Genomic DNA, 55853 nt, shown 5'->3' on the forward strand with positions numbered 1-55853 from the left:
ACGGGTTGACCCGGGTGCTCGCGATCGAGCTGCTCACCGCCGCCCGCGCACTCGACCTGCGCGCCCCGCTCATCCCCGCCCCGGCCACCGCCGCCGCCCGCGACGCGCTCCGCACAGGAGTCGCCGGGCCCGGCCCGGACCGCCACCTCGCCCCCGAGATCGACGCCGCCGTCGCGTGCGTCGTCGCGGGCACCGCCGTCACCGCAGCAGAGACGATCACCGGACCGCTCCGGTAGGAAAGGATCCATCATGGACGGAGCACGTCCGGTGCGCGCCGCACGCGGCACCACGCTCACCGCCCGCAGCTGGCAGACCGAGGCGCCGATGCGGATGCTCATGAACAACCTCGACCCCGAGGTGGCCGAGCGCCCCGACGACCTGGTCGTCTACGGCGGCACCGGGCGCGCCGCCCGCAGCTGGGGCGCGTTCGACGCCATGGTGCGCACGCTCACCACGCTGCGCGAGGACGAGACGATGCTCGTGCAGTCGGGCAAGCCCGTGGGCGTCATGCGCACCCACGAGTGGGCGCCCCGCGTGCTCATCGCCAACTCCAACCTGGTCGGCGACTGGTCGACGTGGCCGGAGTTCCGCCGCCTCGAGCAGCTCGGTCTCACCATGTACGGCCAGATGACCGCGGGCTCGTGGATCTACATCGGTACCCAGGGCATCCTGCAGGGCACCTACGAGACGTTCGCGGCCATCGCCGACAAGCGCTTCGACGGGACGCTTGCCGGCACCCTGACCGTCACCGGCGGCTGCGGCGGCATGGGTGGCGCGCAGCCGCTCGCCGTCACCCTCAACGGCGGTGTCTGCCTCGTCATCGACGTCGACGAGTCCCGGCTGACCCGCCGCGTCGAGCACCGCTACCTCGACGAGCTCGCCACCGACCTCGACGACGCGATCACCCGCTGCGCCACCGCGCGCCGCGAGCGCCGGGCCGTGTCCGTCGGACTGGTCGGCAACTGCGCCACCGTGCTGCCGGAGCTGCTGCGCCGCGGCGTCGAGGTCGACATCGTCACCGACCAGACCTCCGCGCACGACCCGCTGTCCTACCTGCCCGCCGGTGTCGACATGGACGACTGGGCCGACTACGCCGCCACGAAGCCCGAGGAGTTCACCGACCGGGCGCGCGAGTCGATGGCCCGGCACGTCGAGGCGATGGTCGGGTTCCTCGACGGCGGCGCCGAGGTCTTCGACTACGGCAACTCGCTGCGTGACGAGGCCCGCCAGGGCGGCTACGACCGCGCGTTCGCGTTCCCCGGCTTCGTGCCCGCCTACATCCGGCCGCTGTTCTGCCAGGGCCGCGGCCCGTTCCGGTGGGCCGCGCTCTCCGGCGACCCGGCCGACATCCACGCCACCGACGACGCCGTGCTGGAGCTGTTCCCCGACGACGACCGGCTGCACCGCTGGATCCGCGCCGCCCGCGAGAAGGTCGCGTTCCAGGGCCTCCCGGCCCGTATCTGCTGGCTGGGCCAGGGCGAGCGCGACAAGGCGGGCGCCCGGTTCAACGAGATGGTGGCCGACGGTCGGCTGTCCGCGCCGGTCGTGATCGGCCGCGACCACCTCGACACCGGGTCGGTCGCCTCGCCCTATCGCGAGACCGAGGCCATGGCCGACGGCTCCGACGCCATCGCCGACTGGCCGCTGCTCAATGCGCTGGTCAACACCGCGTCGGGCGCCACGTGGGTGTCGATCCACCACGGCGGCGGCGTCGGCATCGGCCGGTCGCTGCACGCCGGGCAGGTCACCGTCGCCGACGGCACCGAGCTGGCCGCGCAGAAGCTGGAGCGCGTCTTGACCAACGACCCGGCGATGGGCGTCATCCGCCACACCGACGCGGGCTACGACGACGCCGCGGAGGTCGCCGAGACGCACGGCATCCGCATCCCGATGCGCGAGGAGCCGTCGAGAACGAACCTGTGATGATCGAATGGCTTGTTCGATCTTCATAACTTCGTTCTCGACGGGATGGGGGAGTAGGAGTGGAGCAGCGGTCCATCGATGTCATCCCCGATGACGAGCGGCACGGCTCGCCGCGCAGCCAGTTCACGCTGTGGTTCGGCGCCAACATGCAGATCACGGCCGTCGTCGACGGGGCGCTGGCCGTGGTCTTCGGCGCCGACGCGCTGTGGGCGATCATCGGGCTGCTCATCGGCAACCTCGCCGGCGGTGCGGTGATGGCGCTGCACTCGGCGCAGGGCCCGCGGCTGGGCCTGCCACAGATGATCTCCAGCCGGGCGCAGTTCGGCGTCTACGGCGCCGTGGTGCCGCTCGTGCTGGTGGTGATCCTCTACCTGGGCTTCGCCGCGACGGGCACGGTGCTGGCGGGGCAGGCGGTCAACCAGATCCTCGGCATCGCCGCGGCGCCGGTCGGCATCGTCGTCTTCGGCGTGCTGACGGCGGTGGTGGCGGTGCTGGGCTACCGCTGGATCCACGTGCTGGGCCGCGTCTCCACCGTCGTCGGGATCGTCGGGTTCACCTACCTCGCGTTCCGCCTGCTCAGCGCCAACGGCCTGGGCACGCTCATCGGTCTCAAGCCGTTCGACGGGGCGACGTTCCTGCTGGCCGTCTCGCTGGGCGCGGGCTGGCAGCTGACCTTCGGCCCCTACGTCGCCGACTACTCGCGCTACCTGCCGCGCGCCACCGAGGAGCGCACGACGTTCCACGCCACGCTGTGGGGCAGCGTGCTGGGCTCGCAGTGGTCGATGACGTTCGGCGCGCTGATCGCGGCCGTGCCCGCGTCGGGGTTCCTGGACCACCAGGTCGGCTTCCTCGGCGACCTCGCCGGCGGCGGTCTCGTCGCGATCGCGATCTACCTCGTGATCGTGGTGGGCAAGCTGACCGTCAACTGCCTCAACGCCTACGGCGGGTTCATGTGCCTGCTGACCGCGGTCACCTCCACGACCCGGTCGGCCCGGGTGTCGCGTGCCGGGCGGATCGCCTTCATCGGCGGGTTCCTGCTGGTGTCGGTGCTCATCGCGCTGCTCGCCTCGGCCGACTTCCTGGGCAACTTCAAGAACTTCGTGCTCGCGCTGCTCATGGTCTTCACGCCGTGGAGCGCGATCAACCTCGTCGACTACTACCTGATCTCCCGCGAGCGCGTCGACATCCCCGCCCTCTACGACCCGGACGGCCGCTACGGCCGGTGGAACCGCGTCGCGCTGGTGACCTACGCGATCGGGATCGTCGTGCAGGTCCCGTTCATGGCGCAGACGCTCTACACCGGACCGATCGCGGACGCGCTCGGCGGCGCCGACGTCTCGTGGATCGTCGGGCTCGTCGTGACCGCGGGGATCTACTACCCGTTGGCCCGCCGCACCGCCCGGCCACCGGCCGACATGATCTATCCAGCAGGAGCGCTGACCGGATGACCTTCTCCTCGATGTGGGCCGACCTCGCACCCGTCGGGCGCGATCCGCGCTCCGGCGGTTACCGGCGCTTCGCGTGGACCGGCGAGGACGCCACGCTGCGCGAATGGTTCGACGGGGAGGCGCAGCGCCGGGGCCTCGACGTCACGCTCGACCGCGCCGGGAACCAGTGGGCCTGGTGGGGCAACCCGGACGCCGACGGCCCCGGCATCGTGATCGGGTCACACCTGGACTCGGTGCCCGACGGCGGCGCTTTCGACGGCCCGCTGGGGGTGGTCTCCTCGTTCGCGGCGCTGGATGCGTTGCGCGAGCAGGGTTTCACGCCGGGCCGCCCGATCGCCGTCGCCAACTTCGGCGACGAGGAGGGTGCCCGGTTCGGCATCGCGTGTGCCGGGTCGCGGATCCTCACCGGCGTGCTCGACGCCGATCGCGCCCGCGGCCTCACCGACACCGACGGCGTCTCGATGGCGGAGGCGATCACCCGGGCCGGGCGCGACGCCGCCGCGCTGGGTCCCGACCCCGAGGCGCTGCGCCGGATCGAGACGTTCGTCGAGCTGCACGTCGAGCAGGGCCGCGGGCTCGCCGACCGGGACCGGGCCGTCGCGGTCGGCTCGGAGATCTGGCCGCACGGGCGGTGGCGCCTCGACCTGCCCGGCGAGGCCAACCACGCCGGCACCACCCGGCTGGTCGACCGCCGCGACCCGATGCTGGCACTGGCCGAGTTCGTGCTGGCCGCCCGGTCCGCCGCGACCCGGCACGGCACCGTCGCGACCTGCGGCAAGGTGCGCATCGACCCGGGTGGCGTCAACGCGATCCCGTCACACGTCACGGCCTGGCTGGATGCGCGTGGTGCCGCGACCGCAGACGTGCGCGCGGTGGTGGCGGAGCTGACCGAGCTGGCGGCCGGCCACGGTGGCACCGTCGCCGAGGAGTCCTGGACGGGCGCCACCCCCTTCGACACCGCGCTCACCGCCCGCCTGGCCGCGCTGCTCGACGACGCTCCGGTGCTCGCCACCGGCGCCGGCCACGATGCCGGGATACTGGCGACGGCGGGCATCGCGACCGCGATGCTGTTCGTCCGCAACCCGACCGGCGTCTCGCACTCGCCCGCGGAGTTCGCCGAGGAGGCCGACTGCCTCGACGGCGTGCGCGCACTGACCCGTGTGGTCGCGGAGCTCGCGCGATGACCGCGTACTGGGCCGAGCACGCGCTGTTGCCGGGTGGGGTCGCGGCGGGGGTCACGTTCGTCGTCGAGGACGGGCGCTTCACTGCCGTCACCGCCGCGACGCCCGCGGGTGCCGCCCTGCGGCTGCCCGGGGTGGTCCTGCCGGGCTTCGCCAACGCCCACAGCCACGCCTTCCACCGGGCGCTGCGGGGCCGCACCCACGATGGCGGCGGCACCTTCTGGACGTGGCGGGACCGGATGTACGCCGTGGCCGCCCGGCTGAACCCCGACACCTACCTCGCGCTGGCCCGTGCCGCCTATGCCGAGATGGCGCTGGCCGGTGTCACGGCGGTGGGGGAGTTCCACTACCTGCACCACGACCGCGCCGGGCGCCCCTACGCCGACCCGAACGCGATGGGCCACGCGCTGCGGCAGGCAGCGGCCGACGCGGGAGTCCGGCTGACGCTGCTGGACACCTGCTACCTCGCCGGTGGTTTCGGCCGCGACGGCTCCGGCGCGGACCTGGACGACGTCCAGTGCCGCTACTCCGACGGCGACGTCGACGCCTGGGCGGCGCGGGTGGCTCACGGTCCGGCCAACGGCGTCGCCGTGCACTCGGTGCGCGCGGTGCCCCGCACGGCGCTGAGCACGGTGGCCGCGGTGGCGGCGGGCCGCCCGCTGCACGTCCACCTCTCCGAGCAGCCCGCCGAGAACGAGGCCTGCCTGGCCCACCACGGCCTGACCCCGACGGGGCTGCTGGCCGCCGAGGGGGTGCTCGCGGCGACCACCACCGCCGTGCACGCCACGCACCTGACCGGCGACGATGTCGCCCTGCTGGGCACCACCGGCACGGGGGCCTGCTTCTGCCCCACCACCGAGCGCGACCTCGCCGACGGCATCGGCCCGGCCCGGGCCCTGCACGACGCCGGCGTGGCGCTGTCGCTGGGCAGCGACCAGCACGCCGTCGTCGACCTCATCGAGGAGGCCCGCGCGCTCGAGATGCACGAACGCCTCGCCACCGGCGAGCGCGGCCGGTTCACCCCGCCGCAGCTGCTCGCGGCACTCACCGCGCACACCGCGCTGGGCCACCCCGATGCCGGACGGCTGCTGACCGGCGCCCGTGCCGACCTGGTGGCGGTGCGCACCGACACCGTCCGCACGGCAGGCGCCGACCCGGCGCAGATCCTGCTGGCCGCCACCGCCGCGGACGTCGACACCGTGCTCGTGGACGGGGCGCTGGTCGTGTCCGGCGGGCGGCACCGGCTCGGCGACGTCGGGGGGATGCTGCGCTCGGCCATCGCACCGCTGTGGGAGCCGGTGTGAACAATGGGGACATGGCCGACCCGGTGCACATCCGTCCCATCGAGCGCGGCGACCTGGAGGGGTGGCTGCCGCTGTGGGAGGGCTACAACGCCTTCTACGGGCGCGCGGGCGACACGGCGCTGCCGGCGTCGATCACGCAGGTCACGTGGCAGCGCTTCTTCGACGCCTACGAGCCGGTGCACGCGCTGGTGGCCGAGACCGACCGCGGCCTCGTCGGGCTGGTGCACTACCTGTACCACCGCTCGACCACGGCGATCGCCCCGCTCTGCTACCTGCAGGACCTGTTCACCAATACGGCCACCCGCGGCCAGGGTGTGGGCCGGGCACTGATCGCCGCCGTCGACGAGCAGGCCCGACTGGCGGGTTCGCCGCGCGTCTACTGGCACACCCACGAGACCAACTCGATCGCGCGCCGCCTCTACGACCAGGTCGCCGACCGCCCGGGGTTCATCATGTACAGCCAGGCCCTCTCGTGAGCAGGCTGGTCACCGGGATCGGTGAGCTCGTCACGCAGGACGCCGAGCTCGGCACCCTGCACGACGCCGCCATCCTCGTCGAGGACGGGCTCATCGGCTGGGTCGGACCCGCCGGTGCCGCCCCCGCGGCGGACAGCCGCGTCGACGTGGGCGGGCGCACGGTGGTGCCCGGGTTCGTCGACCCGCACTCCCACCTCGTCTACGACGGCGACCGCGCCGACGAGTTCGCCGCGCGCATGGCCGGGGTCCGCTACGACGGCGGCGGGATCGCCCGCACCGTCACGGCCACCCGCGCCGCGTCCGACGACGTCCTGCGCGCGCTGCTGGCGTCGCGGGTCGCGGAGATGCGCTCGCAGGGCACCACCACCGTCGAGATCAAGAGCGGCTACGGCCTGACCGTCGCGGACGAGGTGCGGGCGCTGCGGCTGGCCGGTGAGGTGACGCCCGAGACGACGTTCCTCGGCGCGCACGTGGTGCCCGCCGGGTCGAGGCCCGACGACTACGTGGCGCTCGTGGCGGGGGAGATGCTCGCGGCCTGCGCGCCGCACGCCCGGTGGATCGACGTCTTCTGCGAGCCGGGCAGCCCGCACGCGTTCGACGGCGACCAGGCCCGCACCGTCCTGGAGGCGGGCGCGGCGGCGGGGCTGCAGTTGCGGGTCCACGGCAACCAGCTCGGCCACGGTCCGGGCGTGGCGCTGGCCGTGGAGCTGGGCGCCGCCAGCGTCGATCACTGCACGTTCCTGACCGACGCGGACGTCGCGGCGCTCGCCGGCGGCGACACGGTGGCCACGCTGTTGCCGGGTGTCGAGTTCTCCACGCGCTCGCCCTACCCGGACGCGCGTCGGCTGCTCGCGGCGGGCGCCACGGTGGCGCTGGCCACCGACTGCAACCCCGGCACCTGCAACTCGTCGTCGATGCCGCTGATGATCGCCCTGGCGGTCCGGGAGATGGGGCTGACCCCCACCGAGGCGCTGTGGGCGGCGACGGCGGGCGGCGCGCAGGCGCTGCGCCGCACCGACATCGGGGTGCTGCGCCCCGGGATGCGGGCCGACCTGGCCGTGCTCGACGCCCCCAACCATCTGCACCTGGCCTATCGACCAGGGGTGCCGCTGGCGCGGGCGCTGGACGTCACGGGCTGAGGGCCCGACGCACAACCGACCGCGCCAACCAGTTGGCCACGGCGCCGATGTCGAGACGTCGGCGCGGTGGCTGCTGGGTCGGCGCGGTGGGGTCGGCGCGGTGGGGTCGGCGCGGTGGAGTCAGGCCAGGTCGGGCCACGTCAGGGCCGCGGCACCCCAGGTGGCGCCGCCACCGAACGCGGCGAGCGCGATCTTGTCGCCGGCGCACAGGGTGCCGGCGTCGGCCGCGTCGGCCAGCGCGAGCGGGATGGAGGCGGCGGCGGTGTTGCCGACGCGGTCGAGGTTCATCAGCGCGCGCTCGGGCGCGATGGCGAGCCGGTTGGCCGTGGCCTGGAGGATGCGGCTGTTGGCCTGGTGGCCGACGAACCAGTCGACGTCGCCAGGGGCCCAGCCCACGCGCGCGAGCACGGAGCGGGTGGCGGCCGTCATGAACCCCACGGCGTGGCGGTAGACACTCTGGCCCTGCATGGTGAAGAACGCGTCGGCCGGGTCGTCGCTGGCCGGGCGCCGGGAACCGCCGCCGGGCACGATGATCAGGTTCTCCATCGCACCGTCGCTGCCGAGCTCGATGTCGAGGATCGCGCCGTCCTCGCCCAGCTCCGCCCCGCGCAGCACCACCGCGCCTGCGCCGTCGCCGAAGAGGAACGCGGTGGCGCGGTCGGTGGGGTCGATGATCGTGGAGAAGGTGTCGGCCCCGATGAGCAGCGCGGTCTCGGCCGCACCCGCGCGGATCATGCTGGACGCGACGGTGAGCCCGTAGAGGAACCCGGAGCACACGGCGTTGACGTCGAACGCGGGCACCGTGCCCAGTCCCAGCCGCCCGCTGACCGCGGGTGCGGTGGCGGGGCAGCTGTGGTCGGGGGTGGTGGTGGCCACGATGACGACGTCGACGGCGTCGATGCCCGCCGACTTGAGCGCGCGGGCGCCTGCTTCGACCGCGAGGTCGGACGTGGCCGTGCCGGGGTCGACGTAGTGGCGCTGCCGGATGCCGGTGCGCGCCCGGATCCACTCGTCGGACGAGTCGATGCGCTCGATCAGCTCCTCGTTGGTGACCACGCGCGGGGGTACGGCGCCGCCGATCCCGGCGATCGCTGCGGCCGCGGCCGTCACCCCATCACCCCCTGCTCGATGAGCAGGCGGGAGGCGGGCAGGCCCGAGAGCGGGTCCACGAGGTTGGCCACACGCTTGAACCTACGCGTGACCCGCCGGTAGCGGTTCGATTCGAGATGCAGCCAACGGGCACGCGTCGGCTCGCGGCGAGCGTCACGAGGAACTCGATCTGCCCGGCCGGGTCCACCGTGACGAAGCCGCCGATGGTGGGAGCGGTGACGCCGTAGTCGGCGAAGGTGATCGGGATGCTGCCCGCGATGTCGATGGCGGCGCCGTTGCGGGTGGCGGTGAGCGTGGCGGTGGCCTGGTGGGTGCCGTCCACGGTGCCGGTCGGGGCCGCGCCGACTGCGCTGCCGACCGCGAGCAGCGCGACGGCGAGCACGCCGCCGATGAGCCATCGCTTCGAGTGCGTGCGCAGGGCACGAGACCTTCGAGATTCGATTGAGCTTTCAACTGAAATCGGACGATAGCCGCGTGGCGGCCGCCACAGCGTGCGGGGTTGCGACGCTGGACCAATTTGGTCCAGCATGGACCACATCGGTCCGCAGGACCGGGAGAGGGGCCGGTGCCATGCGTCCGACCAGCGAGCAGATCGACCGCGTGATCCTGGACGCGGCGGCGCACGCGTTCGCCGTGCACGGGTTCGCCCGGACGTCGGTGCAGCAGGTGGCCGACGCCGTCGACTACTCCAAGACCGGCCTGCTGCACCGCTTCCCCAGCAAGCAGGCCCTCTACGACGCCACCGTCGAAGCCACCCGCCTCGTCGTCGAGCAGGTGCTCGCCACCGCGGCCGCGACACCGGCGGGAACGGCCCGCACGGTCGCCATGCTCGACGCGGTCGGGCGGCTCACCCAGGACCGGCCGGGGCTGGTCGAGCTGCTGCTCGAGTCCACCCGGCCGGGCTGCGTCGACCCGGCCCGCGAGGAGCTCAACGGCCTCGTCGTCCGCGTGATCGAGACGCTCGCCGGCGCCGTCGACTCCGCGGAGCACCGCCTCCGCACCGTGCTGGCCCTGCGCCTGATCGTCGACGCCGTGCTCAGCCAGGACCACGAGGAGGTCCGGCTCGACTGCGAGCACCTGCAGCGCCTGATCGTCGAGCTCGCCGCGGGCGTGCTCGGGCTCGATCCGGCGCTCCACACACCCACACGACCTGTCGGGGAGACATCGTGACCACCAGCGCGACCTACGAGCCCATCCCGCAACCCAGGCCCCGTCCGATCATCGGCAACCTGCGCGACATCGACCCCGAGAAGGGGATCTTCTCGCTGGTCGACCTGATCGACGAGCACGGTCCGATCTTCCGGCTGGAGATCCTCGGCACCGAGCTGATCTTCGTCGGCTCCCAGGAGCTCGTCGACGAGCTGTGCGACGAGGAGCGGTTCGACAAGAACATCAGCACCCCGCTGCGGCACGTCCGCGACTTCGCAGGAGACGGGCTGTTCACGGCCGAGACCGAGGAGCCGAACTGGGGCGCCGCCCACCGCATCCTGATGCCCGCCTTCGGCCCGGCGGCGCTGCACGAGATGTTCGACGGCATGGTCGACATCGCCGATCAGCTCCTGCTCAAGTGGGAGCGACTCGGCGCCGAGCACCGCATCGACGTCGCCGACAACACCACCCGGCTCACGCTCGACACGATCGCGCTCTGCTCGTTCAGCCACCGCTTCAACAGCTTCTACTCCGAGCAGATGAACCCGTTCGTCGACGCGATGGTGCGCGCGCTCGTCGAGTCCGGGGAGCGGGGCAACCGGCTTCCCGGCCAGACCGGCCTGATGGTGCGCACCCGCCACCGCTACGAGGACGACAAGCGCCTGCTCAACAGCGTGGCCGACGAGCTCATCGCGGAGCGGCGCCGTCGCCCGCTCCCCGACGGGGAGCACGACATCCTCGACACGATGCTGATGGCCACCGACCCGCAGACCGGTGAGCGGCTCTCCGACGAGAACGTGCGCTACCAGCTCATCACGTTCCTCATCGCCGGCCACGAGACCACCAGCGGCCTGCTGACGTTCACCCTCTACGAGCTGATGCGCCACCCCGAGGTGCTGGCGTCGGCCCGCGCGCAGGTGGACGAGGTGCTGGGCAACCGGGCGCCGCGGTTCTCCGACCTGGTGCGGCTCACCTACCTGGACCAGATCCTCAAGGAGTCGCTGCGGCTGTGGCCGACGGCTCCGGCGTTCTCTCTCCAGGCACGGACCGACACGACGATCGGTGGTGGCCGCTACCCGCTGCGCAGGGGCCAGGCCGTCACGGTGATCACCCCGTCGCTGCACCGCGACCCGGCCGTCTGGGGCCCCGACGCCGCGGAGTTCAACCCCGACCGGTTCTCCTTCGACCGGGCCACGACGCTGGCGGCGAACGCGTGGAAGCCGTTCGGCAACGGGCAGCGCTCGTGCATCGGTCGCGGGTTCGCGCTGCAGGAGGCCACCCTGTTCCTGGCGATGATGCTGCAGCGCTTCGACCTGTCCCCGGCCGACCCGGACTACCGGCTCAAGATCAAGCAGACGCTGACGATCAAGCCGGAGGGCCTGTACGTCCACGCGCGCCGGCGCGCCACGACGATCGTCGCGGGAGCCGAACCGGCCGCCACGCCTCGCACCGCTGCGGCTTCCGGGGAGGCGAACGACATCCCGGTCACGGTGCTCTACGGCTCCAACGCCGGCACGTCCGAGGCGTTCGCCCAGCGCATCGCCAACGACGCCCGGCAGCGCGGCTACAGCCCAACGGTCGCCACGCTCGACAGCAGGGTGGGCACGCTGCCCACCGACGGCCTGCTCGTCGTCGTCACCTCCTCCTACGAGGGCCAGCCGCCCGACAACGCCCGCGCGTTCCTGCCGTGGGTGCGCACCCTGCCGGCCGGGGCGCTCGACGGTGTCCGGTACGTCGTGTTCGGGTGCGGCAACAAGGACTGGGCGCGCACCTACCAGGCCATCCCCACGGCCGTGGACGAGAACCTGGCGCGCGCAGGCGCCCACCGGGTGCTGCCCCGCGGCGAGGCCAACGCCCGCGGTGACTTCTTCGGTGACTTCGAGGACTGGTACGGCGGGTTCTGGGGCCCGGTGAGCGCCGCGTTCGGTCAGGACGGGGCCGCGCCCGCCGCGTCGCCGCTGCTGGAGGTCGAGTTCGTCGGCGCCACGCGCGACCCGATCCTGCGGCAGAACAAGCTGCAGCTGGGCACGATCGTGGCCAACCGCGAGCTGGTGGACATGACGGCGGCGGGGGCCCGGTCCAAGCGGCACCTCGAGATCGCCCTGCCCGCGGGTGCGACCTACCGCGCCGGTGACTACCTGGCCGTGCTCCCGCTGAACCCCGCGGCGTCGGTCGACCGGGCGCTGCGCCGGTTCGGGCTCGCCCGCGACGCCCAGACCGTGATCCGCATCGGGGCGGGCGGGCAGACGTTCCTGCCGCTCGACTCGGCCGTGACGGCGGGGGAGCTGCTGGCCAGCTACGTCGAGCTCGCGCAGCCGGCCACGCGCCGCCAGCTCGAGGTGCTCGCCGAGGCCACGGTGTGCCCGCCCGACCGGGTGGCGCTGCAGGCGCTCGCCGATGACCCGGACCGCCATCGCGACGAGATCCTCGCCCACCGCGTCACGGTGCTCGACCTGCTCGAGCGCTACCCGGCCTGCCAGCTGCCGTTCGCGGCGTTCCTGCAGCTCCTGACGCCGCTGACCCCGCGGCAGTACTCGATCTCGTCGTCGCCGCGGTGGCGCGACGACCACGTGACGCTGACCGTCGCCGTGCTCAACGCGCCCGCGCTGTCGGGCAGCGGCACCTACGAGGGCACGGCGTCGACCTACCTCGCCGGTGCCCGGCCGGGCACGAAGGTCGCCGTCACGGTGCGCCCGTCGAACCTGGCGTTCCACCCGCCCGCCGAGCTGACCACGCCGATCGTGATGATCTGTGCGGGCACCGGGCTGGCCCCGTTCCACGGGTTCCTGCAGGACCGCGCGTTGCAGGCAGCCGAGCTGGGGGAGCGGCCCGCTCCCGCGCTGCTGTTCTTCGGCTGCGACCACCCCGAGGTCGACTACCTCTACCGCGACGAGCTCGCCGCGTGGCAGCGCGACGGCGTCGTGGACGTCCGGCCTGCGTTCAGCGCGGCGCCGTCGGACGGGGTGACGTTCGTGCAGGACCGGCTGTGGGCCGACCGTGCCGAGGTGGCGGAGCTGTTCCGCCGCGGCGCGACCGTCTACGTGTGCGGTGACGGCCTGCGGATGGCGCCTGCGGTCCACGACACCTGCGCCCGGATCTACGCCGAGGCCACCGGGGCGTCCGCGGCGGCGGCGAGCGCCTGGATGACGGAGATGGAGCGCGACCACGCCCGGTACGTGGCGGACGTGTTCGCCTGAGGGTCCAGGACTACCAACCGGCCGGCCTGGCGTCGGCGGGCTGGGCAACCCGCTGATCGTGCCGGGCCGGCTCACCGCGCCGATTCTGGGCATCGACCAGGGGCGCGCCACCGACCTGTTCTCCGCGATGATGGGCAAGATGATCTCGCCGCAGAACCTCTCGATCGGCGCCACGGCGATCGGGGCAGCGCGGCACGGAGGGTCACCTGCTGCACCAGCCGTTCCTGTGGTCGGTGGCGCTGGCCGGCGTCGTCGGCGTCATCTCGCAGCTGCAGGCCACCGTGTTGACGTGGATGATCCCGGTCCCGTAGCGGGCCCGGCGCCACTACGCTGACGCGGCGGCACCGACTCCCCTGCGCCGACTCCCGTGCGGCGGGCCCTGACGGAGGTGTGAATGAGGCGGCGAACGGCTGACCTGTGGTCGCCCGCTCTCGGCAGGAACCTGTCGGTCGTCGCCTACGGCCACTACGGCCGTCCGGTGCTGGCCTTCCCCGCGGAGAACGGCAGCGCCGTCGACCTCGAGTCCCACGGCCTCGTCGACGCCGTCGCCGACGCGATCGACGGCGGGCAGCTCAAGCTGTACTGCGTCGACAGCATCGACGGGCAGACCTGGTCGAACCGGTCGTTGCCGCTGGAGGAGCGGGCGCGGCGCCACGACGCGTACGAGTCGTGGATCGTCGACCAGGTCGTCGGCCTGATCCACGAGGACTGCGGCGGGCCGGAGCCGATCGTCGTCACCGGGCCCAGCCTCGGTGCGTTCCACGCCGCCAACATCGCGCTGCGCCGGGCCGACCTGTTCCCGCGCGCGCTGTGCCTGTCGGGCAACTACGACCCGGCGTCGTGGCACGGCTGGGGCGAGCGCGGCGAGGCCCTCTACTTCCACAACCCGATCGACTACGTCGCCAACCTGCACGGCGAGCACCTCGACTGGCTGCGCGCCGCGGTGGCACTGACGCTGGTGTGCGGGCAGGGCATGTGGGAGGACACCACCGGCGCATTGCCGAGCACGCGGAAGCTTGCCGAGCTGCTCGGCTCGCGCGACATCCCGCACGAGCTGGACCTGTGGGGCAACGACGTGGCGCACGACTGGCCGTGGTGGCAGCGCCAGTTCGCCCACCACCTGCCGCGGATCACCGGAGGCAACCTGTGAACAAGCACCTCGTGGGGCTCCTGCTCGGCACCGAGGAGGACTGGCCTGCCGCGTTCGAGGAGCTTGCGCGCCGCGCCGGCCCGATCCGCGACGCGGCAGGCCAGCAGCACGAGCTCGACGTCGAGCGGATCACGATCGAGCCGTTCGACCTGCGGGCCACGCCGAGCTACGACCTCGTCATCGACCGGCTGGCGTACTGGTACTACGTGCCGCGCGAATGGCTCAAGAAGGTCGCGTTGATGGACGACGTGTACCTGCTCAACAGCCCGTTCACGTTCCAGTCGATGGAGAAGCACGCGGCGTACTGCGCGATGATGCGCCTCGGCCTCAAGGTGCCGGAGACGGTGCTGGTGCCGTTCAAGAACCCGCCGGACAACGCGAAGTGGGCCTACACGGCGGCCCGCTACAACAAGCCGTTCGACCTCGACGAGATCGCCGAGAAGATCGGCTACCCGATGTTCATGAAGCCCTACGACGGCGGGGCCTGGGTGGGTGTCACCCACCTGCAGGGCCCGGCCGACCTGCACGCCGCCTACGATGAGTCCGGCCAGCGGCTGATGCACCTGCAGAAGGCGGTGGAGGGCTACGACGTCTTCGCGCGGTCGCTGTCGATCGGGGCCGAGACGATGGTCATGAAGTTCCGTCCCGAGCTGCCGATGCACGATCGCTACGAGGTGGCCCACGACTTCCTCACCCCGGAGGTCGGCGACGAGGTCGTCACGATCTCGCGGCTGGTCAACGCGTTCTTCCGGTGGGAGTTCAACTCGTGTGAGAACCTCGTGGCGGGCACCGAGGTGCACCCGATCGACTACGCCAACGCCTGCCCGGACGTCTCGCTGACGTCGCTGCACTACTACTTCCCGTGGGCGATGGGCGCGCTGGTGCGCTGGACGGCCTTCTGCGCCGTCACCGATCGCAGGCCCCGGATGGATCTGGACACGGCCACCTACTTCGCCATCGCCGACCGCGATGACCTGTCCTACACCGACAAGCTCGCCGCCTACCGGCGCCTGGCCGATGACTACTTCGAGACCGACCGCTACCGCGACTTCTGCGCCAGCAGGCTCAGCCACCTCGACGCGGTCGTGCTGGAGTGGGTGGAGAGCGCCTCGTTCGACCAGCTGCTCATCGACACCGTGCGCGCCACCTACCCGCCCGCCGAGCACGACCGGTTCATCGCCCACTTCCGCGGGCTGGTCGGGTTGTGGGTCCACGACGCGAAGGCCGCCACCTGAACCGTCGCCCCTGAAGCTGTCGCCCCCTGAAGCTGTCGCCCCCTGAAGCCGTCGCTCCTGAACCCGTCTCAGCGTGAGACTCCGACGCCCGCGCGAGCGGGGGCGCCTGTGCGACAGTCGTACGGGACCGACGCGACGACGCGTCCGACGGAGGTGCGGTATGGCCGAGGAGGCACAGCTCTCGGAGCGGGAGCAGCTCGCCGCGTCGCGGGGGGTCGCGACGGTGGGTTCCCGGCTCACCGCATCCTGGCGGCGCAGCGCGAGCTACGGGGTGTCGCTCGACGCGGTGAGCCCCACGTTCGCGGGCGGCGTCGACGACGGGTCGCTGTTCTACGAGTGCGGCCAGGAGGTGCTGCGCGGGCTGCACGCGACGCTGGCCGACGAGCCCGTCAGCCTGATGCTCACCGACAGCGAGGGTCTGGTGCTCAGCCGGGTCTGCGGCGAGCGCGGCATGCTGCGCGCCCTCGACGACGTCTACCTCGCCCCCGGGTTCGGCTACTCCGAGCGCGAGGCCGGCACCACCGGTCTCGGGCTGGCACTGGCCGATCGGGTGCCGTCGCTGGTGCGCGCCGATCAGCACTACTGCACCAAGCTGTGGGGATACACCTGCGCCGCGGTCCCCGTCATGGATCCGACCACGGGTGAGCTCGTCGGCAGCGTCAACCTCACCACCTGGGCGCAGCAGTCGTTCAACCTGCTGCTGGCGCTGGCGCAGAGCGCCGCGGGCAACACCGCGGCCCTGATGCTGGCGCGCGGGCGGGGTCGCACCTCCCGCCCGGTGGCCCGGGGTGAGGTGTTCCGCGTCCACCTCGCCCACCCCGACGAGGACGAGCCGCTGCCCGCGTTGTCGGGCGGCTGGGGCACCGCGCTGGCCGAGGTCGAGGCGGCGCTGGCCGCCGGGCGGTCGGTCGGGGTCGTCGGCGAGCCCGGCGTCGGCAAGACCGCGCTGCTGGCCGCCGCGCTCGGCGGGGTCCGCCCGCACGACCGGGTGCTCACCGCGCGCCCGCCGCAACCGCAGGACGCGCCGGCGTGGCTCGCGCTGTGGAGCCCGGAGCTGGGCAAGGAGAACACCAGCATCATCGTCGGGCGCGTCGACGCCCTGCCGTCGTGGGCCGCGGCCGAGCTCGCCGGGATCGTCACCGGCGCTGGCCGGTCGTTCACGGTGACGGCGCCCGGCCCCGACGGCGTGCCCGCGCCGTTGCGTGAGCTGCTCGACACGGTCGTCGAGCTCCCGGCGCTGCGCCACCGCCTCGACGACGTGCTGCCGCTCGCGCACTACTTCGGCCACCGCGCCCGCGGTCGCGCCGTGCGGTTCACCCCGGCAGCGGCGCGCGCGCTCACCACGTTCCACTGGCCCGGCAACGTCGCGCAGCTGCGCGACGTCGTCCGGGCGGCGGTGGCCCGCGCCGACGTCGTGGACGCCCGCCACCTCGCCGCCGAGGTCTTCAGCGGGGCGACGCGGCGGCTGACCCGGATCGAGACGGTGCAGCGCGACGAGATCGTCCGGTGCCTGCGCGAACCCGGCACGACCGTCGCGCAGGCGGCCACGATGCTCGGGATGAGCCGCGCCACGATCTACCGCCGGATCGCCCAGTACGGCATCCGCGCGCAGGGCCACGACGCCGGCTGAGCCTGCTCGGCACCGATCCCCGCCGCCAGACCCTTATCCGACCCCTACCCACGACAGGAGTGCGGCAGTGCTGGCGTCCCCACAGCCCGATCCCGAACCCGACCGCGAACCGAGCGGTCTGATCGGCTCGGCCCAGCGCGCGCTGAGGGTGCTGGAGGTGGTGGCCGCCGCGGGTGACGCGATCACGGCCAAGGCGGTGGCGCGCCGCGCCGGGTTCAAGCTCAGCACGACCTACCACCTGCTCAACACCCTGGAGCACGAGGGCTACCTGGTCCGGCTCGGTCACGGGATGGGCTTCCGGCTCGGCGACAAGATCGGTAGCCTGTCGCGCCACCGGACCGCCGACGGTGCGCGGTGCGCGTCGTGCGGTGTCGGTCCCCAGCACGTCGATTCCCAGCACGTCGATTCCCAGCGGCACGAGGCCACGACACCGGCGTGATGCCGGTGTCGTGGCTCGACCGTCAGCGCTCGTAGACCGCGGTGATGGTGGCGCGCGCCAGTGTGTGGGAGAACAGGTTGAACCCGAGGAACGCCGGTGTCGCGCCCTTGGGCACTCCGAGCGTCGCGACGTCCACCGCGTGCACGACCACGTGGTAGTGGTGCACGCCGTGGCCCTCCGGCGGGGCCGCACCGAGGTAGCGCACCAGCCCCGCGTCGTTGGGCAGGGTGATCGCACCCTCCGGGAGCCGTGAGCCGTCGGGGCTGCCGGCGTCGGTGGGTAGCGACGTGACGTCGGCGGGGATGTCGGCCACGGCCCAGTGCCAGAACCCGCTGGCCGTGGGCGCGTCGGGGTCGTAGCAGGTGACGGCGAAGCTGCGGGTGGCCGTCGGGAAGCCCTGCCAGCTCAGCTGCGGTGAGACGTCCGCGCCGCCCGCCCCGAAGATGCCGCTGACCTGCGGTGCCTTCAACGGCACGCCGTCGGCGATGTCGGTGCTGGTCACCGTGAAGGTGGGCACCTCGGGCAGGAAGCCGTAGGGGTCGGGCGGGGCGGTGACGGGTGCGCTCGTCATGACAGCTCCTTGGTGAGCTCGCGGGCGATGAACTCGGCCTGGCGGATGGCCAGCGCCACGATCGTCAGCGTCGGGTTGGCGGCGGCGCCGGTGGTGAACTGGCTGCCGTCGGACACGAACAGGTTGGGCACGTCGTGGGCGCGGCCGAAGCGGTCGATCACGCCGTCGCCGGGGCGCAGGCTCATCCGGGCGGTGCCGAGGTTGTGCGTGGAGGGGTAGGGCGGTGTCTCGATGGTGCGCACGGCCCCGACCGCCTCGTAGATCGACGTGCCCTGCCGGGTCCCGTGCTTGCGCATGGCCACGTCGTTGGGGTGGTCGTCGAAGTGGACGTTGGCCACCGGTAGGCCGTTCGCGTCGGTGGTGTCGCCGCTGAGCGTGATGCGGTTGGTGGCCTGCGGCATGTCCTCGCCGATGATCCACATCCCGGCGGTGTTGCGGTAGCCGTCGACGATCGAGGTGAGCTCGGGACCCCAGCTGCCGGGTGCGACGAACTTCGCGAAGAACGCCGGACCCAGCGCGATCGTCTCCATGTAGTAGCCGCCGGCGAACCCGCGGCCGAAGTCGAGGCGCGACTCGTCGGCGATGACACCGGCCATGGTCTCGCCGCGGTGCATGTTCACCGGCTTGTCGAACTGGCCCCACGCCGTGGCCGTGGTGTGGCGCATGTAGTTGCGCCCGACCTGGCCGGAGGAGTTCGCCAGCCCGTCCGGGAACAGCGCCGATGCCGAGAGCAGCAGCAACCGCGGCGTCTCGATCGAGTTGCCCGCCACGCACACCACGCGGGCCTTCTGGCGCCGCAGCGTGCCGTTGCGGTCGACGCAGACGACACCGGTGGCCAGGCCCCTGCTGTCGTGCAGGATCTGGGCGGCGTGGCTGTCGGGCCGCAGGTCCAGGTTGCCGGTGAGCTCGGCCTTGGGCAGCTCCGCCACCAGCGTCGACCACTTGGAGCCGTTCTTGTCGCCCTGGAAGTTGAAGCCGTCCTGGATCGACGCGGGACGCCCGTCGTAGGGCTCGGCGTTGGTGGCGTAGGGACCGGTGGAGTACTTCGTGTAGCCGAGCTTCTCCGCGCCGTTCGCGAACACCTTGTAGTTGTTGTTCGCCGGCAGCGGGGGCCGACCGTGGCGGTGGGTCACGCCCATCTTGATCTCGGCGCGGTCGTAGTAGGGCTCGAGCTCGGCCAGCGTGATCGGCCAGTCCAGCAACGTGGCGCCCTCGACGTCGCCGTAGGTCGTGCGGGCGTGGAACTCGTAGGGCTTGAACCGCGGGCAGGCCCCGGCCCAGTGCGTGGTGGTGCCGCCGACCGCCTTGACGATCCAGGCCGGCAGGTTCGGGAAGTCCTTGGCCACCCGCCAGCTGCCCGACGTGGTGCGGGGGTCGGTCCAGGCCATCTGGCCGAACGCCTCCCACTCGTCGTTGAGGTAGTCCGCGCCCGTCAGGTGCGGGCCGGCCTCCAGCACGACGACCTTGATGCCCTGCTGGCACAGCTCGTTGGCGAGGGTGCCGCCACCCGCGCCGGAACCGACGATCACCACGACGTCGTCGTCGTCATAGGCGAAACGATTCATGCCGACACCTCCTCGATACGCGGCTCCGGGAGCCAGTCCAGATCGTTGAACCCGCGATTGAGGTAACCGCCCTTGTCGAACGACGGTCCCTCATAGCCGAGCAGTTCCCACACCTCGTGGTCGTCGTAGAGAGCGACCACCGCGATGTCGACGACGGCGCGGAAGAACGGGGTGTCGGCGACCCCGCGCAGCACCACGCCGGCAGCGGCGGCGTCGAGCGCGGTGAAGGGTGCATCACCGAGGCGGTCGAGGTCGTCGAGGCCCTGGAGCAGCTGGGCGAGCAGGCGCGGGTCGGCGCCGGCCTGCTCGACGACCTTGTCGGCCGTGCGCTGGTAGGGGCCGTCGGGAAAGGTGGGATGGGGGAAGGCGTGGCGGATGAGCTGGGTCAGCGTGCGGCGGGCGGCGGCGCCGAGCAGGGCGCTCATCGACGGATTCCGATTCTCATATCCCATGAATAGTCCGGGTCCGGGACATGGGCAATGCGCGGTATTTCAGGGATCGGAAAAGGGTCGAGTTTTGGTGATCGGTGAAATATTCCCGGATTCGGCGGCCGGGGAGCACCGGCCCTATCGGGGTCCTCAGGCCAGGATGACCATGACCGCGGTGTCGTCGGGGTGGTAGCCGCGATGGTGCTGCGCGACGGAATGCAGGACGCTGTCGACGATCGCGACGGCGTCGAGGCGGCCGGGCCGTTGCGCGAGCACCGCGGCGAGCCGCTGGTCGCCGAAGAGCTCCTGTCCGCGGCCGGCGCGGGCCTCGGTGACGCCGTCGGTGTAGAGCACCAGCGCGTCGCCGGGGCCGAGGGTGAAGTCGACGTCGGGGAGGTGGACGTCGCAGGTCATGCCGAGGAGCCTGCCGCGGGCGGGCGGCACGTCGATGCCGCCGTCGGCCCGGCGGATCAGGACCGGTTCGTGCCCCGCGCTGCAGAGGACCCCGGTGACCCCGTCGGGCCCAGGGTGCAGGCGGGCCACCGCCGCCGTCACGAGCTTGGTGCGGCCGTGCTGGGCCAGCAGCGCGTCGTGCAGCCGGCGCAGGACGCCGCCGGGGGTCGCATCGGGATGCGCCGCCTCGGTGCGGATGGTGTAACGGGCCAGCGCGGTCAGCTTGGCGGCCTCCACCCCGTGGCCGCAGACGTCGCCCATCACGGCCCACCAGCGGCCGTCGGTCTCGAAGAGGTCGTAGAAGTCCCCGACGACCTCGACGCCGTGCCCGGCGGGCAGGTACGCCGCGGCGGTGTCGATCCCCGGGATGGCAGGCAGCTGTGGCGGCAGCAGGCTGTCCTGCAGCGATCGGGCCAGTGCCGCCTGCTCGTCGCGCGCGTCCCGCATGGCGTTGACCTGTGCCCGGGAGAGCGCGAGTGCTCGGTGCAGTTGGACCTCGACCCCCACCGCCCTGGCGAGCGTGGCCACGCCGCGCCGTTGGGATGCCGTCCAGGTGCGCGGCTCGCTGTCGGTGACGCACAGCCCGCCGATGACGTGGCCGACCGCGTCGCGGACCGGGTGGACGATGCAGGCCCCGATGCCCAGCAGCGTCACCGCCGCGAGCGATCGGGTGCGGTCGTCGCTGCGGGCGTCCTCGACGAACAGTGCGGTGTCGGTGGCGATGACGATCTGGCTGAGGCTGTCCTCGACGCTCGCCTCCCGCCCCAGGCCGGGTTCCACGCCCACCGTGCTCTTCCAGAACGACCGGTGGGCGTCGACGACCGTGAAGAACGCGCGCCGGCCGCCCGCGACGTCACGGGCGAGCCGGACCAGGTCGTCGAAGTGGGTATCGGGTGCGGTGTCGAGCAGCCCACTCCGGGCCACCGCCAGCAGCCGATCCGGATGGATCACCGCGGTGGAGATCTGCGCGACGTCCGGGACGACGGGTGTCCTGATCAGGTCCGACGGTCCAAGGGCCGGCTCCCGCAGTGCCGTCTCGTCGTGCGGTGCCATGGCGGAGCCCTCTGTGGAAGTCGGCACCCTGTGATGCATGGGCGACAGCCACCGGAGGTCTGGAGCGACTGCACACAGTCTAGGGCCATCCCGTCGCGAGGTGTGCCGTCCGCGCCACGGCAATCACGGCACGTCGAGCACGAACGCCTGCCGCCCGAACCGTCGCCCGTTGACCTGTAGCTCCAGCGCGTGCTCGCCGGGGTGGTAGCGGCGCGTGCTGATCGGGGCGAAGGAGTGGCGGCGGTCCAGCGCGAGCACCTCGCCGGGTGCGAGCGTGCGGGTGGTGAGCTTGAAGACCTTCGCGGTGAGGGTGGCGTTGGCCTTCTGGTGGTGCACCACGTAGTCGACGACGACCTTGGTGGGGCTCGGCCCGGTGTTGGTGACCGTGCCCGAGAACGCCAGCGAGCCTCCCATCGGGACGACGCCGACGTCGAGGGTGGGCCCGTCGATCGCGATCGCCGTCGGCTCGTCGAACCCCAGCAGTCCCAGCGCCAGCGGATCGCCCGCTTTGATCAGGCTGCGCAGCGCGTGCCGCACGACCTGGGGCGTGTTCGCATCGGGCGCGGCCGCCCACCGCGCCGCGGAGGCCGTCGCGACCGCGGGGTCGCCGCGGCTGATGTCGTTGAGGTGGTTGGCCACCGACCGGCGCACGAAGTCGGAGGGGTCGCGGTAGAGCCGGTCGAGGATCGCCACGGTGCAGGCGGGATCGGCGAGGATCGCGGGCACCCGCACGGCCCACGGCAGGCGCGGGCGGGTGCCCTCGCTGGCCAGGCGTCGCACGTGCGCATCGGGTGCTGACGCCCAGCCCGCGGCGACCGCCAGGGTGCGCTCCAGATCGGCGCGCAGGAACTGTCGCAGTGCGAACTCGGCCGTCAGCCGGGGGGTGAGGGTGGCCAGCAGGGCGAGGCCGTCCTCGAACGCGTCCCCGGCCGCCGGTCCCGTTGCGCCCGTGGCCCGGGCCGCGACGGCCTCGCTGACCGGCCAGATCAGCCAGCCGGTGAACGCGGGCAGCACCAGGCAGTCCCGGATCACCGCCGCGAACGCGGGATAGCCGGCGGGCAGGTCGGCCAGCAACGCGTCGCGCACGAGCCGCACCCGCTCGCTGAGCGCCAGCCCGTCCACCTGCTCGACCGCGGCGGTGACCGCAGCCACCGGGCCGCCGGTGGCCGTGCGGAGGCACTGCGCCAGCACCGCGACGGTGGCAGGGGGCAGCAGCGCCTCGGCTGACGCACCACCGCTCGCCATCAGGGAGCCACCGGTCCGGGATCGGCGGCGTGGGGGCGGTGGCGAGGGTGGAACACGTGATCAGCTCCCATGGTCCGGGTGCGCGGTGCTCGACGCGCCCGGAGGTCGTGCGGATGTCTCTGCAACGATATGGCGCCTTCCACCGCCCTGACTCGTTGGACGTCCGTGACCGCACTGCCCACTGCTCGCCTCCTGCGCTCCAGCGGCGCAGCTGCCGGGCTCGGTGCTGCCGTGGCTTTGCTGGTCATCGGCGGTCTCGGGGCCGCGTTGCCGCGTGAGCCGGCGCAGCTCGTGGCCAACGTGGGCGTGCTCGTGCTGGCGCTCGGTGGGGGGTTGGGCTGCCTGCGCGGCGCGCTCCGCACGGCGGGGCGCATCCGCCGCGGCTGGCTGGCACTGGCGATCGCCTGCTGGTCATGGGGTGCCGGCCAGGCGGTGTGGACGCTCTACGAGGAGGTCCTGCGCGTCGCGTCGCCGTACCCGAGCCTCGCCGACGTCGGCTTCCTCGGCTTCGCGGTGGCCGCGTTCACCGGGCTCGTCTGCCTCGCTCCGCCGGGTGCCGGGCCGGGCACCTGGCGCCGGGTGCTCGACGCACTCATCGTCGGCTGCGCGATCGGGCTGCTGGCCTGGGTGATCGCCCTCGAATCGATCATCTCCGGCGCCGGTGGCTCGCCGCTGACGGCGGCGGTCTCCATCGCCTACCCGCTGGCCGATGTGGTGCTGCTGACCGTCACCGTCCTCACCGTCGCCCAGACCCGCGACGATCCGCTGCGCTGGGGCCTGCTGGGGGCCGGGGTCGTCGCGATGGCCGCCTCCGACACGGCCTTCGCCTACCAGGTCGCCGAGGGCACCTACCTGACCGGCACGATCGTCGAGTGGGGCTGGCGGTTCGCGTTCTGCCTGTTCGGCGTCGCCGGGATGTTCGTGCGACGCACCCAGGCGGTGCCCGACCCGATGCCCGTTCCCGGCCTCGGCTCGCGCGGCGCCACGAGCGCCGGGATGCTGCCCTACCTCCCGCTCACCGCGGCGGTGGTGGGTGTCGGGATCCGCTCGATGAGCGGCCACGGGCTCGGGATCGTCGTCATGCTGCTCGTGGTGGTGCTGGTGCTGCTCGTGCTGCTGCGGCAGTACGTCACCGTGCTGGAGAACCAGCAGCTCACCCGCACCGTCGAGCAGCGGGAGGTGCAGCTGCACCACCTCGCGTTCCACGACGGGCTCACCGGGCTGGCCAACCGGGCGCTGTTCCTCGACCGGCTCGGCCACGCGCTCGACCTGGCGGCGCGGTCACCGCAGCCCGTCTCGGTGGCGTTCATCGACCTCGACGGGTTCAAGGCGGTCAACGACACGCTCGGGCATGCTGCGGGCGACGTGCTGCTGGTCCAGGTCGCCGACCGGCTGCACGCCGCCCTGCGCGCGTCCGACACGCTGGCCCGGCTGGGTGGCGACGAGTTCGCGGTGCTCGTCGAGCAGGGCGCCGATCCCCGACGCGTCGCGAACCGCCTGCTGGAGGCGATGCAGGAGCCCTTCCACGTCGCGGAGCGCACGATCGCGATGTCGGCCAGCATCGGCGTCGCCACCCAGGAGCCGCAGCCGATCGGCGCGACGGAGGCCGGCGCCGGAGCCGCTCGGGCCGGCGTGCTGCTGCACCGCGCCGACGTCGCCATGTACGCGGTCAAGACGGCAGGCAAGGGTGAGGTCGGCACCCACTCCGTCGCGGCGGACACGCCCGGGCGTCACGCGGCCGACCGCAGCCGGCCGCTGCACGGCGCGTTCGCGTCGGCGCTGGAGCACGGCGAGGTCCAGGCGCACTACCAGCCGGTGGTCGACCCCGTGACCGGCCGGATCGCGGCGCTGGAGGCGCTCGCCCGCTGGACGCACGAGGGCGTCGAGATCCCGCCTGCCACGTTCGTGCCGATCTGCGAGTCACTGGGCCTGTCCGAGCAGCTGACGGCGCTGATGCTGGAGCAGTCGTGCGCGCAGCTGGCGCGCTGGAACGCCGGCACCGGCCACCGGCGGCTGCGCGTCGCGGTCAACGTCAACCCGATGGAGTTCAGCGACACCGCGATGCCCGACCGGATCGCGCACCTCCTCGACGTGAACGGGCTCGGCCCCGGGCAGCTCGCGCTGGAGATGACCGAGATCGCCCTCAACAACCGGCCCGACACCGCACTCGACGTCATGGCCCGGCTGCGCGCGCTGGGGGTGCGTCTCGCGCTCGACGACTTCGGCACCGGCTACAGCACGCTCTCGCGGCTAGCGCGCACGCCGGTGGACACTGTGAAGATCGACCAGTTCTTCGTGGCCCACATCGACCACGACGAGCAGCAGCGGCAGTTCCTGCGCGGCCTGCTCGACCTCACCCGCCACCTGCGGCTGCGCTCGGTCGCCGAGGGCGTCGAACGTCCCGGGCAGCTCCACGAGCTGCGCCACCAGGGCTGCGACCTGGTGCAGGGCCACCTGCTGGGCCGCCCGGCCACCGCCGCGCAGCTGACACCGCTGGTGCTTGCCGACGGCCCGGTGCTCCCGCAGCACCTGCTGGCGTCGACCCCCGCGACGGCGACCCCGGCGCCGCTCGGCGTCTCGGGGTTCGCATCGTGACGGCGCCGGTGATCGTGAGGTGCGAAGATGAGCGCGCGCGGCTCCGGGGCGGTCCCGGGGGTTCCGTTCGGGCCGAAGGCGGGAAGTCCTCACGATGAGCCGTTTCTCCGCGACCACGAACTCCGAGGCCGTGGTCGCCGCCGAGCGTTCCGCGATCTGGGCCGTGCTCACCGACCCCGTGCTGCTGCCGAAGCTCACGCCGCTGCTGAAACGGATCGAGACCGAGGGCGACCTGTGGCGGTGGTACCTGGTCGGGCTCACGGTGCTCGGGGTCGGCATCAGCCCCGTCTTCACCGAGGAGATGACGTTCGACGAGGGCAGGCGGATCGACTACACCCACGCCCCGCCCCGCGGCGTCACCGAGCAGGCGGGCGCCGAGGGCAGCTACGACCTGTCCGACATCGCAGGCGGCACGCGGTTGGTGATCGCCCTGAAGCTGCACGTCGAGCTGCCGTTGCCGCGGCTCGCCGCGCCCGCTGTCACCCGCGTGATGCAGGCGACCATGCAGCGCATGGGGGACCGGTTCTCGGTCAACCTGCTGCGCCACCTCGGCGTGGAGCGCCAGGCCCGCACCCGCTGACAGGTCAGCGGAAGACGACCGTGCTCCGGTCGTTGAGCAGCACGCGCCGCTCGCAGTGCCAGCGCACGGCCCGCGACAGCGCGAGCGCCTCGGCGTCGCGCCCGACCGTGGACAGCGCCCGCGAGTCGTAGGTGTGGTCGATGCGGATCACCTCCTGCTCGATGATCGGCCCTTCGTCCAGCTCGGGCGTGACGTAGTGCGCGGTGGCGCCGACGAGCTTCACCCCGCGGTCGTAGGCCTGGTGGTAGGGCTTGGCTCCCTTGAAGCCGGGCAGGAACGAGTGGTGGATGTTGATCGCGCGGCCGTGCAGGGCGCGGCACATGCCGTCCGAGAGCACCTGCATGTAGCGGGCGAGCACCACCAGGTCGGCGCGGTGGACGTCGACGAGCTCCAGCAGCCGCTGCTCGGCGGCCGGCTTGGTGTCGGGGGTGACCGGGAGGTGGATGTAGGGCAGCCCGGCGGCCTCGGCCATCGGGCGCAGGTCGTCGTGGTTGGACACGACGGCGACGAGCTCGGCGCCGAGGCTGCCCGCGCGCCACCGGAAGATCAGGTCGTTGAGGCAGTGGCCCAGCCGCGAGACCATCACGAGCACCCGCTGCGGGCTGTCGCCGGTGAGCGTGAACGCCATCCCGAACTCGGCGGCCACGGGGTCGAACGCCGCGGCCAGCCCGGCGGCGTCGACGTCGCCGGTGGAGGCGAACGCCGTGCGCAGGAACAGCGTGTCGCGGATCGGGTCGTCGAACTGCTGGTGCTCGACGATGTCGCAGCCGTGCTCGAACAGGAACCGGCTGACGGCGTGCACGATGCCCGGACGTTGCCGGCAGCTCAGGGTCAGGGTGAACGTGGCCACGGCGGGCTCCTCTGCTGATATATCAATCTGCAGGGCACGGTAGGGACCGTGCTCGGGCCCGGTCAAGGGTCAAGTTGTGAATTGCGGCATCTGTTGCGTGATGCGGAACTGTCGCGGAGGGTAGGGCCGTCGTAGGCTGCCGCCATGCTGCTGGACGGGGTCAACCACATCGCCTGGATCTCGCACGACGTCGCGCGGTTGGGCGCCTTCTACCGCGAGGTGTTCGACGCCGAGGTCGGGCCGACCCGCCCGCACGGTCCCGGCGAGACGATGACGGTGATCCGGATCGGCCCGCACACCGAGCTGAACATCGTCGTGATCGACGGCAACGCCGAGGCCGACCGGCAGACCCCGATGTGGGGGCGCGGCCGCATCGACCACGTCGGGCTGCACGCGGCGTCGCCCGAGGCGTTCGCCACGATCGGCGAACGCCTCGTCGCAGCCGGTGCCGGCGACGGTCAGGTCAACGACTTCGGCGGGGCGCTGAGCATGTTCTTCCGCGACCCCGACGGCCTGGAGGGCGAGGTCCTGCTACCGAAGTAGGGATCAGGCGAAGCCGGCCACCGCGTGCGGCTCGTAGGGCTCCGCGAGCAGGGCGATCTCGTCGTCGTCGAGCTCCAGGTCGACCGCGGCCACGGCGTCGTCGAGGTGTCCGACCTTCGTGGCGCCGACGATCGGCGCGGTGACGGTCGGGTTGCTCAGCAGCCACGCCAGCGCCACCTGCGCCCGCGACACGCCGCGCTTGGCCGCGATCTCGGCGACGCGCTCGACGACGACCCGGTCGGACTCGTGGTAGAGCGTCTTGCCGAACTCGTCGGTCTCGGTGCGTGCCGTCGTCTCGTCCCAGTCGCGGGCGAGCCGGCCGCGGGCGAGCGGGCTCCACGGGATGACGCCGACGCCCTCGTCCGCGCACAGCGGGAGCATCTCGCGCTCCTCCTCGCGGTAGAGCAGGTTGTAGTGGTTCTGCATCGTGGCGAACCGCGTCCAGCCGCCCAGGTCGGCGGTGTGCTGGGCCTTGGCGAACTGCCACGCCCACATCGACGACGCGCCGATGTGCAGCGCCTTGCCCGCCTTCACGACGTCGTGCAGCGCCTCCATCGTGACCTCGATCGGCGTGGTCGGGTCCCAGCGGTGGATCTGGTAGAGGTCGACGTGGTCGGTGCCGAGCCGGCGCAGGCTGTTGTCGATCTCGGCCAGCACGGCCTTGCGCGACAGGCCGGCCCCGTTGGGCCCCGGCCGCATGCGACCGTTGAGCTTCGTGGCGAGCACGATCTCGTCGCGGTTCGCGAACTCCGCCAGCGCCCGGCCGATGATCTCCTCGCTCGACCCGGCCGAGTAGACGTTGGCGGTGTCGACGAAGTTGATGCCGGCCTCGAGGGCGTGGCGGATGAGCGGGCGCGCGGCCTCCTCGTCGAGTGACCAATGGTGGTTGCCCCGCTCCGGGTCGCCGAAGCTCATCGCGCCCAGGCAGATGGTCGACACGTCGAGTCCGGTCGAACCCAGCTTCACGTACTTCACGGTGTTCTCGCTCCTCGTGATCAGAGCTGGTCGCGGGCGGCCACGGCGCGCCCGGCGTCGGTGAGCAGTCCGCGCAGCGCTGCGTCGGCGATCTGGTCGGCCTGCTCGACGGTCAGAGGCGCGTGCCCCGTGAGCAGTCGGAAGATCAGCGGGCCGAACAGGATGTCCTGGGCGACCTCGACGTCGATGCCGGCGTCGACCTCGCCCCGGTCCAGCCCACGTTGCCACATCGTCGCGATCGCCTGCCGCCGCCCCGCGAGGAAGAACGTCCGGAAGAACGTGGCCGCCTCCGGGTCGGTCACCGAGGCCGCGAGCAGCTGCGCGAACACCGTGCCCGCCGGGCTGGCGTAGAACTCGCTGACCAGCCGGACCTGCGCGCCGAAGTCGCCGCGCGCGGATCCCGTGTCGGGCAGCGGCAGCGTGCTGGCCATCCGCAGCCCGAACGCCTCCGCCGCCACCGCCGTCCGGCTGGGCCAGTGCTTGTAGATCGTGGCCTTGCTGACGCCCGAGCGCGCGCTGATCGCGTCGATCGTCGCCGCGGCGAGGCCACCGGCGGCGAGCAGCGCGTCGGTGGCCGCCAGCACCGACTCCCGGGCCCGGACGCTGCGTGGCCGCTGCGGCCGGTTCGCCTCGATCTGCTGGTCCGGGTTCACCGGATCTGCGCGCCGTCGGGGAAGTCGGTGGAGCGCGAGAGGGCGTCCCAGGTCCGGAAGTCCTCGTCGACGGCCTCCCGGCCACGCCCGACGAGGCGCAGCGCGTCGGAGCCCAGCAGCAGGTGCACGGGCGGCTGCGGGGCGTCGATCACCTGCAGGATGGCCGCTGCGGCCTTCTCCGGGTCGCCGAGCTGGCGGCCGCTGCCGGCCTCCCGGTTCGCCCGGACCGGCCCGAACAGCTCGTCGTAGTCGGCGATCGAACGCTCGGCACGCACCATGGAACGGCCCGCCCAGTCGGTGCGGAAGCCGCCCGGCTCGATGGCCGTGACGTGCACGCCGAACCCGGCGACCTCCTTGGCGAGCGTCTCGGTGATGCCTTCCAGGGCGTACTTGCTGCCGTGGTAGAACGCCAGTCCGGGGAACGTGGTGAGCCCGCCCATCGAGGTCACCGTGAAGATGTGGCCGCTGCGGCGCTCTCGCATGCCGGGCAGCACGGCCTTGATCGTGGCGACGGCGCCGAAGACGTTGACGTCGAACTGGCGGCGCAGCTCGTCCATCGTCGACTCCTCGAGGATGCCCTCGTGGCCGTACCCGGCGTTGACGATGAGCACGTCGATGGGGGAGATCGCGGCCTCGACGTCGGCGACCGTCGCGGTGACGGCGGCGTCGTCGGTGACGTCGAGGATCCGGGCGTGCGCGCGGGCCGGGTCGAGCGCGACGAACGCGTCGACGTCGGACTGCCTGCGCACCGTGCCGACGACGGTGTGACCCGCCGCGAGCGCCCCGGTGGCGAACGCCCGGCCGAGGCCGGTGCTGACGCCGGTGATGAAGAAGGTCTTCGGTGTGCTCGACATGGGTTCTCCGGCTGAAGCGAACTGAACGTATAGTTCACTTTAGCGCGGAACAGAACTGCGGGCGTACGACCTCCGTCACGAGGCCGGGGTCCCCGGTCCTCCCGGGTCCCGATCGAGGCCGTCCCACGTCCAGCGCGGAACGGGGAGATCGCCGGGTACCTGGCTGCCCGGCGGCGCGTACGCCATCACCTCGGCGACGGCCCACTCCATGTAGGCGCGCAGGGCGGCACGCAGCTGCGGGTCGGCCGGGAGCTGTGCGTCGTCGGCGGCCTGCACGAAGCAGGTGACGAACCGTTCGCCGAGATCGCTCTCGGCCCCCTGACCGGCGTGGATGCCCAGCATCGCCGGATGACCGCCACAGGTGGTCGAGTAGACCGGTGGCCCGCCGAACACCTCCGCCCAGTAGTGGCCGAGGCGGGCGAGGTGATCGGGGTGGCCCGGATGGGAGAACGGGTGGTTCAGCACGGGGTCCTGCAGGCAGCGCTCGTGGTGGGCGGTTGCCAGCGCGAGGAATGCGGCCTCGCCGCCCGCCGCCTCGAAGAGGGACGTCTGGTGCACGCGTCGAAGCCTGCCACGGTTTGCCGCCGCACGGCGCTGACGATCCCGGGGTCGCCCGGCCCGGCGGACCGCGTCCGATCAGCGGAGGCGGGTCCCGCTCCGCCCGGCCGGCACCGGCACCGTGTCGACATCGCGGTACGGCACGGGTGCGGGGAACCGGTGTGTCGCGGGCTCCGGTGCACCGGCCCGCAGCGCCGCGGCGGCGACCCCGGCCACCGCCGCGGTCAGCAGGACGGCGCCGAGCACGTCACTGGGCCGGTGCCAGCCGGCGAGCAGGGTGGCGACGCCGACCGCCGTGACCCAGCCCGCCCCGGCCACCGCGACGAGCGGGCGCAGCGCCCGCGGGAGCACCATGAGCAGCGCGATCACCGTGGCCGTCGCGAGCGTGACGTGACCGCTGGGAAAGCTGTTGGCCGCGACGTTGGTCGAGGACGTCAGCGCCGGGCGGTGCAGTTCGAGCTTGAGCAGCCGGGCCGCCACCGTCGCCACGATGATCAGGCCCAGCGCCGTCACGATCCGCCAGGGTGTGCGGCGCAGCGCCCCGATCACGGCGACGGCGACGATCGCGGCCACCAGCAGCCAGTTCGCGGGTGTCGCCAGCGGCCACGGCACCGGTCCGCTGTACCCGTGGGCGGGCGGCGTCGGGCCGAGCGCGGACGTGACGGTCTCGTCGAACCACTTGCCTGCGGACGTGCGCACCAGCAGCACGTAGGTCGCCACCGCGAGGTCGTGGATCCGCTGCCCGGGCAGGTGCGCCTGCGGGTCGAGGCGAGAGCCGGCCACCGGCACCACCGACCGCCGACGACCCCGGAGCGGCACTGCAGAAGCTCGGCGGCGCGGCCGCCATCGTCGCCACCGCGGCCAGCGGCGCATCGATGTCGCCGCTGGTTCCGGGGCTCGCCCCGCGCGGCCGGCTGCTCGTCGTCGGCGCTGCGGCCGACCCGATCTCCGTGCAGACCAGCGACCTGATCTTCGGGACGCGCACGGTGGCCGGGAGCCTGACGGGCAGCGCGATCGAGAACGAGGACGGCCTCGCGTTCAGCGTGCAGCACGACATCCGGTCGCTGAACGAGGTGTTGCCGCTCGCGTCGGCCGAGCAGGCCCACGCGCGGATGATGTCGGGCGAGGCGCGGTTCCGGGTGGTGCTGGACGCGCTGGCGTGAGCCGGGGTGTTCACCCCTCACAGGGTGGGGCCTCGTCGCTGGTGACGAGCAGGGTCAGCGCCCCGGCGCACCGGATGCGCAGGTACTCAGCGGGACCGGTGGCCTCGTCGAGGCTGAACCGGCTCAGCACCACGGCGGGGCGGTGGCAGTCGGGGCAGTACACGGTGCTGGTCATGGCGTCTCCGAGGTCGGTCATCAGAGGATGACCCGGTCGAGTCCTCGGCACCGTCGGAGAGGGTGTGTCCGGGTGTGCATTCCTGCACATCCGACCCAACGCCGGGTTAGGCAGGACGGTGCTGGACGTCCTCCGTGCGGGTGATGTGCATGCGCCCAGCGGCCCCGTAGATACTTCTGCGATGGTCACCGAGCCGGAGCTGCTGGCTCGCTACGAGGCGCTGACGGCACCGGCCGGCGTCGAGCTGCTGGCCCTGCTCGCCGGCCAGGACGTCACCGGCGCGGCGGGGATGCGGCTGAGCACCCGGCTGCGCTCCCGGTTCCCGGCGCAGCTCGTGATCGACGCGTTCGGGCAGCAGGAGCTGCGCGGCCGCGCGGGGGGCAAGTTCAGCCGGGCCGACCAGATGTTCTTCACCCGCGCCGGGTGGGAGCAGGCCTCGGCGGAGGTGGTGGCCGAGCACCGTCGCGCCCGCTACCGCGGGGCCGCCCACATCGCGGATCTGTGCTGCGGGATCGGTGGGGACCTCGTCGCACTCGCGCGCGACAGCCACGTCACCGGCGTGGACCGGGACCCGGTGCACCTGTGGATGGCGGCGCGCAACGCGCGGGCCTACGAGGTGGGGGAGCGGGTCATCACGCTCGATGCCGACGTCCGCGACGTCGACCTCTCCGGTGTCGACGCGGTCTTCGTCGACCCGGCCCGTCGCACCGACCGCGGCCGCAAGCGCTTCGGCGACAGCGACCCGCCGGTGGCCTGGTGCGTCGGGCTGGCCGAGCGCGTGGAGCGCGTGGGCATCAAGGCGGCCCCCGGCATCCCCCACGACGCCGTGCCCGCGGGCTGGGAGCTGGAGTTCGTCTCCGTGGACCGCGACATGAAGGAGGCTGCGGCCTGGTCGCCCGCGCTGGCGACGGCCGCCACCCGCGCCACGCTGCTCCCGGCCGGCCACACCCTGGTGGCGACCCCCGGTGACCCGGTGGACGTCCGCGATCCGGGCGCCTACCTGCTGGACCCCGATCCGGCCGTCACCCGCGCCGGCCTGGTGGAGGACGTGGCCCGCCGGACGGGCGCCTGGAAGATCGACGACCAGATCGCCTTCCTGTCATCCGACTCCCCGGTCCGCACCCCCTTCGCCCGCACCCTCCAGGTGATCGACTCGGCCCCCTGGAACCAGAAGCAGCTCCCGGAACGCCTGCGCCGCCTCGACATCGGCGCCGTCGACATCCGCCGTCGCGGCCTCGCCGGCGACGTCGACGCCCTGCACCGCAAGCTGAAGCTCTCCGGCTCCCGGCGCGCGACGCTGGTGATGACCCGCTCCCGCGACCGTCCCTGGGCACTGGTGTGCCTGGACCTGCCCGCGCCGGGATGACGAGCCCCCGTCCGCCGGGTCAGAAGGGTGGCGGCTCGCTATCGGTGTGGATCACTGGCTGGACCGGTGGTGGGCGTTGCGGCGGTGCTTGCTGTTGCCACAGGATACGTAGATCCACCCGGCGGTCGCTGCCGGAACTCTCCTCGTGCTCGGCGGGTTGTGGTTCGGGAAGGTCGTGGCGGAGGGGTTCGCCGCGGGTGGTGTAGGTCCTGCCGAGCGGGCTGGTCCAGACGAACCGTCCCGGCGTCGGCTGGGTGAGTGTCCAGCCGCGATCTTTGTCGGGGTGGTGGCGGTGGCAGGCGGGTCCGGCGTTCTCCTCGACCGTGCCACCGCCCTTGCCGTGATCGAGGGTGTGATCCAGATCCGAGCGCCGTGCCGACCGGGTGCAGCCCGGCCCGATGCAGTTCTGATCCCGCAGCCGGGTGTTGCGGGCGACCGGGCCACGGAAGAACCGGGCCCGGCGCGGTGCCGGCTGCCGCTCCTTCTCGCGGTTGGCCCAGTTGCGGGCGATCTCCGCCATCACGCCGGCCCACTCGCCGGGATCGACGATCAACTCTTCGAGGTCGGCCAGGGTGAGGTGGATCTGCACGACCCCGCCACGCGACTTGCCGCCGCGGGTCTTGGGCCGTGAGCGCAGGAACCCGCCGTGGAGCAGGTGCCCGTTGTCGTCGACGATCGCGAAGTCCCACGACCCACCCCGATACTGCCGCGCCACCGCAGCACGAGCGACCTCGGCGGAGACCGGCCCGACCCCGGCGATCTCCCCGGGCCACTCATCACGCCCCATCAAGGTAGGGAGTCCAACATGGACCTCGACCCCTTCCCGGACCAGTTCGGTGTCGCCGATCAGGGCGTCGATGATCTGGGTCTCGGCCAGTCCTTGGAACCGCCCGTCGAGCATGCCGAGGTAGAGATCGGCGCTGATCTGCCCGAGCGTTCCCGCGCAGCCCTTGCGGCGCGCGGTCTCGGCAAGCCGATCCAGCCGCGCGCACGCCGCAGCAGCCTCATCCGGCGGCAACCCTCGGGCAGACACCGTGGCGGTACCGGTGTTCGGATCCAGATGACACGACACACCCCGCTTCTCCACCGCACCCCGATACTTCCGCCGCTGATAGGCGGGGTCGATGGCCAGGATCGCGCGCCACAACCGGTTCGCCAGCTGCCGCGTCGTCCAGCCCGACGCACCCGGCACCAACCGCTCGCACACCACGGCGATCTGCGCCGCCGACAACTCAGCGGGATCGAGGTACTCGCAGAACATCCACGCCTTGCTCCGGTCGATCCGCCCAGCCCGAAAGGCCGCCAACACCACTGGCAGGTGATCGTGGAGGTGTTCGGCCAAGCCGAGCTCCCGATCGGCGGCGGTGGGGGTCAAGGTCAGCAGGGCGGCGATCTCCGACGACCCCCACGCATACGAGGTCCCGGCGCGCCCGACCTCGGCGTCGCCGAGCTCATCGAGCGGGGTGGAGCGGGCGAGGTGCACCATCCCGATCAACATCTCGGCGTCGTCATGCGCCCGCTGCCGAGCCCGCGCGGCGACCACGTCACCGATGTGGGCGTTGGGGATCTCGCTCCACACCATCCCGGCGAGGACCACGGCCAGCTCCGGCCCGGGCGGCAGGGCTGCCGCCCGTTCCCAGAGCCGAACCGGATCCTTCATGGCTCGAACATACGTGCGAGCACCGACACTTCCGGGCCTTCTGGCGGGGTTTGGCAAAAGATCTTGAGAGTTGCTTCGCCGGCCCCTGGCTCGCGGGTCCATCTGTCCCGACCCGTGCGCTGAGCTACACCGACGCGCCCCGCGGCAACGCTTGACCCGCTCTGCGCGGTGCCCTGCCGGGCGAGAGAGCCCCTGCGCGCGCAGCGCGCACCCCGGGGCCGCAGAGAGTCCTCCCGTCGACCGACCGGCGTAATAGTTGGGGCACCCATCCAACCTGTAACCATTCAGGTTCTTGTGGCCTGATCTTGGGGTGTTCGGTGCGTGACGACGGGGTCGTGGTGTGCTGATGATGTCGGGTGTCGCTGCCGGAGCTGTCGCGCGAGGAGCTCCTCGCGCTGGTCGAGCAGCAGGCCCGGATGATCGAGACGCTGACCGCGCGGGTCGCGGAGTTGGAGCGGCAGTGGGGCCGCAACTCGCGCAATTCCTCGCAGCCGCCGTCGGCGGACGGGCCGGCGGTGCCGAACCGGGCCGCTCGCCGCCGCGGTGGCCGGCCGGCCGGGTAAACAACCCGGCGCTGAGGGTAGATCGCTGGGTGTCGTGGTTGATCCTGACGAGGTCGTGGAGCACGTCCCGGCAGCCTGCGCAGGGTGCGGCGCCGGACTCGCGCAGGCGCAACCGGACGGGATGGTGCGTCGCCAGGTTCACGACATCCCGCCGATCACCGCGCGGGTCATCGAGCACCGGCTGGCGCGGCTGCGCTGCGCGTGGGGGCACCGCACCCGCGCGCAGGCCCCGGCCGGGGTGTCCGCACCGGCCAGATACGGGCCGAACCTGCGCGCCCTGGCCGCTTACTTGGTGGTGTATCAGCACGTGCCCGTAGCGCGGGCCGCCCAACTGATCGCGGACGTGACCGGGGCCCGCCCGTCGACGGGATGGATCACCTCGGTCCTGGCCCCGACCGCGGCGAGCGTGTCCCCGACGAACGCCGCGATCCTGGACCTGCTGCGCGCCGCAGACGTGCTGCACGTGGATGAGACCTCCAGCAACATCACCGGTATCCGGTGGTGGGTCCACGTCGCCACCACACCGTTGTTGACCGCCTCATCACCTGCACCGCTCCCGCGGCCGGGTCGCGGTCACCGAGTTCGGGGTGCTGCCCGACTACCGCGGCACCCTGGTCCACGACAGCCTGACCCGCTACGACGCCTATGACCAGGCCCGGCACGGCTTGCGCGGGGCGCACCTGGTCCGGGAGCTGACCGCCGCAGCCGAGGCCCACCCCGACAAGGTGTGGCCCGCCCAGGCGATCCGGGCGTTGCACCAACTCAACAATGCTGCTCACCAGGCCCGCGACCAGGGCCTGCGACAGATCCCGCCCGAGATCGCCGACCCGTGCCATCGCAGCTTCCGCCACGCCGTGATCGTCGGACTCGCCGAACACCCCCGACGACCCGGCGCCCGCCAATCGGTGACCCGAAACCTGCTGCAACGCCTCGCCGCCCGCTTCGAGCAGGTGGTGCTGTTCGCGCGCGACCTGAGGGTGCCGTTCACCAACAACCAAGCCGAACGCGACCTGACGCCCGACGAAAACCCAGCTCAAGATCAGCGGTTGTCACCGCTCCGCCGACACCGCCCGGGCCTGGCTGGCCAGCCGCAGCTACATCTCCACAGCCCGCAAACACGGCCACAACGTCCTACACGCACTCCGCGACGCCATCACTGACAACCCATGGATGCCACCACTCGCGGCATGACCTGAATAGCTACCCTGTAGGAGGCCGATTTCGCCGATCGGGCACGGTGATTTCACCGATCCGGCACGCCGTCGAGCACCACCACCGTGCCGGAATCGCGAAATCACCGTGCCGGAATCGCGAAATCACCGTGTCGAAATGGCGAAATCAGCCGCCCAAGCGCATGAGCCCAACTCGCGAGCCCATCCGTCGCAACTCGCGGGCCCATCCACCGCAACTCGCGCGCTGACCTGCACTGACCTGTAGCTGCGGGCAACGCCTGACCCGGTTTCCCGAGAGCCCTGCCGGGCGAGAGAGCCCGTGCGCGCGCAGCGCGCACACCGGGGACGCCCCCAACCTCCCGAGACCTGCCCCGCCGGCGAGGCGGTACGAAAGCCAGGGCACGCGACCGAACCGCACTCGACCTCGGGCACGAAGGTCGGGCACAAGACCAACCCGGACCTGACCGGCGGTGCCCCACTCCACCCTGAGCCCATCCGTCCCGACTCGCGGGTGCATTTCGCCCCGACTCGCAGGCCGGTGCATCTCGTCGCAACTCGCGGGTCCATCTGTCGCAACTCGCGCGCTGACCTGCATGATCCGCAGAGCGGCAACGCCTGAGCCGGTCCGCACTGTGCCCTGCCGGGCGCGAGAGCTCGGCTCGCGCAGCGCACCCCCCGGAGGACGCGACCCCTCTCGGAGATCTGCACAATCCGCGAGCGCCAGCAGGGCTGGGGCACATCGCCCAACGCGACTTGACGGCGGATGAGACTGGGGCACCAACTGAACTCAAATCCGAACAGATTTCGCCGATCCGGCACGCCCTCGACACCTTCGCCGTGCCGGAATCGCGAAATCACCGTGTCGAGATGGCGAAATCAGCCGCCTCTGGCGCGCACGAGCCCGACTCGGGGGCCCATCTGTCCCGACTCGGGGGTCCGCCTGTCCCGACTCGCGCACCGTCCACCCGACGGAGAAAACCCGATCCGATCCCCAGCACCACCGCCTGGCGATCGAGCCGATCATCCCGAGGCCGCTCCGGGGCTACCAGCGGTGTGGAGCGGTGCTCGGGCACCATGGAGCGATGCGGACGCTGCTCAACCTGATCTGGCTGGTCCTGTGCGGGTTCTGGATGGCGGTGGGGTACGCGGTCGCGGGCTTGTTCTTCTGCGTGCTGATCGTGACGCTGCCGCTCGGGCTGGCCGCGCTGCGCATGGCCGACTTCGCGTTGTGGCCGTTCGGTCGGGTGCTGGTCGACCGCCCCGGCGCGGGTGCACCGTCGACGCTCGGCAACATCGTCTGGATCGTGCTGGCGGGCTGGTGGCTCGCTCTCGGGCACCTGGTCACCGGTGTCCTGCTGTGCATCACGATCGTCGGGATCCCGCTCGGCATCGCCAACTTCAAGCTGTTGCCGGTGTCGCTGGTTCCGTTGGGCAAGCAGATCGTCGACCGCGACGCGCTGGTCGGTGCCTACCGGGTCGGCTTCTGACCAGCACCCATAATCAGGATGTGGCCAGGGCGATGCAGCAGACGACGCGCGATCTTCGCCGGCACAACCGCGCGGCACTGCTGTCGCACCTCTACCGGCACGGGCCGGGGAGCCGGTTGGAGCTGATGCAGGCGTCGGGCCTCAGCTCGGCCTCGGTGAGCAACGTCGTGTCCGACCTGATCAGCGACGGGCTGGTGGCCGAGGCCGGTTCCGAGAACTCCGACGGCGGGCGCCCGCGCACGCTGTTGCAGGTGCGCCCGGACGTCGGCCACGTCGTGGGTGTCGACGTCGGCGAGACCCACCTGCAGGCCGGCCTGTTCGACTTCACACTGGCCACGATCGCGAGCGTCACCTTCCCCATCGCCGACACCCGGCTGGTGCCCGAGCGGGTGGCCGAGCTCGCTGCCACCGCCATCGAGGCGGTGGTCGCGAAGGCGGGACCGCACGGGCCGGTGCTCGGCATCGGGGTGGGCGTGCCCGGCGCCGTCAAGCCCGACGGGCTGGTGCACGCGCCGACGCTGGGCTGGTCGGGGGTCCCGTTCCCGAGCATGCTCGCCACCGGCATCGCCGAGAGCCTGGGCGGCGCCCCGCTGTACGTGGACAACTGCGCGCGGACGCTGGGGCAGGCCGAGATGTGGCGCGGGGCCGGTCGCGGCGCGGAGCGGGCGGTGATCGCGCTGCTCGGGGTGGGCATCGGGGCGGCCTTCGCCACCGACTCCCGCAGCGGGATGACCAGCACCACCAGCGAGTGGGGCCACACGATCATCCAGGCAGGCGGGGCCGCCTGCCGGTGCGGGTCGCGTGGCTGCCTGGAGGCCTACGTCGGTGCGGAGGCGATACTGGCGGACTACCGCTCGCTGGCCGGTGCGCAGCCCTTCGTCGCGGTGGGCACCGAGGCGATGCTGGCCGAGCTCGTCGGCCGGGCCGCCGCACCGGGATCTGCAGGGCCGGGAGCGGCCGCGACGGCGCTGACCACCGCGTCGGACTACCTCGGCATCGGCATCTCGAACCTGATCAACCTGCTCGCGCCGGACAGGGTCGTGCTGTCGGGCTGGGCGGGGGAGACACTCGGCCCGGCGATCCTGCCCCAGGTGCGTGCGGCCGTGGATCGCTACGCGCTGTCGTACATGTCCGGGCAGACCGTGATCGAGCTGGGCCAGCTCGGGCAGGAGGCCGTTGCGCTGGGCGCCGCGACCCTGCCGATCGTGGAGCTGCTCGCCGCCGGAGGTCGCCTCCCCGCCTGAAACCCGCACTTGACCCAGGTCACATCCAAGACTTAGCTTAAGTCGTGGAAGAAGTGGTCTCGGGTGGGAGTGTCGTGAGCGGAACGGGCAGGGACGGGCTGTACATCGACGGTGAGTTCCGGGCGGCCCGGTCGGGCCGCGTGGGCTCCGTCGAGGAGAAGGCGACCGGCCGCGAGATCGGGCGGTTCGCGCTGGGCGAGGCCCCCGACGTGGACGATGCGGTGGCCGCCGCCCGGTCCGCGCAGCCGGCATGGGCCGCGCTGTCGGCGCCGGAACGGGCCTCCTACCTGCGGGGGTTCGCCGCGCAGCTCGACGCCCGCCACGGCGAGCTGGTGGAACAGAGCATGCGCGAGACCGGAGGCGTTCGCGCCAAGGCCGAGGACGAGGTCGGCACCTCGATCCGCCAGCTGCACATCTCGGCGGTGCAGGCGAGCGAGCCGGCAGGGGACGTCCTGCCGCCCTACAAGGCGGGCAAGCTGTCGCTGTCGCGGACGGTGCCGCTCGGCGTGATCGGGCTGATCACGCCCTGGAACTACCCGATGAACCTGGCCATGCGCGCCGTCGCGCCGGGGCTCGCGTTCGGCAACACGATCGTCCTCAAGCCCGCCGAGCTGACCCCGGTCATCGGCGGCCAGGTGCTCGCCCGCGCGGCGCACGCGGCCGGCCTGCCGCCGGGCGTGTTCAACGTCGTCACCGGCGACGGGCCCGGCGCGGGGCGCCCGCTGGCCGAGCACGCGGGCATCGACATGCTCGACTTCACCGGGGCACGCGCGGTCGGCGAGTCCGTCGCCGCGGCCGCCGCGGGCCGCGACGTGCGGCTGGAACTGGGTGGCAGCAACGCGTTCGTCGTGCTCGACGACGCCGACGTCGAGCTGGCCGCATCCTGCGCGATGATCGCGTCGCTGGAGTTCCAGGGCCAGACGTGCATCAGCGCGAGCCGCCACATCGTGCTGCGCGACGTCGCCGAGGCCTACCTCGACGCCGTCACGCGCAAGGCGGAGTCGCTGGTGGTCGGCAACCCCTTCGACGATGTCGACCTCGGCCCGCTGATCAGCATCGCCCAGCGCGACCGCGTGCACGAGCAGATCGTGGCGCCCTCGCTCGCCAAGGGCGCCCGGCTGGTCACCGGTGGCACGTTCGAGGGCCTGTTCTACCGGCCCACCGTGCTCGCCGACGTCACCCCGGACATGCCCGCGTTCAGCGAGGAGATCTTCGGCCCCGTCATCCCGATCACGGTGGTCGACACGGAGGCCGAGGCGATCGCGCTGACGAACGGCTACCCGATGCTGATGAACTCGGTGTTCAGCGCCGACCTGGTCCGCGGCATGGGCGTGGCCGAGCAGCTGGACGCGGGCGAGGTGCACGTCAACGACGCGCACGCGCGCCACGGTGCCGAGAACCAGCTCGCCGGGTTCACCCGGCGCCAGTGGATCGGCGTGCAGCGCACCCCGCTGCAGCTGCCGGAGTGGGCGAGCCGATGAGGAACGCGCTCGTCGTCCGCGGCGGCTGGGAAGGGCACGTCCCCGTTGCCGCGACGGAGGTGTTCCTGCCCGGCCTCGCCGCGGACGGGTTCGCCGTCGAGATCGCCGAGGATCTCGACGTCTACCGCGACGCCGACCGGCTCGCCCGCACCGATCTCATCGTGCAGTGCTGGTCGCAGGGCACGCTGACCGCCGAGCAGGCCGCCGGGTTGACCGCGGCCGTGCACGCGGGCACCGGGTTCGCCGGCTGGCACGGCGGCATCGTGGGGACGTTCACCGGGAACACCGCCTACCTGCGCATGGTCGGTGGGCTGTTCCTCTTCCACCCCGACGAGTTCCTCTCCTACGCGGTGCACGTCGACCAGCCGGAGCACCCGATCATGGCGGGCCTCGGCGACTTCGACGTGTTCAGCGAGCAGTACTGGATGCTCCACGACGATCGCAACGACGTGCTCGCGCACACCGTGATCGCTGCCGACTCCGCGGGCCAGGGCGCAGGCGCCGTGACGATGCCGGTGGTCTGGACGCGCCGGTGGGGCGCCGGGAAGGTCTTCTTCTCGGCAGTGGGCCATCGCGTGGAGGACCTGGAAGCACCCGCGGTGCGCGAGCTGACGCGCCGTGGAATGGCGTGGGCGGCGCGATGACCGGATCGCCCAGATCCCCTGAAGGGAACCCTCAGATGGTGAAGAGTCAACGTGGACTCCGGCTCGCCGCGGCCGCGGTCGCCGGGGCGCTGCTGCTCGCCGGCTGCGGCAGCGGCGGCGGCACTGCTGCCGCGCCCGCTCCGGCCCCCGCGGGCGGCAAGGTCGACCTGACGTACTGGGGATGGGACCCCAACATGGAGAAGGTCGTCGCGAAGTGGAACGACGCCCATCCCGACATCCACGTCACGCTGACCAACCCCGCGGGCGGTGATCAGCTCGTGAGCAAGATGATCACCGCGCACCAGGCGGGCAACGGCCCCGACATCGCCAAGGTCGAGTACCAGTCACTGCCCTCGCTGGTGTCCAACGGCGTGGTCGCCGACATCACCGACGCCACGAAGGACACGGTCGGCAAGTTCGACGACGCGACGCTGCGGCCGGTGCGGTTCGAGGGCAAGGTGTACGGCGTCCCGCAGGACGTCGCGCCGCTGATGCTGTTCTACCGCCAGGACCTGTTCCAGCAGTACGGGATCGCCGTGCCCAAGACCTGGGACGAGTACGCCCGGGCCGCGGCGACGCTGCACCAGAAGGCGCCGACCGTCACGATGACGAACTTCGACGCGGCCGACCCGGGCTGGTTCACCGGGCTGGCGCAGCAGGCGGGCGCCGACTGGTGGAGCTCGACGGGCTCCACCTGGCACGTCGACATCAACGGCGCCGCCACCAAGAAGGTGGCCGCCTACTGGGAGGGCCTCGTCGCGAGCGGGGTCGTCGCCAAGAACCCGTCGTTCTCTCCACAGTGGAACAAGGAGATGAACGACGGCACGCTGGCCACCTGGATCTCCGGGGCGTGGGCGCCGGCGCAGCTGGGCGGGATCGCCCCGTCGACGCAGGGCAGGTGGGCCGTCGCGCCGCTGCCGGCATGGACGGCGGGGGACCCGGCCACGGGCATCTGGGGCGGCTCGGCCACCACCGTGACCTCGGACTCGAAGCACCCGGCCGAGGCGGCGCAGTTCGCCTCCTGGCTCAACACCGACGCCGATGCCGTCACCGAGCAGGTCAAGCAGATCAACATCTATCCGGCATCGACGGCGGGCCGGTCGCTGCCCGTGCTGGCGAACGCGCCGGCGTTCTTCCCGAACCAGCCCGACTTCTACGAGATCGTCAAGCAGGTGGCGCCCGGGGCGCGGAGCTTCTCGATGTGGGGCCCGAACGTGACGGTCACGTTCAGCGGCTACACCAACGCCTTCGGCGCGGCGCTGCAGGACGGCACCCCGTTCGCGGCGGCACTGGACGCGATGCAGGACGCCACCTTGTCCGACATCAAGAAGCTCGGGTTCACGGTCAGCTGATGACCGTCGACGACGAGGTGGTCGCGCCGATGCGGTCCGGCGCGGCCACCGTGCCGGACGAGGGCGGCGGCCGCGCGCCGGCCCGCAAGTCGGCCCGCCCGAAGCCGGCACTGCCGTACTTCCTGGTGGTGCCCGCGGTGGTGCTGTTCCTCGCGTTCGTGGTGGCGCCGGGGATCTACGCGCTGGTGCTGAGCTTCCAGGCGCGCAAGGTCTCCGGCGGGCTGCTGGGCCGGGGCAGCACGGTGGTCTTCGCCGGGATCGACAACTACCTGGCGGTGCTCGGCGACGTCGAGCTGTGGGGGGCCACGCTACGGATGATCGCGGTGGCGGCGATCTCGATCCCGTTCACGGTGGGGCTCGCGCTGCTGTTCGCCCTCATGCTCGACGTCTCCCGGGCTCGGCTCACGCGGTTCACCCGGCTCGCGATCTTCGTGCCCTACGCGGTCCCGGGCGTGATCGCGACGCTGATGTGGGGCTTCCTGTACCTGCCGGCCACGAGCCCGATCGGTGGCAGCCACATCGACTACTTCTCCTCCGTCGGGGTGTTCTTCTCGGTCGGCAACATCGCGGTGTGGGGTGCCACCGGGTTCAACATGATCGTGATCTTCACGGCGCTGCGCGCGCTGCCGCCCGAGATCTACGAGGCCGCCCGGCTCGACGGCTGCTCGGAGTTCCAGATGGCCTGGCGGATCAAGGCGCCCTTGGTCCGGCCTGCGGTCGTGATGTGCACGCTGTTCTCCACGCTCGCCGCGCTGCAGCTGTTCAACGAGCCCAACACGCTGCGGCCGCTGTCCAACGCCATCTCGTCGACCTGGGTGCCGCTGATGAAGATCTACAACGACGCCTTCGTCGACTCCGACCTCTCCCAGGCGGCGGCGACCTCGGTGGTGTTCACGGTGGTCACGCTCGGGGTGTCGTTCGTGGCGGCGCGCCTGATCCAGCGACGGGTGTCGCGGTGACGGCCGCCGCGTCGGCCCCGACCGTGGCACCGCCGATGCGGCGCGGCCGGGTCGCGTGGCTGCCGACCACGGCGCTGGTGCTGGGCGCGCTGTACTGCGTGGTGCCGACGCTGTGGATCCTCATCGCGGCCACGAAGTCGAGCGCTGAGCTGTTCTCCACCGCCACGTACCTGCCCTCGCTGGGCACCGGCATCGTGGACAACGTCCGGGATCTGACCGCCTACCAGGGCGGGATCTTCTGGCGCTGGATGCTCAACAGCTTCCTCTACGCCGCCGTGGGCGGGGTACTCGCGTCGCTGGTGTCGGCCGCTGCCGGGTACGCGCTGGCGAAGTACGAGTTCCGCGGGCGCGGTGCGCTGTTCAACACGATACTGGCGGGGGTACTGCTGCCCCAGATCGTGCTGGCGATCCCGCAGTACCTGCTGCTGTCGAAGATCGGGCTGACCGACAGCTACCTCGGGGTGCTGCTACCCCAGCTGTTCAACCCCTACGGCATCTACCTGTGCCGGGTCTACGCCGCCGCCGCGGTGCCCGACACCCTGCTGGAGGCCGGGCGCCTGGACGGTGCGGGGGAGTTCCAGCTGTTCCGCCGCGTCGGGCTGCGGCTGATGGGCCCGGGGCTCGTCACCGTCTTCCTGCTGCAGTTCATCGCGATCTGGAACAACTTCCTGCTGCCGTTCGTGATGGTCACCACCGAGGACAAGTTCCCGTTGACGGTCGGGCTCTACAGCCTGCTGCGCCACGGCGCCGCCGAGGCGTCGCTGTACTCCCTGGTGATCACCGGGACGCTGCTGTCGATCGTGCCGGTGATCGCGCTGTTCCTGTCGTTGCAGCGGTACTGGCGGATCGACCTCATCACGGGCGCGATCCGCTGAAACGACCGGTGGTTTGGCTACGCTGGCGCCCCCGACGTCACCAGGAGCCGACTCATGCCCCGTCCCAGCCGCTGGCCGGAGATCCTGCTCGCCGCCGGGGCCGAGTTCCGCGACCACGGCTACGAGAACGCGACGCTCGAGGGCATCGGGGCGCGCGTCGGGATCCTCAAGGGCAGCATCTACAACTACGTGGGCAGCAAGGAGGAGCTGCTGCTCGCGGTCGTGGAGCAGCCGGCGCGGGCCCTGCTCGCCGAGCTGGCGCTGCTGCGGGCCGACACCAGCAGCACGGTCGCGGTGCGGCTGCGGGAGCTGATCCGGATGCAGGTGCGGATCTTCAGCGAGTGGTACCCCGCCGCGTTCGTCTACCTGCGCCACCTCGGGCACGTCGTCCAGTCTCCCAAGTTCGCCGAGTTCCGCGAGATGGACGGCCAGTACATGGCCGCCGTCGAGGGCCTGCTGGCGGAGGGGGCGGCGACGGGGGAGTTCTCGCTGCCCGCCGAGCCGCGCACGGTCGCGCGCGCGATCGTCGGGATGCTCGACTGGATGCAGCACTGGTTCACCCCGCGGGGTGCGGCCGCCGACCGGGAGCTGGCCGACGAGCTGTTCGCGCTGGCGCTGGGCGGCCTGATCGCGGGCGGCAGCATGCGTGCGCTGGCCCGCTCGATGCCGGAGGGGACCTCACGCACGCCGTGAGGCTGGTGGCCCGCCGACGCGGACCGGGAAGCTCACCATTCCGCGGGAGAGCAGCACCGGGTGCCAGCTCGGGTCCTCGTCCTCGGGTGCCAGGTCGGGCAGGCGGTCCAGTACCCGGGGGATCGCGATCGTGGCCTCCAGGCGCGCGAGCGGTGCGCCGAGGCAGTAGTGCAGCCCGAAGCCGAACCCGAGCTGGCGGCCGGGCCTGCGGGTGATGTCGAAGCGGTCCGGTTCGGTGAAGACGGCCGGGTCCCGGTTGGCGGCGGCCGGGCACAGGAACACGCGGTCGCCGCGGCGCAGCGTCCGCCCGCCCAGCTCGACGTCGGCCGCGAGCACCCGCGCGATCGTCTTGGCCGGCCCGTCGAGGCGCAGCACCTCCTCGACCGCCCCCGCGGCCAGCGCCGGGTCGGCGTCGAGCAGGGCGCGCTGCTCGGGATGGCGCAGCAGCGCGAGCAGCCCGTTGCCGATGAGGTTGGTGGTGGTCTCGTGGCCCGCGAACAGCAGCAGCACCCCGGTGGAGACGACCTCGTCCGCCGAGAGGGCGTCGTCGGCGTCGCGCGCGTCGATCAGGGCCGAGAGCAGGTCGTCCGCGGGTGTCTGCTCATGGTCGTGGACGAGGCCGGTCAGGTACTCGGTGAGCTCGCCCATGCCGTGGGCGCCGACGGTGTGCCGGTTCGGGTCGCCCATGCCACCGAAGACGAGCCCGGTGATCTGGTCGGACCAGTCCTTGAACCGCGCCCGGTCGGCGCGGGGCACGCCCAGCATCTCCGCGATCACCGATGCGGTCAGCGGGTAGGCCAGGTCACCGACCAGGTCGGCGCGCCCGCGCGCGACGATCGCGGCCAGCAGCTCGTCGACGAGCTCGACGATGCGGGGCCGCATGCGGTCGACGGCGCGCGGGGTGAACGCGCGGCTGAGCAGCTTGCGCAGGCGCGTGTGGTCGGGCGGGTCCTTGAACACCATCCAGTCCTCGAGCACGCCGAACGCGGCGCGCACGGCCTGGTCGGCCTCGGGGACGTCGAGCTTCGCGCGGCGGTAGGGCGCGATGCGGTCCGAGGAGAACCGCTCGTCACGCAGCGCGGCGGAGACGTCGTCGAAGCGGGTGACGAACCACGAGCGGTACCGCTCGCTCCAGTGCACCGGGTCGTGCTCGCGCAGGGCGGCCAGCAGCGGGTAGGGGTCGGCGACGGCCGCAGGGCTCAGCAGGTCGGCGCCCGCGAGGTCGCCTCGCCGGGCACGGTCGGCGGCGCCGGGATCGGCCGCCGTGCTCACGGTGCCTCCAGCACCACGACGGCGCAGGCGTTGCCGTCGAGCCCGGACACCCCGCCGCCCATCGTCTCGACCAGCCCGATCCGGGCGCCGTCCACCTGCCGCCCGCCGGCGTCGCCGCGCAGCTGCCAGGTGATCTCGGCCAGCTGGGCCAGGCCGGTGGCGCCAAGTGGGTGCCCGCGCGAGAGCAGCCCGCCCGACGGGTTGACCGGCAACGCCCCGCCCAGCGCGGTCACCCCGGCGGCCGCGGCCTTGCCACCCTCGCCGGGCGCGACGAGCCCGATCGCCTCGGTGGTGACGATCTCGCCGATCGTGAACGCGTCGTGCACCTCGGCCACATCGATGTCGGTGGCCGCCGCGAGTCCGGCGGCCGCGAACGCCTCGACGGCGGTGTCGCGGACGAGGTCGTGGCCCCAGACGTGGGGCGAGCGGTGGTTCCACGGCAGGCCGCTGCGCAGGGCGAGCCCCCGCACGCCGACCTCGCGGGCGCCGCCGGTGGCCGGGGCCAGCACCGCGGCCGCCGCGCCGTCGGAGATCGGGCAGCACTGCAGCAGCGTCAGCGGGTCGGCGATCATGCGGGAGGCCAGCACGTCGGCGATGCTGAACCGCCCGGCGTACTGCGCGCGCGGGTTGTGCAGCGCGTGCGCGTGGTTCTTGACCGACACCGCGGCGAGCTGCTCGGCGGTGGCGAGCCCCAGGTGCAGGTACCGCGCGGCGGCCATGGCGTAGAGCGCGGGCAGGGCGAGGCCGGCGCGGCCCTCGGGGTCCGACGGCTCGGGGGTGATCGCGCCGCCGAAGGCAGTGCTCAGCTGCTCCACGCCGAGCGCGAGCACGCGCCCGTAGCGCCCGGTGCGGACGGACTCGTGGGCCTCGACGAACGCGGTGGTGCCGCTCGCGCAGGCGTTCTCGACGGTGATGATCGGGATCCCGGTGATGCCCAGCGCGCGCAGCACCCGCTGCGCCGTCCCGGGCGGGGCGAACACCGTGCCCACCCACACCGCGTCCACGGGCTCGTCGCCGGCATCGGCCAACGCCTCGCCCACCGCGTCGGCGGTCAGGTCGATGAGGTCGCGCTCGGGCTGCCGGCCGAAAGGGGAGGTGCCGACGCCGTGGACCGCGACCTGCGTCATCGGAGCAGCTCGACCCGGAGATCGCCGTCCAGTGAGAGGCCGGCGAGCCGGACGCGACTACCGATCAGGACAGGTTCGTCCACGGGGACCCCGTCGTCGGTCACGTGGGCGAGCACCCGCGGTCCGTCGTCGAGGTCGACGTAGGCCAGCGCGTAGGGCGGCGTGCGGCCCGGGACGGGGATCCGGACGATCGTGGAGCACCACACCGTGCCGTCGGGCCCGAACGCTGCCGGCTCGACCGTGCCGCGGCAGGCGGGGCACCGTGGCCAGGCCAGCGCGGAGACCTCGCCGCAGGACCGGCAGTGCCGCCCGTCCACATGCAGCTGGCCGTCCGGGCCCTTCGCCACGTGCGGGCGCGGATCAGTGGTGGTCGGGTGGGACAACGGTGTCCTCCTGGTCGTTCGTGGTGGGCGCCATGTAAACAAACCGCGGGTTAGTTATCAACGACGGCTACCAGGGTAGGTGGGCCTATTGACAGCGAGCAGTGGCGGGGGCCACATTTGCCGCACCCAGGTACCCGAACAAGGGTTTGCCCTGCGTGCGGTGCGGCCCGGATCCTGACACAACTCCACCCCGACCAGGAGGACCGACCGATGAAGTTCGGCTTTTTCACCATGCCGGAGCATCCGCCGATCGAGAACTGGACGCTGTCCTACGACCGCGACATCGCGGCCATCGTGGAGGCCGAGCGGCTGGGATTCGACGAGTTCTGGATCGGTGAACACCACACCGGTGGTTACGAGAACGTGCCGGTGCCCGAGTACATGATCGCCAAGGCGTCGGCGGTGACCCACCGCATCCGGTTGGGCACCGGCGTGATCAACCTGCCCTACCAGGACCCGTTCATGGTCGCCGAGCGGCTGGCGTTCCTCGACCACCTGACCCACGGCCGCCTCGAGTACGGCTTCGGCGGCGGTGGGCTGCCCACCGACAAGGCGCTGTTCGGCCTGGAGCCGAGCGAGGCCGCGCCGCGCACCAACGAGGCGCTCGAGATCATCTGGAAGCTGCTGACGTCGGACGAGCCTGTCACGCACGAGGGCGTCTACTGGAAGTACGAGAACCGGCAGCTGCAGGTCGGGCCCTACCAGGACGTGCCGCCGTTCGCGATCGCCGGCCTCACCGGGCTGCACAACTACGCGAAGTGCGGGAGCAACGGCTGGAAGCCGCTGAGCGTCCACTTCGCCCCGATCGACAACGGCGACTACCCCATCGCGCCCGACCTGGTCGGCATGGCCAAGGCCATGCTCGACGCCGGTGCCGCCGCGGGCATCGACGCCGCCGTCACGCGCGACAACTGGCGGATCGTGCGCGAGGTCTACGTCACCGACGACAAGAACCAGGCGCTGCGCGACATCCGGGAGGGCGTCAAGCGCTCCTACGACTACCTGCTCGGGCTCGGGCTGGGCGCGCTGATGAAGAAGGACGAGGCGATGCCGGACGCCGACCTCACCTTCGAGTGGATGGCCGACGAGATCCCGTGGATCATCGGCAGCCCGGACGACTGCATCCGCCAGCTGCGCGAGCTCGAGGAGGCCGTCGGCGGCTTCGGCACGCTGCTGATCAACTGCCGCGACTGGGTCACCACCGACAAGTGGAACCGCTCGCTGGAGCTGTTCGCCCGCTACGTCATGCCGCAGTTCACCCGGCGCGAGAACATGGCGCGCCGGCAGAAGCTGGCCAACGTCGCGCTCGGTATCGCCTGACCGGCCGACATGATCGACGCACGCGGGTTCCCCCGGTTCTGGGACGAGGAGCGGGAGACCCTCGATCCGGCCCAGCGCGACAAGATCGTGCTGGGCCGGATCCAGCACCAGCTCGCCTACGTCTACGCCGAGCTGCCGTTCTACCGGACGCTCTACGACGAGCACGGGTTCCACCCCGACCAGGTGCGCTCGCTCGAGGACTTCACCACGCGCGTCCCGGTGATCACCAAGAAGATGCTGGTGGCCGACCAGGCTGCGCACCCGCCGTTCGGCAGCTACAGCAGGCCGGTGCCGGCGGGGGAGATCGCGCGCATCCACGGGTCGTCGGGCACGTCCGGCGTCCCGACCCTGTACGCGGTGTCGCGCACCGACTGGGAACGGGCCGGTGAGGTCCACGCCATGGCGCAGTGGTGCGCGGGGGTACGGCCCGACGACATCGTCCAGGTCGGGTTCCCGTTCGGGCTGTTCTTCGGCGGCTGGGGCGTGGTGCAGGGCGCCGAGCGGATCGGGGCCACGCTGTTCCCGATCGGCGTCACCGACTCGGAGAAGCAGCTGGAGCTGATCACGCGGCTGGGCTCCACCGTGTTCAGCGCGACGCCGTCCTACTGCATCCACCTGCTCTCGGTGGCCGCGCGGATGGGCATCGACCTGCGGGCGAGCACGATCCGGCACCTGCTCGTCGGCGGCGAACCCGGCGGCAGCCTGCCCGGAACCCGCAAGATCATCGAGGACGGCTGGGGCGCCACCGTCGCCGACGCCGGCTCGACGTCGGAGATGTACCCGTTCCAGACCAGCGTCGGCTGCACGGCGGGAACGGGCACGCACCTGTTCACCGACGAGGTGTACACCGAGGTGGTCGACGCGGCCGACCGCAACGTCGCCGTCCCCGTCGGGGAGCGGGGTGCGGTCGTCTACACGCACCTGTGGCGCGACTCCCAGCCGATGATCCGGTTCGCCCCCGGCGACGAGAGCTACCTGGCCACCGACCCGTGCCCCTGCGGGCGCACCTACCCGCGGCTGCCAGAGGGCGTGCTCGGGCGCCTCGACGACATGCTCGTCATCCGGGGCGCCAACGTGTTCCCGAGCGCGGTGGAGACCGCGCTGCGGACCGTGCCGGAGCTGGGTCCGGAGTTCCGGATGCTGGTGCAGAAGATCGGTGCGCTCGACGAGCTGACGGTGCAGGCGGAACTCCCCGACAATGCCGGGCCGCAGGCCGCTGCGATCGTCGCGCGCACCGAGGAGGCGCTCAAGCGCGTCGTCGGGATCCGGGTGCCGGTGCAGCTCTTGGCGCCGGGCACGCTCCCGGAGACCACGTTCAAGGCCCGGCGGGTGGTGGACGAGCGGTAGTGGCCGGCCCGTTGCCGGGAGCCGGGCGGGTGATCAACGCCCACTGGCTCATGGTCAACACCGAACCAGTAGGCGTTGATCACCCCAGCGCGGCGAGCATGGCCGCCGAGGGCGCTCTGAATCCGGGGCCTGTTCGACCGGACCGGCCGGGGTGTGCGCCTGACCCCGGCCGGGGACGTCTTCCTGGCACTGGCCCGACGTGTGGTGGCGCTGGTCGACGTGGCGCCCGCGGCCACCCGCCGCGCCGCGGAGGGCCAGACGGGCACGCTGCGGCTGGCGTTCACCGCGATCGGGGCCTACGCGGTGCTCGCGGAGACGCTGGCGCTGGTCAACGAGCGCATCCCGGCCGTCAGCATCGAGCTGACCGAGCTCGTCAGCCCCGCGCAGTTCGAGGCGCTCGCCGGCCTGGAGATCGACCTGGGGCTGGTGCGCCCGCCGATCCCGGAGCAGTTCGAGGCGGTGCTGGTGCACTCGGAGGACCTGGTGCTCGCCGTGCCGCAGGACCACCCGCTGGCGGGGGAGGGCCGCCCGGTCGCGCTCGCCGACGTCACCGCCGACTACATCGGCTACAGCCCGGAGGGCTCGCGGTACCTGCACGACATCTGCGCGGCCATGATCGGCATGAACCGCTTCGCGGTGAGCCAGCTGGTGTCGCAGGTGCCGACGATGCTGGCGCTGGTGCGGGCCGGGCTGGGATGCGCGCTGGTGCCACGCTCGATCATGGGGATGGGGGTGGCCGGCGTGCGGTACCTGGAGCTGGTGGCGGCCGACAGCCAGTCGGTGACGTTGCACGCGTGCTGGAGCCCGGACAACCCGAACCCGGCGCTGCAGCGGGTGGTGGAGCTGCTCCGGCGGTGACGCGGCGTCAACTGGCACCCTGGAGCCCGTGATCGATCTGCACACCCACGTCGTGCCACCGCGCACGCCGTTCCTCGAGCGGTTGGCCGGCTCGGATCCGCGCTGGGCCCGGCTGGAGCCCGCGGGCGAGACGGGTGACGTCATCGTTGCCGGGAGCAACTTCCGCACGGTGCGCCGCGTGGCATGGGACCTCGTCGAACGGCGCGAGCGGCTCGCCGCCGACGGCGTCACGGGTCACCTGCTCTCGGCCATGCCGGAGCTGTTCGCACCGTGGGCACCGGCGGGCGACGCCCTCGACTACGCCCGTGCGTTCAACGGGTGGCTGGCCGCGGAGGTGACCGGGCACGACGGCTTCTTCACCGGGCTCGGCGTGGTGCCGGTGCAGGACCCGGTCGCGGCCGCCGCGCTGCTCGGCGAGATCGCCGGGCAGGGCCTGCTCGGCGTCGAGATCCCGAGCGCGCCACCCGGCGCCCCGCTGCACGACCCGGTGTGGGCGGACTTCCTCGGCGAGGCGGAGCGCCTCGGGCTGCTGCTGTTCGTCCACGCTGTCGGCGGGGCGCTGGCGGCCACCTTCCCGCATCCCGGCGCGGCCAACGGGGTGGTGTTCCCGAGCAGCATCGGGCAGGCGGTCGGCGGGCTGATCGCCGCGGGCACCCTGGAGCGGTTCCCCCGGTTGCGGCTGCTGGCCAGCCACGGTGGCGGTTCGCTGCTGACCAGCCTGCCGCGGCTGGACTTCATGCGCGCCACCACCCCGGCGCTGCAGGAGCTGATGCCGCAGCCACCTGCCGTGTACGCGCAGCGGCTGTGGTTCGACCCGCTGCTGTTCGACGCCACGCTGCTCATGGCGCTCGTCGACGTCGTGGGGGCCGACCGGGTGGTGCTGGGCACCGACTACCCGTTCATGGGCGCCGATCCCGTCACCCACCTCGACGACCCGGCCGTACCCGCTGCGCTCGCCGCGGCGATCCGCGTGACCAACCCCCAGCGACTTCTCACTTCCTTGACCGCGCCGACCTGACGGCCACCGCGCCGATGGCGGGAACGAGACGCGGCATCGGCATCCGGCCGCTGCGGCCCGACACCGACAGCGCGGCAACGGCCATCCCGTCGGCGTCGAGGACGGGGTTGGCGGCGCACATCAGTCCGACGGCGCTCTCCTCACCGTCGAACGCCACGCCGCGCCCGGCGATGCGGCGCAGATCGGCATGCAGCATCCCGGGGGCGACGATCGTGCGCGCGGTGAGGCGGGGCAGCCCGGCCGCCAGCACGGTGTCGACGGTGGTGCGGGGCGCATGGGCGAGCATCGCCTTGCCCACCCCGGTGGCGTGCGCGGGCATCCGGCCACCGACCCGCGACGGGAGCTTCGGGCCGGCCGGGCCGGACAGGATCTCCAGGTAGAGCACCTCGGCGCCGTCGAGCACCGCGAGGTGCACGCGCTGCCGGCTCACCTCGCGCAGCTCGTTCATCAGCGGTGCGGCGAGCTCGCGCAGCCCGCGCTGGCGCGCCACCAGGGCCCAGCTCGAACCGCCGCATCCCGAAGGCGCCGAGTATCGCGACGGCCCGGCCGAGCATCGACGGCGGATTCTCGGTGGCGGTGCTCATGTGTCGGCACCGCCGTGCGCCAGCGCGATCGCCTCGCGCGCCCACGCCACCTGCTGCCGGGCCGCGGCCGCCTTCCCCGCGAAGACGTGGGCCTTCATCCGGCCGATCCGCGCGTGGTCCTCCGGCGGGCGGTGGCGCAGGCGCTCGACGAGCAGGGGTGTGTCGAGCGCGCGCAGCCGCGCGGCCTGCACCTCGTGGCGTTCGGCGATCCGCTCCTGCTCCTCGATGAACGCCTTGAGGACCGTCGTGGCCTCCTCGGGCGCCAGGATGTCGAACAGCAGGGCCTGCAGCGCGAACGGGTCGCGCGGCGGCGGTGGCGCGTGGTAGGCGCCGAGCCATTCCAGCAGCCTGCTCTTGCCGGTGGCGGTCAGCGAGTAGATCGTGCGTTCCAGCTTGCTGCCCCGCACGGTGCGCTCCCCGGTGATCAGCCCGGCGGCCTCCATCCGGCGCAGGTGCGGGTAGATCTGGCTCTGCGGGGCCGACCACACCCAGCCCGAGCCGGAGTCGAAGAACTGCGCGAGCTCGTAGCCGCTCATGGGTCGGGCGTCGAGGACTCCCAACAACGCGCTCTGCAGGGACATGCGGTGACGGTAGCCCAGCGGTGCGCGTTCCACCTAGCGATACATGTTGTTGTGTACCGGTATGGAGATGGGCATACGGTCCGTGGGTGCCGATGACGTCGCCAGCCCAGTCGCTTGTCACCGCCGGAGCAGTGCTGGCCGGTGCGGGCCTGGTCACCGCGTTCGGCCACGTGTCGGTCCGGCTCGACGGGGAAAGCATGCTGATCACCCCGCCCGTGCCGCTCGCGTCGGTCGATCCGGACCGCTGCGTCCCGATCGATCTCGACGCCGCCGAGCTGCCGCCGGGCGCGCCGCACGAGGCCTGGCTGCACCTGGCCGTCTACCGGGCACGTCCCCACGCGAACGCCGTGTGCCGGGCCCAGCCCGAGCGCGTCACCGCGCTCACCGCCGGCGGCGTCGCGATCACCCCCATCACCGGCCATGCCGTGCTCGCCGGCGCCCCGGTCCCCGTGTCACCGGACGCCGTGCTGGTGCGCGACGCGGTCACCGCAGGCCGCGCGGCGACGGCGCTGGGCACCGGCGACGCGCTGGTGTTGCGCGGCAACGGCGCGATCACCCTCGGCGTCGACGTCGGCGCGGCCGTCGCGCGGATGTGGCTGCTCGAACGCGCCGCCCGGTCGGTCGCCATCGCCGCCGCGACGGGCGATCTCACGCCGTTGCCCGACGCCGACGCGGCGACCTGGCGACTCGCCGCCCCCGAGCTGCTGCAGCGGATCTGGACCCATCTCACCGAGGAGACGCCGTGATCATCATCGACGACATCGCGTACGTCCGGTCGGGCACCGCCGACCTGGAGGCCGCCGTCCGGTTCGCCGTCGACGTCGTCGGGCTGGAGGAGGTGGCCCGCGAGGACGGCACCGCCTACCTGCGCGCCGACCACCGCCACCACTGCCTGGCGTTCGTCGAGGGGGAGCCGGGTGTGCTCGCGTCGGGCTTCACCGTGCGCGACGCCGCCGCGCTGGCCGCCGCCGAGCTGGAGCTGGAACGCGCGGGCTGCCACGTCGAGCGCGGCGACGCCGCGGGCGCCCGGCACCGCCGGGTGAGCGACTACCTCGCCTTCGACGACCCGTTCGGCAACCGGGTGGAGCTGGCCTGCGGACAGGGCACCCTCGCCCGGCCGGTGCGCTTCGGCCGCCCGGCGGGCATCACGGAGTTCGGTCACCTGTGCCTCGACGCCCCCGACGTCCACGAGGCGTGCGCGTTCTGGTCCACGCTGTTCAACATCAAGATCTCGGACTGGATCGGCGACCGGGCGGCGCTGATGCGCTTCGACCCGGTCCACCACAAGCTCGCGGTGTTCCAGGGCGAGCGCCCCGGTCTGTGTCACCTCAACTTCCAGGTGGCCGCGCTCGACGACGTCATGCGCAGCTGGCACGTGCTGCAGAACCTCGGCGTCGAGATCGAGATGGGGCCCGGGCGCCACCCGCAGTCGACGGCGGTGTTCCTCTACTTCAAGGGCCCCGAGGGACTCACCTACGAGTACTCGTGGGGTGTGCGCCGCATCGAGGACGACGCCACGTGGCGACCCCGCACGTTCGATCCCGAGGAGCCCGACTCGATCGACATGTGGGCCGGCCCGACCCGCAAGCCCGGCACCCAGCTGCAGGTCGGGAACCGCTCGGCGGCAGCCAGATGACCTGCCCGGTGGCGGCCGGCTTCGACCCGCTGGACGCGGGCTACCTCGCCGATCCGTTCCCGGTGCTGGCCGGGTGGCGCGAGCAGACCCCCGTGTTCCACGCGCCGTCGATCGAGCGGTGGGTGGTCACGCGCTACGCCGACATCGACCGGATCCTCACCGATCCGCACACGTTCTCCGCGGTGGAGGCGCAGCGCCCGGTCTAACCGATGGATCCCGAGGCGGCAGCGGTGCTCGCCGCGCTGCCGCTCGTGCCGACGATGTCGAACTGTGACCCGCCCGCGCACCAGCGCTTCCGGTCGGTGATGGTGCGGGCGATGTCGCCGCGCCGGGTCGCCGACCTGCGACCGGCGATCGAGGCGCGGGCAACGGAGCTGCTGGACCGGTTCGCCGCCGACGGGCACGCCGACATCGTCGCTGCGCTGTGCTACCCCTCCCGGCGCTCACGATCTTCACGCTGATCGGGTTCCCGCCGGCCGACAGCGACCGGATCAAGGGGTGGTGCGCCGACAAGCTGGAGGTGAACTGGGGCAATCCGGACCCCGAGCGCCAGCGCCGCTCCGCGCGGAACATGCGCGCCTACGTGGAG

At 72.3% G+C, this 55853-nt stretch carries 56 protein-coding genes and 3 pseudogenes (1 of these 59 running past the window's edge); 39 read left to right on the forward strand and 20 right to left on the reverse strand.

Going from position 1 to position 55853, the window contains the following annotated elements; genetic code table 11:
* From ACFPFQ_RS09410 to hutI, 7 genes and pseudogenes are all read left to right on the forward strand, one after another.
* Positions 1–236 (forward strand): annotated as a pseudogene (locus tag ACFPFQ_RS09410) (histidine ammonia-lyase); the annotation flags it as partial.
* Positions 237–249: 13 nt separating this feature from the next.
* Complete coding sequence (gene hutU / locus ACFPFQ_RS09415; protein WP_379616908.1) at positions 250–1923, forward strand: urocanate hydratase; 1674 nt, start codon at positions 250–252, stop codon at positions 1921–1923.
* A 59-nt stretch (positions 1924–1982) separates the two neighbouring features.
* A complete protein-coding gene (locus tag ACFPFQ_RS09420) occupies positions 1983–3371 on the forward strand; it encodes a purine-cytosine permease family protein (RefSeq protein WP_379616910.1) in 1389 nt (462 codons plus the stop codon).
* The gene (locus ACFPFQ_RS09425) at positions 3368–4555 is read left to right on the forward strand and encodes an allantoate amidohydrolase (RefSeq protein WP_379616912.1); all 1188 of its coding nucleotides are present in this window, start codon (positions 3368–3370) and stop codon (positions 4553–4555) included. The genes ACFPFQ_RS09420 and ACFPFQ_RS09425 overlap by 4 nt, the downstream gene beginning before the upstream one ends.
* Positions 4552–5856, forward strand: coding sequence for a formimidoylglutamate deiminase (locus ACFPFQ_RS09430; protein WP_379616914.1), 1305 nt, complete (start codon positions 4552–4554; stop codon positions 5854–5856). The genes ACFPFQ_RS09425 and ACFPFQ_RS09430 overlap by 4 nt, the downstream gene beginning before the upstream one ends.
* Before the next feature lie 11 nt (positions 5857–5867).
* Entirely contained in the window at positions 5868–6332 is a 465-nt protein-coding gene (locus ACFPFQ_RS09435) for a GNAT family N-acetyltransferase (protein WP_379616916.1), read from the forward strand.
* Positions 6329–7471, forward strand: coding sequence for an imidazolonepropionase (hutI, locus tag ACFPFQ_RS09440; protein WP_379616918.1), 1143 nt, complete (start codon positions 6329–6331; stop codon positions 7469–7471). Before ACFPFQ_RS09435 ends, hutI begins: the two co-directional genes overlap by 4 nt.
* 120 nt (positions 7472–7591) lie before the next feature.
* Here the strand turns inward: hutI and ACFPFQ_RS09445 are convergent, their stop codons facing one another.
* Together ACFPFQ_RS09445 and ACFPFQ_RS09450 are read right to left on the reverse strand one after the other, a co-directional pair.
* On the reverse strand, positions 7592–8581 hold the full coding sequence (locus ACFPFQ_RS09445; protein ID WP_379616920.1) for a beta-ketoacyl-ACP synthase III: 990 nt from the start codon (positions 8579–8581) through the stop codon (positions 7592–7594).
* A gap of 4 nt (positions 8582–8585) precedes the next feature.
* Entirely contained in the window at positions 8586–9119 is a 534-nt protein-coding gene (locus ACFPFQ_RS09450; RefSeq protein WP_379616922.1) for a hypothetical protein, read from the reverse strand.
* A gap of 32 nt (positions 9120–9151) precedes the next feature.
* Here ACFPFQ_RS09450 and ACFPFQ_RS09455 point away from each other — a divergent pair, with 32 nt between their 5' ends.
* The 7 genes and pseudogenes from ACFPFQ_RS09455 to ACFPFQ_RS09485 all read left to right on the forward strand — a co-directional run.
* Positions 9152–9751, forward strand: coding sequence for a TetR/AcrR family transcriptional regulator (locus ACFPFQ_RS09455; RefSeq protein ID WP_379616924.1), 600 nt, complete (start codon positions 9152–9154; stop codon positions 9749–9751).
* Positions 9748–12927: a bifunctional cytochrome P450/NADPH--P450 reductase gene (locus ACFPFQ_RS09460; protein ID WP_379616926.1), complete on the forward strand. Its 3180-nt coding sequence runs from the start codon at positions 9748–9750 to the stop codon at positions 12925–12927. The genes ACFPFQ_RS09455 and ACFPFQ_RS09460 overlap by 4 nt, the downstream gene beginning before the upstream one ends.
* Before the next feature lie 127 nt (positions 12928–13054).
* Positions 13055–13238 (forward strand): annotated as a pseudogene (locus ACFPFQ_RS09465) (L-lactate permease); the annotation flags it as partial.
* A gap of 83 nt (positions 13239–13321) precedes the next feature.
* Complete coding sequence (locus ACFPFQ_RS09470; RefSeq protein WP_379616928.1) at positions 13322–14077, forward strand: esterase family protein; 756 nt, start codon at positions 13322–13324, stop codon at positions 14075–14077.
* Positions 14074–15312 carry an ATP-grasp domain-containing protein gene (locus ACFPFQ_RS09475; protein WP_379616930.1) on the forward strand — a complete coding sequence of 413 codons (1239 nt, stop codon included), beginning with the start codon at positions 14074–14076 and terminating at the stop codon, positions 15310–15312. The genes ACFPFQ_RS09470 and ACFPFQ_RS09475 overlap by 4 nt, the downstream gene beginning before the upstream one ends.
* Positions 15313–15472: 160 nt before the next feature.
* A complete protein-coding gene (locus ACFPFQ_RS09480; protein ID WP_379616932.1) occupies positions 15473–16942 on the forward strand; it encodes a GAF domain-containing protein in 1470 nt (489 codons plus the stop codon).
* 70 nt (positions 16943–17012) lie between these two features.
* A pseudogene (locus ACFPFQ_RS09485) lies at positions 17013–17267 on the forward strand (helix-turn-helix domain-containing protein); the annotation flags it as partial.
* A 136-nt stretch (positions 17268–17403) separates the two neighbouring features.
* Here ACFPFQ_RS09485 and ACFPFQ_RS09490 read toward each other — a convergent pair.
* The 5 genes from ACFPFQ_RS09490 to ACFPFQ_RS09510 form a co-directional block, all read right to left on the reverse strand.
* On the reverse strand, positions 17404–17952 hold the full coding sequence (locus ACFPFQ_RS09490) for a YbhB/YbcL family Raf kinase inhibitor-like protein (RefSeq protein ID WP_379616934.1): 549 nt from the start codon (positions 17950–17952) through the stop codon (positions 17404–17406).
* Complete coding sequence (locus ACFPFQ_RS09495) at positions 17949–19517, reverse strand: GMC family oxidoreductase (RefSeq protein ID WP_379616936.1); 1569 nt, start codon at positions 19515–19517, stop codon at positions 17949–17951. The genes ACFPFQ_RS09490 and ACFPFQ_RS09495 overlap by 4 nt, the downstream gene beginning before the upstream one ends.
* The gene (locus tag ACFPFQ_RS09500) at positions 19514–19942 is read right to left on the reverse strand and encodes a hypothetical protein (RefSeq protein ID WP_379616938.1); all 429 of its coding nucleotides are present in this window, start codon (positions 19940–19942) and stop codon (positions 19514–19516) included. Before ACFPFQ_RS09500 ends, ACFPFQ_RS09495 begins: the two co-directional genes overlap by 4 nt.
* 153 nt (positions 19943–20095) lie before the next feature.
* Positions 20096–21478 (reverse strand): PP2C family protein-serine/threonine phosphatase, encoded by a 1383-nt coding sequence (locus tag ACFPFQ_RS09505; protein ID WP_379616940.1) that lies wholly within the window; start codon positions 21476–21478, stop codon positions 20096–20098.
* Positions 21479–21574: 96 nt separating this feature from the next.
* Entirely contained in the window at positions 21575–22696 is a 1122-nt protein-coding gene (locus ACFPFQ_RS09510; RefSeq protein ID WP_379616942.1) for a DNA alkylation repair protein, read from the reverse strand.
* Positions 22697–22861: 165 nt separating this feature from the next.
* Between ACFPFQ_RS09510 and ACFPFQ_RS09515 the strand changes: the two genes are divergently transcribed.
* A complete protein-coding gene (locus ACFPFQ_RS09515; protein WP_379616944.1) occupies positions 22862–25291 on the forward strand; it encodes a putative bifunctional diguanylate cyclase/phosphodiesterase in 2430 nt (809 codons plus the stop codon).
* Positions 25292–25385: 94 nt separating this feature from the next.
* Positions 25386–25871 carry an SRPBCC family protein gene (locus ACFPFQ_RS09520; RefSeq protein ID WP_379616946.1) on the forward strand — a complete coding sequence of 162 codons (486 nt, stop codon included), beginning with the start codon at positions 25386–25388 and terminating at the stop codon, positions 25869–25871.
* 4 nt (positions 25872–25875) lie between these two features.
* Here the strand turns inward: ACFPFQ_RS09520 and purU are convergent, their stop codons facing one another.
* The gene (gene purU, locus ACFPFQ_RS09525) at positions 25876–26721 is read right to left on the reverse strand and encodes a formyltetrahydrofolate deformylase (protein ID WP_379616948.1); all 846 of its coding nucleotides are present in this window, start codon (positions 26719–26721) and stop codon (positions 25876–25878) included.
* Positions 26722–26865: 144 nt separating this feature from the next.
* Here purU and ACFPFQ_RS09530 point away from each other — a divergent pair, with 144 nt between their 5' ends.
* Complete coding sequence (locus ACFPFQ_RS09530; protein ID WP_379616950.1) at positions 26866–27264, forward strand: VOC family protein; 399 nt, start codon at positions 26866–26868, stop codon at positions 27262–27264.
* A gap of 3 nt (positions 27265–27267) precedes the next feature.
* On the opposite strand, the gene ACFPFQ_RS09535 is transcribed toward ACFPFQ_RS09530, so the two are convergent.
* The 5 genes from ACFPFQ_RS09535 to ACFPFQ_RS09555 all read right to left on the reverse strand — a co-directional run bounded on the left by ACFPFQ_RS09535 (position 27268) and on the right by ACFPFQ_RS09555 (position 31087).
* The gene (locus ACFPFQ_RS09535; RefSeq protein WP_379616952.1) at positions 27268–28239 is read right to left on the reverse strand and encodes an aldo/keto reductase; all 972 of its coding nucleotides are present in this window, start codon (positions 28237–28239) and stop codon (positions 27268–27270) included.
* A gap of 20 nt (positions 28240–28259) precedes the next feature.
* Entirely contained in the window at positions 28260–28892 is a 633-nt protein-coding gene (locus tag ACFPFQ_RS09540) for a TetR/AcrR family transcriptional regulator (protein ID WP_379616954.1), read from the reverse strand.
* Positions 28889–29746, reverse strand: a complete 858-nt coding sequence (locus ACFPFQ_RS09545; protein ID WP_379616956.1) for an oxidoreductase — start codon at positions 29744–29746, stop codon at positions 28889–28891. Before ACFPFQ_RS09545 ends, ACFPFQ_RS09540 begins: the two co-directional genes overlap by 4 nt.
* 75 nt (positions 29747–29821) lie before the next feature.
* Complete coding sequence (locus ACFPFQ_RS09550; protein WP_379616958.1) at positions 29822–30304, reverse strand: group II truncated hemoglobin; 483 nt, start codon at positions 30302–30304, stop codon at positions 29822–29824.
* Positions 30305–30382: 78 nt separating this feature from the next.
* Complete coding sequence (locus tag ACFPFQ_RS09555; RefSeq protein ID WP_379616960.1) at positions 30383–31087, reverse strand: phosphatase PAP2 family protein; 705 nt, start codon at positions 31085–31087, stop codon at positions 30383–30385.
* Positions 31088–31179: 92 nt separating this feature from the next.
* On the opposite strand from ACFPFQ_RS09555, the gene ACFPFQ_RS09560 reads away from it, so the two are divergent.
* Positions 31180–31467: a hypothetical protein gene (locus ACFPFQ_RS09560; RefSeq protein WP_379616962.1), complete on the forward strand. Its 288-nt coding sequence runs from the start codon at positions 31180–31182 to the stop codon at positions 31465–31467.
* 10 nt (positions 31468–31477) lie between these two features.
* On the opposite strand, the gene ACFPFQ_RS09565 is transcribed toward ACFPFQ_RS09560, so the two are convergent.
* Positions 31478–31663, reverse strand: coding sequence for a hypothetical protein (locus ACFPFQ_RS09565; RefSeq protein ID WP_379616964.1), 186 nt, complete (start codon positions 31661–31663; stop codon positions 31478–31480).
* Positions 31664–31823: 160 nt separating this feature from the next.
* Here ACFPFQ_RS09565 and ACFPFQ_RS09570 point away from each other — a divergent pair, with 160 nt between their 5' ends.
* Positions 31824–33008 carry a THUMP-like domain-containing protein gene (locus ACFPFQ_RS09570; RefSeq protein ID WP_379616966.1) on the forward strand — a complete coding sequence of 395 codons (1185 nt, stop codon included), beginning with the start codon at positions 31824–31826 and terminating at the stop codon, positions 33006–33008.
* Between the two features lie 19 nt (positions 33009–33027).
* Here ACFPFQ_RS09570 and ACFPFQ_RS09575 read toward each other — a convergent pair whose 3' ends face one another.
* Positions 33028–34770, reverse strand: coding sequence for a DUF222 domain-containing protein (locus ACFPFQ_RS09575; protein ID WP_379616968.1), 1743 nt, complete (start codon positions 34768–34770; stop codon positions 33028–33030).
* Between the two features lie 254 nt (positions 34771–35024).
* Here ACFPFQ_RS09575 and ACFPFQ_RS09580 point away from each other — a divergent pair, with 254 nt between their 5' ends.
* The 11 genes from ACFPFQ_RS09580 to ACFPFQ_RS09630 all read left to right on the forward strand — a co-directional run bounded on the left by ACFPFQ_RS09580 (position 35025) and on the right by ACFPFQ_RS09630 (position 45138).
* A complete protein-coding gene (locus ACFPFQ_RS09580) occupies positions 35025–35231 on the forward strand; it encodes a DUF6444 domain-containing protein (RefSeq protein WP_379616970.1) in 207 nt (68 codons plus the stop codon).
* A 55-nt stretch (positions 35232–35286) separates the two neighbouring features.
* Positions 35287–35880: an IS66 family transposase gene (locus ACFPFQ_RS09585; RefSeq protein WP_379617061.1), complete on the forward strand. Its 594-nt coding sequence runs from the start codon at positions 35287–35289 to the stop codon at positions 35878–35880.
* Positions 35777–36391 carry an IS66 family transposase gene (locus ACFPFQ_RS09590; RefSeq protein WP_379617063.1) on the forward strand — a complete coding sequence of 205 codons (615 nt, stop codon included), beginning with the start codon at positions 35777–35779 and terminating at the stop codon, positions 36389–36391. The genes ACFPFQ_RS09585 and ACFPFQ_RS09590 overlap by 104 nt, the downstream gene beginning before the upstream one ends.
* Positions 36392–37485: 1094 nt before the next feature.
* Complete coding sequence (locus tag ACFPFQ_RS09595; protein WP_379616972.1) at positions 37486–37890, forward strand: YccF domain-containing protein; 405 nt, start codon at positions 37486–37488, stop codon at positions 37888–37890.
* Positions 37891–37922: 32 nt separating this feature from the next.
* Positions 37923–39134 carry an ROK family protein gene (locus ACFPFQ_RS09600; protein WP_379616974.1) on the forward strand — a complete coding sequence of 404 codons (1212 nt, stop codon included), beginning with the start codon at positions 37923–37925 and terminating at the stop codon, positions 39132–39134.
* 74 nt (positions 39135–39208) lie between these two features.
* Positions 39209–40615 (forward strand): aldehyde dehydrogenase family protein, encoded by a 1407-nt coding sequence (locus ACFPFQ_RS09605; RefSeq protein WP_379616976.1) that lies wholly within the window; start codon positions 39209–39211, stop codon positions 40613–40615.
* A complete protein-coding gene (locus ACFPFQ_RS09610) occupies positions 40612–41259 on the forward strand; it encodes a ThuA domain-containing protein (RefSeq protein WP_379616978.1) in 648 nt (215 codons plus the stop codon). Before ACFPFQ_RS09605 ends, ACFPFQ_RS09610 begins: the two co-directional genes overlap by 4 nt.
* Before the next feature lie 38 nt (positions 41260–41297).
* The gene (locus ACFPFQ_RS09615) at positions 41298–42611 is read left to right on the forward strand and encodes an ABC transporter substrate-binding protein (protein ID WP_379616980.1); all 1314 of its coding nucleotides are present in this window, start codon (positions 41298–41300) and stop codon (positions 42609–42611) included.
* Entirely contained in the window at positions 42611–43570 is a 960-nt protein-coding gene (locus ACFPFQ_RS09620; RefSeq protein WP_379616982.1) for a carbohydrate ABC transporter permease, read from the forward strand. Before ACFPFQ_RS09615 ends, ACFPFQ_RS09620 begins: the two co-directional genes overlap by 1 nt.
* Entirely contained in the window at positions 43567–44445 is an 879-nt protein-coding gene (locus tag ACFPFQ_RS09625) for a carbohydrate ABC transporter permease (RefSeq protein ID WP_379616984.1), read from the forward strand. Before ACFPFQ_RS09620 ends, ACFPFQ_RS09625 begins: the two co-directional genes overlap by 4 nt.
* Before the next feature lie 54 nt (positions 44446–44499).
* On the forward strand, positions 44500–45138 hold the full coding sequence (locus ACFPFQ_RS09630) for a TetR/AcrR family transcriptional regulator (protein WP_379616986.1): 639 nt from the start codon (positions 44500–44502) through the stop codon (positions 45136–45138).
* Here the strand turns inward: ACFPFQ_RS09630 and ACFPFQ_RS09635 are convergent.
* The 3 genes from ACFPFQ_RS09635 to ACFPFQ_RS09645 are packed head-to-tail and all read right to left on the reverse strand — an operon-like array spanning position 45124 to position 47920.
* Positions 45124–46410: a cytochrome P450 gene (locus ACFPFQ_RS09635; protein ID WP_379616988.1), complete on the reverse strand. Its 1287-nt coding sequence runs from the start codon at positions 46408–46410 to the stop codon at positions 45124–45126. The two genes, ACFPFQ_RS09630 and ACFPFQ_RS09635, sit on opposite strands and share 15 nt — an antisense overlap.
* Positions 46407–47537, reverse strand: coding sequence for a thiolase family protein (locus tag ACFPFQ_RS09640; protein WP_379616990.1), 1131 nt, complete (start codon positions 47535–47537; stop codon positions 46407–46409). Before ACFPFQ_RS09640 ends, ACFPFQ_RS09635 begins: the two co-directional genes overlap by 4 nt.
* Entirely contained in the window at positions 47534–47920 is a 387-nt protein-coding gene (locus ACFPFQ_RS09645) for a Zn-ribbon domain-containing OB-fold protein (RefSeq protein ID WP_379616992.1), read from the reverse strand. Before ACFPFQ_RS09645 ends, ACFPFQ_RS09640 begins: the two co-directional genes overlap by 4 nt.
* Positions 47921–48130: 210 nt before the next feature.
* On the opposite strand from ACFPFQ_RS09645, the gene ACFPFQ_RS09650 reads away from it, so the two are divergent.
* The 4 genes from ACFPFQ_RS09650 to ACFPFQ_RS09665 all read left to right on the forward strand — a co-directional run bounded on the left by ACFPFQ_RS09650 (position 48131) and on the right by ACFPFQ_RS09665 (position 52463).
* Positions 48131–49240, forward strand: coding sequence for an LLM class flavin-dependent oxidoreductase (locus ACFPFQ_RS09650; RefSeq protein WP_379616994.1), 1110 nt, complete (start codon positions 48131–48133; stop codon positions 49238–49240).
* A 9-nt stretch (positions 49241–49249) separates the two neighbouring features.
* Positions 49250–50587 carry a phenylacetate--CoA ligase family protein gene (locus tag ACFPFQ_RS09655; protein ID WP_379616996.1) on the forward strand — a complete coding sequence of 446 codons (1338 nt, stop codon included), beginning with the start codon at positions 49250–49252 and terminating at the stop codon, positions 50585–50587.
* 153 nt (positions 50588–50740) lie between these two features.
* A complete protein-coding gene (locus ACFPFQ_RS09660) occupies positions 50741–51445 on the forward strand; it encodes a LysR substrate-binding domain-containing protein (protein ID WP_379616998.1) in 705 nt (234 codons plus the stop codon).
* A 28-nt stretch (positions 51446–51473) separates the two neighbouring features.
* Positions 51474–52463, forward strand: coding sequence for an amidohydrolase family protein (locus ACFPFQ_RS09665; protein WP_379617000.1), 990 nt, complete (start codon positions 51474–51476; stop codon positions 52461–52463).
* Here ACFPFQ_RS09665 and ACFPFQ_RS09670 read toward each other — a convergent pair.
* Complete coding sequence (locus ACFPFQ_RS09670) at positions 52438–52953, reverse strand: IclR family transcriptional regulator (RefSeq protein ID WP_379617002.1); 516 nt, start codon at positions 52951–52953, stop codon at positions 52438–52440. The two genes, ACFPFQ_RS09665 and ACFPFQ_RS09670, sit on opposite strands and share 26 nt — an antisense overlap.
* Before the next feature lie 90 nt (positions 52954–53043).
* Positions 53044–53628 (reverse strand): PadR family transcriptional regulator, encoded by a 585-nt coding sequence (locus ACFPFQ_RS09675; RefSeq protein WP_379617003.1) that lies wholly within the window; start codon positions 53626–53628, stop codon positions 53044–53046.
* Positions 53629–53720: 92 nt separating this feature from the next.
* Between ACFPFQ_RS09675 and ACFPFQ_RS09680 the strand changes: the two genes are divergently transcribed.
* The 5 genes in view from ACFPFQ_RS09680 to ACFPFQ_RS09700 are tightly spaced (at most 3 nt apart) and all read left to right on the forward strand, a layout consistent with a single transcriptional unit that may run on beyond the window.
* Complete coding sequence (locus tag ACFPFQ_RS09680; RefSeq protein ID WP_379617004.1) at positions 53721–54374, forward strand: class II aldolase/adducin family protein; 654 nt, start codon at positions 53721–53723, stop codon at positions 54372–54374.
* Complete coding sequence (locus ACFPFQ_RS09685; RefSeq protein WP_379617006.1) at positions 54371–55264, forward strand: VOC family protein; 894 nt, start codon at positions 54371–54373, stop codon at positions 55262–55264. The genes ACFPFQ_RS09680 and ACFPFQ_RS09685 overlap by 4 nt, the downstream gene beginning before the upstream one ends.
* A complete protein-coding gene (locus ACFPFQ_RS09690; RefSeq protein ID WP_379617008.1) occupies positions 55261–55470 on the forward strand; it encodes a hypothetical protein in 210 nt (69 codons plus the stop codon). The genes ACFPFQ_RS09685 and ACFPFQ_RS09690 overlap by 4 nt, the downstream gene beginning before the upstream one ends.
* A 3-nt stretch (positions 55471–55473) precedes the next feature.
* A complete protein-coding gene (locus ACFPFQ_RS09695; protein WP_379617010.1) occupies positions 55474–55725 on the forward strand; it encodes a hypothetical protein in 252 nt (83 codons plus the stop codon).
* Positions 55689–55853 carry the 5' end (the start) of a hypothetical protein gene (locus ACFPFQ_RS09700; protein ID WP_379617011.1) on the forward strand. Its footprint extends 273 nt past the window's final position, so the window shows 165 of its 438 coding nt (coding positions 1–165); its start codon is at positions 55689–55691; the stop codon falls past the right edge of the window. Before ACFPFQ_RS09695 ends, ACFPFQ_RS09700 begins: the two co-directional genes overlap by 37 nt.

It is taken from the genome of Pseudonocardia sp. GCM10023141, assembly GCF_042653605.1.

What these genes read in the sequence shown, in the direction of transcription:
- hutU (WP_379616908.1), top strand. Translation starts at nt 250, where the DNA reads ATGGACGGAGCACGTCCGGTGCGCGCCGCACGCGGCACCACGCTCACC.
- ACFPFQ_RS09425 (WP_379616912.1), top strand. Translation starts at nt 3,368, where the DNA reads ATGACCTTCTCCTCGATGTGGGCCGACCTCGCACCCGTCGGGCGCGAT.
- ACFPFQ_RS09430 (WP_379616914.1), top strand. Translation starts at nt 4,552, where the DNA reads ATGACCGCGTACTGGGCCGAGCACGCGCTGTTGCCGGGTGGGGTCGCG.
- ACFPFQ_RS09435 (WP_379616916.1), top strand. Translation starts at nt 5,868, where the DNA reads ATGGCCGACCCGGTGCACATCCGTCCCATCGAGCGCGGCGACCTGGAG.
- ACFPFQ_RS09450 (WP_379616922.1), bottom strand. Translation starts at nt 9,119, where the DNA reads ATGTGGTCCATGCTGGACCAAATTGGTCCAGCGTCGCAACCCCGCACG.
- ACFPFQ_RS09455 (WP_379616924.1), top strand. Translation starts at nt 9,152, where the DNA reads ATGCGTCCGACCAGCGAGCAGATCGACCGCGTGATCCTGGACGCGGCG.
- ACFPFQ_RS09470 (WP_379616928.1), top strand. Translation starts at nt 13,322, where the DNA reads ATGAGGCGGCGAACGGCTGACCTGTGGTCGCCCGCTCTCGGCAGGAAC.
- ACFPFQ_RS09480 (WP_379616932.1), top strand. Translation starts at nt 15,473, where the DNA reads ATGGCCGAGGAGGCACAGCTCTCGGAGCGGGAGCAGCTCGCCGCGTCG.
- ACFPFQ_RS09490 (WP_379616934.1), bottom strand. Translation starts at nt 17,952, where the DNA reads ATGACGAGCGCACCCGTCACCGCCCCGCCCGACCCCTACGGCTTCCTG.
- ACFPFQ_RS09495 (WP_379616936.1), bottom strand. Translation starts at nt 19,517, where the DNA reads ATGAATCGTTTCGCCTATGACGACGACGACGTCGTGGTGATCGTCGGT.
- ACFPFQ_RS09500 (WP_379616938.1), bottom strand. Translation starts at nt 19,942, where the DNA reads ATGAGCGCCCTGCTCGGCGCCGCCGCCCGCCGCACGCTGACCCAGCTC.
- ACFPFQ_RS09510 (WP_379616942.1), bottom strand. Translation starts at nt 22,696, where the DNA reads ATGGCGAGCGGTGGTGCGTCAGCCGAGGCGCTGCTGCCCCCTGCCACC.
- ACFPFQ_RS09520 (WP_379616946.1), top strand. Translation starts at nt 25,386, where the DNA reads ATGAGCCGTTTCTCCGCGACCACGAACTCCGAGGCCGTGGTCGCCGCC.
- ACFPFQ_RS09530 (WP_379616950.1), top strand. Translation starts at nt 26,866, where the DNA reads ATGCTGCTGGACGGGGTCAACCACATCGCCTGGATCTCGCACGACGTC.
- ACFPFQ_RS09545 (WP_379616956.1), bottom strand. Translation starts at nt 29,746, where the DNA reads ATGTCGAGCACACCGAAGACCTTCTTCATCACCGGCGTCAGCACCGGC.
- ACFPFQ_RS09560 (WP_379616962.1), top strand. Translation starts at nt 31,180, where the DNA reads ATGTCGCCGCTGGTTCCGGGGCTCGCCCCGCGCGGCCGGCTGCTCGTC.
- ACFPFQ_RS09565 (WP_379616964.1), bottom strand. Translation starts at nt 31,663, where the DNA reads ATGACCGACCTCGGAGACGCCATGACCAGCACCGTGTACTGCCCCGAC.
- ACFPFQ_RS09570 (WP_379616966.1), top strand. Translation starts at nt 31,824, where the DNA reads ATGGTCACCGAGCCGGAGCTGCTGGCTCGCTACGAGGCGCTGACGGCA.
- ACFPFQ_RS09575 (WP_379616968.1), bottom strand. Translation starts at nt 34,770, where the DNA reads ATGGACCCGCGAGCCAGGGGCCGGCGAAGCAACTCTCAAGATCTTTTG.
- ACFPFQ_RS09595 (WP_379616972.1), top strand. Translation starts at nt 37,486, where the DNA reads ATGCGGACGCTGCTCAACCTGATCTGGCTGGTCCTGTGCGGGTTCTGG.
- ACFPFQ_RS09600 (WP_379616974.1), top strand. Translation starts at nt 37,923, where the DNA reads ATGCAGCAGACGACGCGCGATCTTCGCCGGCACAACCGCGCGGCACTG.
- ACFPFQ_RS09610 (WP_379616978.1), top strand. Translation starts at nt 40,612, where the DNA reads ATGAGGAACGCGCTCGTCGTCCGCGGCGGCTGGGAAGGGCACGTCCCC.
- ACFPFQ_RS09620 (WP_379616982.1), top strand. Translation starts at nt 42,611, where the DNA reads ATGACCGTCGACGACGAGGTGGTCGCGCCGATGCGGTCCGGCGCGGCC.
- ACFPFQ_RS09630 (WP_379616986.1), top strand. Translation starts at nt 44,500, where the DNA reads ATGCCCCGTCCCAGCCGCTGGCCGGAGATCCTGCTCGCCGCCGGGGCC.
- ACFPFQ_RS09640 (WP_379616990.1), bottom strand. Translation starts at nt 47,537, where the DNA reads ATGACGCAGGTCGCGGTCCACGGCGTCGGCACCTCCCCTTTCGGCCGG.
- ACFPFQ_RS09650 (WP_379616994.1), top strand. Translation starts at nt 48,131, where the DNA reads ATGAAGTTCGGCTTTTTCACCATGCCGGAGCATCCGCCGATCGAGAAC.
- ACFPFQ_RS09655 (WP_379616996.1), top strand. Translation starts at nt 49,250, where the DNA reads ATGATCGACGCACGCGGGTTCCCCCGGTTCTGGGACGAGGAGCGGGAG.
- ACFPFQ_RS09675 (WP_379617003.1), bottom strand. Translation starts at nt 53,628, where the DNA reads ATGTCCCTGCAGAGCGCGTTGTTGGGAGTCCTCGACGCCCGACCCATG.
- ACFPFQ_RS09680 (WP_379617004.1), top strand. Translation starts at nt 53,721, where the DNA reads ATGACGTCGCCAGCCCAGTCGCTTGTCACCGCCGGAGCAGTGCTGGCC.
- ACFPFQ_RS09690 (WP_379617008.1), top strand. Translation starts at nt 55,261, where the DNA reads ATGACCTGCCCGGTGGCGGCCGGCTTCGACCCGCTGGACGCGGGCTAC.
- ACFPFQ_RS09695 (WP_379617010.1), top strand. Translation starts at nt 55,474, where the DNA reads ATGGATCCCGAGGCGGCAGCGGTGCTCGCCGCGCTGCCGCTCGTGCCG.